General features: G+C 67.5%; 50 protein-coding genes (2 of these 50 only partly in view). 26 read left to right on the top strand and 24 right to left on the bottom strand.

Features of this window, described 5'->3' with window-relative positions; translation table 11 throughout:
* From BRO63_RS18950 to BRO63_RS18935, 4 genes are all read left to right on the top strand, one after another.
* A protein-coding gene (locus BRO63_RS18950) for a ribulose-bisphosphate carboxylase large subunit family protein (protein WP_088141267.1) crosses the window boundary here: on the top strand, positions 1-394 show its final stretch. Its footprint begins 884 nt before the window's first position; 394 of the gene's 1278 nt are visible here — the last part of the coding sequence; its start codon lies beyond the left edge, outside the window; its stop codon occupies positions 392-394.
* Entirely contained in the window at positions 391-1740 is a 1350-nt protein-coding gene (locus BRO63_RS18945; RefSeq protein ID WP_088141266.1) for a four-carbon acid sugar kinase family protein, read from the top strand. Before BRO63_RS18950 ends, BRO63_RS18945 begins: the two co-directional genes overlap by 4 nt.
* A gap of 107 nt (positions 1741-1847) precedes the next feature.
* Positions 1848-3260 (top strand): amidohydrolase family protein, encoded by a 1413-nt coding sequence (locus BRO63_RS18940; protein WP_088141345.1) that lies wholly within the window; start codon positions 1848-1850, stop codon positions 3258-3260.
* Positions 3261-3374: 114 nt separating this feature from the next.
* Positions 3375-4352: a Bug family tripartite tricarboxylate transporter substrate binding protein gene (locus BRO63_RS18935; RefSeq protein WP_088141264.1), complete on the top strand. Its 978-nt coding sequence runs from the start codon at positions 3375-3377 to the stop codon at positions 4350-4352.
* Positions 4353-4384: 32 nt separating this feature from the next.
* Here the strand turns inward: BRO63_RS18935 and BRO63_RS18930 are convergent, their stop codons facing one another.
* Both BRO63_RS18930 and BRO63_RS18925 read right to left on the bottom strand, forming a co-directional pair.
* A complete protein-coding gene (locus BRO63_RS18930; RefSeq protein ID WP_088141263.1) occupies positions 4385-5461 on the bottom strand; it encodes a porin in 1077 nt (358 codons plus the stop codon).
* A 190-nt stretch (positions 5462-5651) separates the two neighbouring features.
* Complete coding sequence (locus BRO63_RS18925) at positions 5652-7241, bottom strand: amidohydrolase family protein (RefSeq protein WP_256943350.1); 1590 nt, start codon at positions 7239-7241, stop codon at positions 5652-5654.
* A 100-nt stretch (positions 7242-7341) separates the two neighbouring features.
* Between BRO63_RS18925 and BRO63_RS18920 the strand changes: the two genes are divergently transcribed.
* On the top strand, positions 7342-8247 hold the full coding sequence (locus tag BRO63_RS18920; RefSeq protein ID WP_088141261.1) for a LysR family transcriptional regulator: 906 nt from the start codon (positions 7342-7344) through the stop codon (positions 8245-8247).
* A 65-nt stretch (positions 8248-8312) separates the two neighbouring features.
* On the top strand, positions 8313-9224 hold the full coding sequence (locus BRO63_RS18915) for a TonB family protein (RefSeq protein WP_088141259.1): 912 nt from the start codon (positions 8313-8315) through the stop codon (positions 9222-9224).
* Here the strand turns inward: BRO63_RS18915 and BRO63_RS18910 are convergent.
* A complete protein-coding gene (locus tag BRO63_RS18910) occupies positions 9221-9943 on the bottom strand; it encodes a GntR family transcriptional regulator (protein WP_088141258.1) in 723 nt (240 codons plus the stop codon). The two genes, BRO63_RS18915 and BRO63_RS18910, sit on opposite strands and share 4 nt — an antisense overlap.
* 129 nt (positions 9944-10072) lie before the next feature.
* On the opposite strand from BRO63_RS18910, the gene BRO63_RS18905 reads away from it, so the two are divergent.
* The 5 genes from BRO63_RS18905 to BRO63_RS18885 all read left to right on the top strand — a co-directional run bounded on the left by BRO63_RS18905 (position 10073) and on the right by BRO63_RS18885 (position 15996).
* Complete coding sequence (locus BRO63_RS18905; RefSeq protein ID WP_088141256.1) at positions 10073-11068, top strand: Ldh family oxidoreductase; 996 nt, start codon at positions 10073-10075, stop codon at positions 11066-11068.
* Positions 11069-11099: 31 nt separating this feature from the next.
* Entirely contained in the window at positions 11100-12323 is a 1224-nt protein-coding gene (locus tag BRO63_RS18900) for an iron-containing alcohol dehydrogenase (RefSeq protein WP_088141254.1), read from the top strand.
* Positions 12324-12355: 32 nt separating this feature from the next.
* Positions 12356-13804 (top strand): NAD-dependent succinate-semialdehyde dehydrogenase, encoded by a 1449-nt coding sequence (locus BRO63_RS18895; protein WP_088141252.1) that lies wholly within the window; start codon positions 12356-12358, stop codon positions 13802-13804.
* A gap of 70 nt (positions 13805-13874) precedes the next feature.
* The gene (locus BRO63_RS18890) at positions 13875-14963 is read left to right on the top strand and encodes an isocitrate/isopropylmalate dehydrogenase family protein (RefSeq protein ID WP_088141251.1); all 1089 of its coding nucleotides are present in this window, start codon (positions 13875-13877) and stop codon (positions 14961-14963) included.
* 49 nt (positions 14964-15012) lie between these two features.
* Positions 15013-15996, top strand: coding sequence for a Bug family tripartite tricarboxylate transporter substrate binding protein (locus BRO63_RS18885; protein WP_088141250.1), 984 nt, complete (start codon positions 15013-15015; stop codon positions 15994-15996).
* A 15-nt stretch (positions 15997-16011) separates the two neighbouring features.
* On the opposite strand, the gene BRO63_RS18880 is transcribed toward BRO63_RS18885, so the two are convergent.
* Both BRO63_RS18880 and BRO63_RS18875 read right to left on the bottom strand, forming a co-directional pair.
* Complete coding sequence (locus tag BRO63_RS18880) at positions 16012-18411, bottom strand: DNA internalization-related competence protein ComEC/Rec2 (protein ID WP_256943356.1); 2400 nt, start codon at positions 18409-18411, stop codon at positions 16012-16014.
* Between the two features lie 227 nt (positions 18412-18638).
* Positions 18639-19847, bottom strand: a complete 1209-nt coding sequence (locus BRO63_RS18875) for an MFS transporter (RefSeq protein ID WP_088141247.1) — start codon at positions 19845-19847, stop codon at positions 18639-18641.
* Positions 19848-20044: 197 nt separating this feature from the next.
* Here BRO63_RS18875 and BRO63_RS18870 point away from each other — a divergent pair, with 197 nt between their 5' ends.
* The 7 genes from BRO63_RS18870 to BRO63_RS18840 all read left to right on the top strand — a co-directional run bounded on the left by BRO63_RS18870 (position 20045) and on the right by BRO63_RS18840 (position 27465).
* Positions 20045-20716: a B3/B4 domain-containing protein gene (locus tag BRO63_RS18870; protein ID WP_256943355.1), complete on the top strand. Its 672-nt coding sequence runs from the start codon at positions 20045-20047 to the stop codon at positions 20714-20716.
* A 60-nt stretch (positions 20717-20776) separates the two neighbouring features.
* Positions 20777-21991, top strand: coding sequence for a benzoate/H(+) symporter BenE family transporter (locus BRO63_RS18865; protein WP_088141244.1), 1215 nt, complete (start codon positions 20777-20779; stop codon positions 21989-21991).
* Between the two features lie 159 nt (positions 21992-22150).
* A complete protein-coding gene (locus tag BRO63_RS18860; protein WP_088141242.1) occupies positions 22151-23674 on the top strand; it encodes an amidohydrolase family protein in 1524 nt (507 codons plus the stop codon).
* 117 nt (positions 23675-23791) lie between these two features.
* A complete protein-coding gene (locus tag BRO63_RS18855) occupies positions 23792-24901 on the top strand; it encodes an ABC transporter substrate-binding protein (protein ID WP_088141241.1) in 1110 nt (369 codons plus the stop codon).
* 9 nt (positions 24902-24910) lie between these two features.
* Positions 24911-25774 carry an ABC transporter permease gene (locus tag BRO63_RS18850; protein WP_088159655.1) on the top strand — a complete coding sequence of 288 codons (864 nt, stop codon included), beginning with the start codon at positions 24911-24913 and terminating at the stop codon, positions 25772-25774.
* Positions 25771-26580 carry an ABC transporter permease gene (locus BRO63_RS18845; protein ID WP_179215147.1) on the top strand — a complete coding sequence of 270 codons (810 nt, stop codon included), beginning with the start codon at positions 25771-25773 and terminating at the stop codon, positions 26578-26580. Before BRO63_RS18850 ends, BRO63_RS18845 begins: the two co-directional genes overlap by 4 nt.
* Positions 26581-26595: 15 nt before the next feature.
* Positions 26596-27465 (top strand): ABC transporter ATP-binding protein, encoded by an 870-nt coding sequence (locus BRO63_RS18840; RefSeq protein WP_088141239.1) that lies wholly within the window; start codon positions 26596-26598, stop codon positions 27463-27465.
* 67 nt (positions 27466-27532) lie between these two features.
* Here BRO63_RS18840 and BRO63_RS18835 read toward each other — a convergent pair whose 3' ends face one another.
* From BRO63_RS18835 to BRO63_RS18795, 9 genes are all read right to left on the bottom strand, one after another.
* Entirely contained in the window at positions 27533-28486 is a 954-nt protein-coding gene (locus BRO63_RS18835) for a Bug family tripartite tricarboxylate transporter substrate binding protein (protein ID WP_088141238.1), read from the bottom strand.
* A 112-nt stretch (positions 28487-28598) separates the two neighbouring features.
* Complete coding sequence (locus BRO63_RS18830; protein ID WP_088141236.1) at positions 28599-29018, bottom strand: nuclear transport factor 2 family protein; 420 nt, start codon at positions 29016-29018, stop codon at positions 28599-28601.
* Between the two features lie 8 nt (positions 29019-29026).
* A complete protein-coding gene (locus tag BRO63_RS18825) occupies positions 29027-30250 on the bottom strand; it encodes an NAD(P)/FAD-dependent oxidoreductase (RefSeq protein WP_088141235.1) in 1224 nt (407 codons plus the stop codon).
* On the bottom strand, positions 30247-30567 hold the full coding sequence (locus tag BRO63_RS18820; RefSeq protein WP_088141233.1) for a non-heme iron oxygenase ferredoxin subunit: 321 nt from the start codon (positions 30565-30567) through the stop codon (positions 30247-30249). The genes BRO63_RS18825 and BRO63_RS18820 overlap by 4 nt, the downstream gene beginning before the upstream one ends.
* 2 nt (positions 30568-30569) lie before the next feature.
* A complete protein-coding gene (locus tag BRO63_RS18815; RefSeq protein WP_088141231.1) occupies positions 30570-31838 on the bottom strand; it encodes an aromatic ring-hydroxylating dioxygenase subunit alpha in 1269 nt (422 codons plus the stop codon).
* Between the two features lie 22 nt (positions 31839-31860).
* A complete protein-coding gene (locus BRO63_RS18810; RefSeq protein WP_054456184.1) occupies positions 31861-32352 on the bottom strand; it encodes an aromatic-ring-hydroxylating dioxygenase subunit beta in 492 nt (163 codons plus the stop codon).
* Positions 32353-32387: 35 nt separating this feature from the next.
* Positions 32388-33491, bottom strand: a complete 1104-nt coding sequence (locus BRO63_RS18805) for a cupin domain-containing protein (RefSeq protein ID WP_088141230.1) — start codon at positions 33489-33491, stop codon at positions 32388-32390.
* Between the two features lie 59 nt (positions 33492-33550).
* Positions 33551-34549, bottom strand: coding sequence for an ornithine cyclodeaminase family protein (locus BRO63_RS18800; protein ID WP_088141229.1), 999 nt, complete (start codon positions 34547-34549; stop codon positions 33551-33553).
* Entirely contained in the window at positions 34542-35411 is an 870-nt protein-coding gene (locus BRO63_RS18795; protein ID WP_088141227.1) for a fumarylacetoacetate hydrolase family protein, read from the bottom strand. Before BRO63_RS18795 ends, BRO63_RS18800 begins: the two co-directional genes overlap by 8 nt.
* A gap of 216 nt (positions 35412-35627) precedes the next feature.
* On the opposite strand from BRO63_RS18795, the gene BRO63_RS18790 reads away from it, so the two are divergent.
* Positions 35628-36359, top strand: coding sequence for a GntR family transcriptional regulator (locus BRO63_RS18790; protein WP_088141226.1), 732 nt, complete (start codon positions 35628-35630; stop codon positions 36357-36359).
* A gap of 15 nt (positions 36360-36374) precedes the next feature.
* Positions 36375-37193: a hydroxyethylthiazole kinase gene (thiM, locus tag BRO63_RS18785; protein WP_088141224.1), complete on the top strand. Its 819-nt coding sequence runs from the start codon at positions 36375-36377 to the stop codon at positions 37191-37193.
* A 3-nt stretch (positions 37194-37196) separates the two neighbouring features.
* On the opposite strand, the gene BRO63_RS18780 is transcribed toward thiM, so the two are convergent.
* Positions 37197-39299 carry a TonB-dependent receptor gene (locus BRO63_RS18780; RefSeq protein ID WP_088141222.1) on the bottom strand — a complete coding sequence of 701 codons (2103 nt, stop codon included), beginning with the start codon at positions 39297-39299 and terminating at the stop codon, positions 37197-37199.
* 257 nt (positions 39300-39556) lie between these two features.
* Between BRO63_RS18780 and BRO63_RS18775 the strand changes: the two genes are divergently transcribed.
* Entirely contained in the window at positions 39557-41671 is a 2115-nt protein-coding gene (locus tag BRO63_RS18775) for a 5'-nucleotidase C-terminal domain-containing protein (RefSeq protein ID WP_179215146.1), read from the top strand.
* On the opposite strand, the gene BRO63_RS18770 is transcribed toward BRO63_RS18775, so the two are convergent.
* Genes BRO63_RS18770 through BRO63_RS18750 form a run of 5 tightly spaced genes read right to left on the bottom strand, consistent with a single transcriptional unit; the run spans position 41668 to position 47444 of the window.
* Entirely contained in the window at positions 41668-42432 is a 765-nt protein-coding gene (locus BRO63_RS18770; protein ID WP_088141221.1) for an iron ABC transporter ATP-binding protein, read from the bottom strand. The two genes, BRO63_RS18775 and BRO63_RS18770, sit on opposite strands and share 4 nt — an antisense overlap.
* Positions 42429-43415, bottom strand: coding sequence for an iron chelate uptake ABC transporter family permease subunit (locus BRO63_RS18765; protein ID WP_179215145.1), 987 nt, complete (start codon positions 43413-43415; stop codon positions 42429-42431). The genes BRO63_RS18770 and BRO63_RS18765 overlap by 4 nt, the downstream gene beginning before the upstream one ends.
* Complete coding sequence (locus tag BRO63_RS18760) at positions 43408-44400, bottom strand: ABC transporter permease (RefSeq protein WP_088141219.1); 993 nt, start codon at positions 44398-44400, stop codon at positions 43408-43410. Before BRO63_RS18760 ends, BRO63_RS18765 begins: the two co-directional genes overlap by 8 nt.
* A 32-nt stretch (positions 44401-44432) precedes the next feature.
* A complete protein-coding gene (locus BRO63_RS18755; protein ID WP_088141218.1) occupies positions 44433-45383 on the bottom strand; it encodes a siderophore ABC transporter substrate-binding protein in 951 nt (316 codons plus the stop codon).
* 42 nt (positions 45384-45425) lie between these two features.
* The gene (locus tag BRO63_RS18750) at positions 45426-47444 is read right to left on the bottom strand and encodes a ligand-gated channel protein (protein WP_088141216.1); all 2019 of its coding nucleotides are present in this window, start codon (positions 47442-47444) and stop codon (positions 45426-45428) included.
* A gap of 212 nt (positions 47445-47656) precedes the next feature.
* Here BRO63_RS18750 and BRO63_RS18745 point away from each other — a divergent pair, with 212 nt between their 5' ends.
* Both BRO63_RS18745 and BRO63_RS18740 read left to right on the top strand, forming a co-directional pair.
* A complete protein-coding gene (locus tag BRO63_RS18745; RefSeq protein ID WP_088141215.1) occupies positions 47657-48370 on the top strand; it encodes a response regulator transcription factor in 714 nt (237 codons plus the stop codon).
* Positions 48370-49761, top strand: coding sequence for a sensor histidine kinase (locus BRO63_RS18740; protein WP_088141213.1), 1392 nt, complete (start codon positions 48370-48372; stop codon positions 49759-49761). The genes BRO63_RS18745 and BRO63_RS18740 overlap by 1 nt, the downstream gene beginning before the upstream one ends.
* Positions 49762-49773: 12 nt before the next feature.
* Here the strand turns inward: BRO63_RS18740 and BRO63_RS18735 are convergent, their stop codons facing one another.
* The 3 genes from BRO63_RS18735 to BRO63_RS18725 are packed head-to-tail and all read right to left on the bottom strand — an operon-like array spanning position 49774 to position 52547.
* Positions 49774-50592 carry a TatD family hydrolase gene (locus tag BRO63_RS18735; protein ID WP_088141340.1) on the bottom strand — a complete coding sequence of 273 codons (819 nt, stop codon included), beginning with the start codon at positions 50590-50592 and terminating at the stop codon, positions 49774-49776.
* Between the two features lie 40 nt (positions 50593-50632).
* Complete coding sequence (locus BRO63_RS18730; protein WP_088141212.1) at positions 50633-51322, bottom strand: ABC transporter ATP-binding protein; 690 nt, start codon at positions 51320-51322, stop codon at positions 50633-50635.
* Positions 51315-52547: a lipoprotein-releasing ABC transporter permease subunit gene (locus BRO63_RS18725; protein ID WP_256943354.1), complete on the bottom strand. Its 1233-nt coding sequence runs from the start codon at positions 52545-52547 to the stop codon at positions 51315-51317. The genes BRO63_RS18730 and BRO63_RS18725 overlap by 8 nt, the downstream gene beginning before the upstream one ends.
* Positions 52548-52725: 178 nt before the next feature.
* Here BRO63_RS18725 and BRO63_RS18720 point away from each other — a divergent pair, with 178 nt between their 5' ends.
* On the top strand, positions 52726-53670 hold the full coding sequence (locus BRO63_RS18720; RefSeq protein WP_088141210.1) for a hypothetical protein: 945 nt from the start codon (positions 52726-52728) through the stop codon (positions 53668-53670).
* Positions 53652-55352, top strand: coding sequence for a single-stranded-DNA-specific exonuclease RecJ (gene recJ / locus BRO63_RS18715; protein WP_088141209.1), 1701 nt, complete (start codon positions 53652-53654; stop codon positions 55350-55352). Before BRO63_RS18720 ends, recJ begins: the two co-directional genes overlap by 19 nt.
* A gap of 67 nt (positions 55353-55419) precedes the next feature.
* Here recJ and BRO63_RS18710 read toward each other — a convergent pair whose 3' ends face one another.
* Positions 55420-56730 carry an MFS transporter gene (locus BRO63_RS18710; RefSeq protein WP_088141208.1) on the bottom strand — a complete coding sequence of 437 codons (1311 nt, stop codon included), beginning with the start codon at positions 56728-56730 and terminating at the stop codon, positions 55420-55422.
* Positions 56731-56988: 258 nt separating this feature from the next.
* On the opposite strand from BRO63_RS18710, the gene prfB reads away from it, so the two are divergent.
* Positions 56989-57671, top strand: a protein-coding gene (prfB, locus tag BRO63_RS18705; RefSeq protein WP_143219486.1) for a peptide chain release factor 2 whose coding sequence is annotated in 2 segments (ribosomal slippage) — positions 56989-57069 and positions 57071-57671 — 1104 coding nt in all; it runs 422 nt beyond the window's last position. Because the reading frame shifts where the segments join, the coding sequence is not laid out codon by codon here.

Below are 57671 nucleotides of genomic sequence, written 5' to 3'. Positions count from 1 at the left end.
GGCCTACCAGACGTTGTGGCGGCTGGCCGGCGTGGACCATATGCACGTGCACGGCCTGCAAGGCAAGTTCGCCCAGGAAGACGCCGAAGTCGTGGAGTCCGCGCGCGACTGCCTGGCCTCGCTGACCCCCGGGATCGACGATCCCGTCATGCCCGCGTTTTCGTCCGGCCAATGGGCCGGCACCGTGCCCGCCACCTGGGCCGCCGTGCGCAGCGACGACCTGCTATTCATGTCCGGCGGCGGCATCCTCGCCCACCCGGACGGGCCCGCCGCGGGCGTGCTCAGCATCCGCCAGGCCTGGCAGGCCATGCGCGACGGCGAGCGGCTGGAAGACTACGCGCGCAACGCGCCGGAACTGCGGCGCGCCATCGAATTCTTCGGCGGACGCGCATGAGCGCAGCGGCGCAGCAAGAAACACGGCCGCGGCTGGGCTGGTATGGCGACGACTTCACAGGCGCCACCGACACGCTGGCCGAAACCGCGCGCGCCGGCCTGCGCAGCTTGCTGTTCCTGGGCGTGCCAACGCGGGAGCAGTTGCGGCGCGCCGGACCGCTGGACGCCATCGGCATCGCCGGCGCGGCGCGCGGCATGGCGCCGGCCGACATGCAGGCCGAACTGCATGCCGTGGGCCGCTACATGGCCGGCGCGGGCGTGCGCGTGCTGCACTACAAGTGCTGCTCCACCTTCGACAGCGCACCGCACGTGGGCAGCATCGGCGCCGCCGTGCGCGAGCTGCGCCGCCACATGCCCAATCCGCTGGTGCCCATCGTCGGCGGGCAGCCCAGCATCGGCCGCTATTGCAGCTTCGCCCAGCTGTTCGCGCGCGCGGGCTCCGCGCCCGAGATCCACCGCATCGACCGCCATCCGGTCATGAGCGCGCATCCCGTCACCCCCATGCACGAAGCCGACCTGCGCCTGCACCTGGCGGCGCAAGGTTTGCTGGACATCCGCTCCTTGCCGCACACGGCCTACCCGCGACTGCGGCGGGCGGCGGATGCGCCGCTGCTGGACGACTGGATGAACCAGGTCATCGACAGCACCGACGGACCGCTGCTGCTGGACCTGATCGACGAAGAACACCTGGCCATCATCGGCCGCCTCATCTGGCGCGCGGCGGCCTGCCTGCCCCTGCTGACGGTCGGCCCCAGCAGCGTGCAGCAGGCGCTGGCCCGCGCCATGCCGGCCGGCGACGCAAACGCCACGGCCGCGCCGCTGCAAGCGGCCTCGGGCCCGGTGCTGGTGGTCGCCGGCAGCCTGTCTCCGGTCACGGCCAGGCAGATCGCCGCGTGCCGCCAGTACCAGCGCCAGCCGCTGCAGGCGGAACGGCTCTTGCAAGACCCGGCCTATGCCGCGCAACAAGCCCAGTTGGCCGCCGCCACGCTGGCCCAGGGGCGCAACGTGCTGGCGCACACCGACCGGCCCGCCCAGCCCCTTGCCCCCCATCAGACCGCCGCGACCGCCCGCGCCACCGGCCAACTGGTGGCGGACATCGTGCGCGCCAGCGCGCAGGCCGGCGCGCCCCTGTCGCGCATCGGCATCGCCGGCGGCGACACGTCCAGCCAGGCGACGTTGGCCCTGGGCGTCTGGGGCCTGGCGTTCCGCTGCGTGCTGGCGCCCGGCGTGACGGTCAGCCTGACGCGCAGCGACGACCCCGCGACCGACGGCATCGAGCTGATGCTCAAGGGCGGGCAGATGGGCGGCGATCTGCTGTTCGATGAGTTGGTGGCGGGAACAGCCTGACACGGCGCATTCTTTTGCTATTGGAAAGCCATTGTTTCCCAGGCCTGGATTTATCCGCGTGAGGGAAGCTGACAGAATCTGTGCTCCCAAAAGGAGACATGGAAGACATGGCAAGAACACTGATAAAGAATGCCGGCATCCTGAGCATGGATGCGAAGCTCGGAGAGCTGCAGGGCGACGTCCTGATCGAAGATGACCGCATCGCCGCGATAGGCCCGGACCTGCAGGCGCAGGACGCCGAAATCATCGACGCCAGCGGCATGATCCTGATGCCTGGGCTGATCGATGCGCATCGCCACGTATGGGAGATCATCGACATGGGCCGGCTGGTGAAATCCCGGCCAGCCGAGTACGCCAGCAACTACCAGAAGTGGAAGATGCGGACCATCGTCTGCATGACGCCCGAGGACAATTACCTGGCTGAACTCGTCGGCGGACTGGAAGCGATCAACTCCGGCGTCACCACGATTTTCGACTTCGCCCACGGCCAGCCCACCGAGGACCGCGCCCTCGCCGCCGCCCAGGGCCTCAAGGATTCCGGCATCGCCGGCTGGTTCGGCTTTCAGCTGGGCGTGTCCTCGTCCTACGGTCCCGGCGACACGGTGCCGCTGGCCCAGGCCGACGGCCAACGCATCGCCAAGACCAGCGAGACGCATTGGCGGACCGCCGAGCGCCTGCAACAGGAGCTTTTCTCCGACAGCTCCGCGCCCTTGCAGCTGGCGCTGGCGCCCAGCGGCAACAACGGCAGTTCGCTGGACGACATCCGCGCTGAATGGACACGGGCCCGCGGCATGGGCGTCGGCATGCTGGCCGCCCACATCCACAAACCGGAAGCGCCGCACGCGGCCGGCTTCATGGGACACCGGGACTCCGGCATCGGCGACCTGCACGATGCCGGCCTGCTCGGACCGGACTATCAGGCCACCCACGCCAACCGCCTGACCGACGAAGAACTGGCCATGCTGCGGGACACGGGCGGCATGATTTGCGCCACGGCCATGGGCGAGTTTCCGTACGTCATGTCCGCCGACAAGGGACCTTCCGTGCATGGCCGTTCGCGCCGGGCGGGCGTGGCCACCGGCATGGGTATCGATATCTCCCTGGCCTTGCCCAGCGACTACTTCGAGCATATCCGCGCCACCTACTGGAACCTGTACCTGGATCCCGAAGTCCGCGATGTCATGAAGGCCTGTTCCTCCGACTACATCCTGGATTTCGCCACCGGCCTGGGCGCCAAGTCCGTGCGGCTGGGCGACACCGTCGGCACGATCAGCGTAGGCAAACGCGCGGACCTGCTGTTGCTGAGCACGGACCGCATCGGCTTCGGGATGGCGGGCAGCCTCGCCGACCGCGTAGTCACCTTTGCCTGCACGGCCGACATCGACAGCGTGTGGATCGCCGGCCAGGCGCGCAAGCGCCACGGCAAGATGCTGGGAGTAGACTGGCCCGCGCTGAAAAAGCGCCTGGTTCAAGCGCAGGAGCGCGTGGGCCGGCAGGCAGCCACCATCCGCCTCGTCTGACCGATCCTTTCCATACGAGCGCCTCGCATGGCGGCTGTAGACCTCGGCAGGAATCGCATCCTGCCCCATGTCTCAGCCGCCGCAGTCGTTTCACGCGTACAGGACTCTTCGAACATGAAAAAGATACTGGGCATTGCCACGCTTGCCGCCCTGCAAGCCTGTTTCACGCCGGCCGCCGCGCAAAGCGCGGACTCATGGCCGAACCGCCCGGTGCGGATCATCCATGGCTTCGCGCCCGCCGGTCCCATCGACAATTTCGCCCGTCTGCTCGCCGCGCAGTTCAATGACCGCTTCGGCGAGCCGGCCATCGTCGAAGGCAAGCCCGGCGCCGGCGGCACCATTGCCGCGCGTTTCGTCGCGCGCAGCCCGTCGGACGGATACATCCTTTACCTGATGGCCTCCGGCCACGCGTCCGCGCCCGGTCTCTACAAGTCCCTGGGCTACGATCCCGTCAAGGACTTCACCATGATCTCCATCGTGGCCCAGAGTCCTTACGCCGTGATCGCCAATCCCGCCGCCGGCTACGGCTCGATGCGCGAACTCATCGACGCGGCCCGCCTACAGCCGGAGAAAATCGACTACGGTTCCGGCGGCATAGGCAGCGGCATGCACCTGGCCGCCACGTTGCTGCAGGCGCGCACCGGCGTGCGCCTGAACCACGTGGCCTACAAGGGCGGCGGCGCTCCGGCGTTGGCGGTGATCGGCGGCGAGGTTCCCGTCATCATGACGGCATTGGCCGGCATGAGCACCTACATCGCCGAAGGCAAGGTCAAGCCGCTGGCCGTGACGACCCGGGAACGCTTCGCGCAGTATCCCGATGTTCCCACCCTGGCGGAAACAGTGGCGCCCGGCTTCGACGTCACGGCCTGGTATGCGCTGGCCGGCCCCAAGGACCTGCCGCCCGCCATCGTCGCCAAGCTCAATGACATGGTGCGCGAAACGCTGCAGCGCAAGGACATCATCGAAAGCCTGCGTTTGCAGGCTGCGGAACCTTCGACGTCCAGCCCGGACGAAGCGCAGGCGCTGCTGGCAAGCGAAGTCGCCCGGTGGCAGAAAGTCGTGCGCGAGGAAGACTTGTCGAACATGAACTGAACCGGAATGGCGCGCCGCGGCGCGCCATTTCCTCAGAACTTGTGCCGGATGCCCAGGGCCACGGCGCCCTGGCTGTCCTCGCCGGCGGGCAGAGTAGCGAGCGGCGCGAAGTTCAGCGCCGAGTTTCGCGCATAGGCGGCTGCCGCATACAGGTCGGTGCGCTTGGACAGGCCGCCGTATACCAGCTGCAAGGCGTACTGCCTGGCATTCGGCGGATTGCCCGCCCCTGCCCTGGCCTTCACATCGTCGTAATAGAAGGCGGCCGTGATCCGCAGGACCGGCGAAATGCGGTACCCGAGTCCGATCCACCACATGTCGTCGCGCTGGTTCAGGTTGCCTTGCGCGGTCTTGTCCTGCGCCCAGCGGTAGCCGACGGTCAGGCGCCACGGATCCGGCGCATAGGTCGCGGCCAGCGCCAGCTTGCGCAGCCGATTCGACGCGGTGGCTGCCGTTGCGCCGCCCGCCTCGTCGTAGACCGCCGCCAGACCGAACGGACCGGAAAGGTAGCTCGCCCCGCCGCCCCAGGCCGCGCGTTGATAGGGCGCGCCCGCCGCGTCATCGAGCTGATAGTGCGCCTGCGCCGCCAACGGCCCCGTCCCGACGCGATACTTGACCGAGTTGTCCAACCGCAGGTTGCCCATGAGGAACGGCATGGGCTCGTAGGCGCCCGCGTAGGTCAGGGGCATGAAGGCAGGCAGCAGATCGAACATGCTGACATATTGCCGCCCGAAACTCAGCATGCCGTAGGGCCCGTTCAGGCCCAGGAAGGCTTGCCGGTTGAACGGCCGCCCCGCCTCGCCCATCGCCCCCGTATGCATGTAGAAGCCGCTTTCAAGTGCGAACACGGCCTGCATACCGCCGCCCAGGTCCTCCACCCCCCGCATGCCCCAACGGGAACCCGACAGCCCGCCGGAGTTCATCCGCAGCGAGGATCCGCCGGACGAGGACGATCCTGCCGCCGGCCGGGCATTGCTCCTGTATTCGATGTAGCTGTCGGCCAATCCGTATAGCGTAAGGCTGGACTGAGCCAGTGCCGCCGGTCCGTTGCCGGCACAGGCAGCCAGCGCCGCCCACCTCGCCAGAACCCTGAATTGCTTGCTGCACTTCATGAACTCCCCCTTTTGTACGTCGTTATGTTTGCCGTGGTCGGCAACAGGCCTGCCGCAAAACGCAGCAATTCCCCGCGCCGCGCGAACCGGGGTTCGGGCAGCGCTGGACTACAGGCAGGATTGATGGTTGCCGGCGGATGCCGGCCTCATGCAGAAAACGGGCCCGCGCGTAGGCAAGCCCGCGCCTGCATCACGCGGTGAACGTGATGGTTTGCGCTTGGGCGTGTATGCGCCTCTGCACGGCGGCGAGCTGGGTCTTCATCTTGACCCAATCGACGCCAAGCATCTTCCCGTTGCGCTTGCGCGCCCGGCCGGCGACCCAGACGCTGTCGATGTCCGCCAAGGAAGCAAAATTCGCGACGCGGTCGGCCAGGCTGCCCTGCATGGCAAACCCGATACGGTCCGTGGCCAGCAGCACCAGGTCCGCGCGCTTGCCGACGCTGATGCTGCCCGTCACGTCGCCCGCCCGAACCGCGCGCGCGCCCAGCGAGGTTGCGAACTCCAATGCGTCCTGCGACCTGTACTGCCGCACGATCTCGCGTCCTTCCGGCTCCAGGAAAAGACTGAGGAATGCGCCGCGCACATGTTCGAAAAAGTCCTGCTGCACCACCAGCGCGCCGTCGATCCCGATGCCGGTCGCCACGCCGGCCTGGCGCGCCCGCCCATGGGAAGAGGCCATCATGTGGGGCGACAGCATGTAGGGAAACTCGCCGACCACCGTGGCGCACAGCATGCCGCCCGTGTCTCGCAACAGGCCCAGTTCCTCGGCCGTCAAGCGGTTGCCATGGGCGATGTGATAGTCCGGCCCCAACAATCCGGCGTCGTACAGGTCCTGGATGCCCGACCCGCGATGACCGATGACGCCCGGCGCCTTGGGCGACGCGGGCTTGTGCACGTGCGCCGCAAGCAAGCCGACGCCGCTGTCGCGGACCCGCGCCCATTCCTTCTTCACCTCCGCGACCGGCCGACCGATGGCATCCGAGGGCGCCAGGCCCAATTGCAGCGGCGCCGAGCTGTCGGAGAACACTTCCGAACGCAGTCGTTCCACGGTGCGCCAATTCTGTTCGGTGGTCGTGGTGAGGTCCGCCTGCACCCGCGCCATGGAGATCGTCGACCCGGGGCCGAACGCCAGCGTACGGCCGAGCTGGAACGCGAACCAGCCGTTCACGCCCGAATCGCGGATGCCGCGCGCAGCAGCCAGCGCCGTTTCCTCGGAAGGCTGGCCATGCGCGTAGTCCAGCACCGTCGTCACGCCCGAGTCGATAGCCTGCAGGCCGCCGATCAGCTCAACCAGATAGTTGTCTTCCGCGGTCATGCAGGCCATGGTCCTGCGCTGCCATCCCAGGTAGGCGCGCGAGTACCCTGTGGGGTCCATCTTGACCAGACGTCCGGCGTCGACGCATTGCCAAAGGTGGCGATGTCCGTCGATCATGCCCGGCATCAGGATTTTCCCGCTGGCATCTATCACTTCCGCGTCGCCCGCGGAAAGATTCCTGCCTATCGCGGCAATGCGGCCCTTGTCGATCAACACGTCCCCGCCTGCCATCTCCTTATGCTGAGGGTCCATGGTCAACAGGTCCGCATTGCGGATCAGGATCCGGGATGCGCCCGATGCGGCTGAAACGCCAGAGGACGTATCCCGGGCGGGCTCCCGCGCGAATGCGCTGCCTCCCGCCGAGGCGGCCGCCACCCCTCCCAGGGACAGGCGCAGGAAGGACTTCCTGCTCATCTTGACTGCCTCCAGCGACTCCAGCAACGCGCCTGTTCTTTTCTGTGCCACGCCCCTCTCCCTCGTTATAATCAGCCGCAATATTGACATCGCCAGGTCCCGTGATTAAAGGGTCGCGCCAGAAATAAACGGTTTCGTTGCGGGAAAGAATATGAATCGCCTGGTGGCAATGAGCGTCTTCTGCAAGGTCGTCGAACACGGAAGCTTCACGGTCGCCGCAACGCGCTTGAACATGTCCACCGCCTCGGTGAGCAAGAACGTGTCCGCGCTGGAAGACCACATAGGAACGCCGCTGCTTGCGCGTACCACGCGCCGCATCGTTCTGACCGATGCGGGCAAGACCTACTACGACAAATGCTCCCGCATCCTCGAGGATGTCGAAGAGGCCGAACGCACTGCGGGCCAGGTGCAGACCACGCCGCGCGGCCTTCTGAAGGTGCGCGCGCCGATCTCCTTCGGCAGCGCGAATCTGGGCCGCCTGATCACGGAATTCACCACCAGCTTTCCCGAGGTCACCGTCGAGATGACACTGAACGACAGGTATCTCGATCCCGCGGAAGAAGGCGTTGACGTCGCCTTGTACATCGGCGCTACGCCCAAGCATTTCGCGGCAGGCGCCCAGGCCATCGCCACCCTGCCCAGGATGCTGGTCGCCGCGCCGCACTATCTTGAACGGCAAGGCGCCCCCCGCGAAATCCAGGATCTCGCCGGCCACCAATGCCTGGTCTATACGCGCGGCGCCAGCCCCAGCGAATGGCGCTTTGCGCGCAACGGCGTGGAACAGACCGTGCATGTCAGCGGCTCCCTGCGCTGCAACAACAGCCAGACCCTGCACGACGCGGCGCTGAGCGGCGCCGGCATCGGACTGCTGCCGGCATTTCTCGTTGCCCAGGACCTGGCTAGCGGCCGCCTCACGCCCCTGTTGCCGGATTGGCAGCCCGCCGAACGAAACCTGTATGCCGTGTACCCGCAGCCGCGGCGCTCGTCGCCCAAGGTGCGCGAGTTCGTCAACCTGTTGGCCAGCAATCTGGACCTGGGATCGGCTTGCTCGACCTAGCTTGCGGGTTATGCTGCCGGGGCGCCCGCCTCCTGCGGGTTCCTACTATCAGGAGACTTGCCCACATGAATTGGCCGCTACGCGCTTGCACCATGGCCGCGATCATCCTGTGCGCTTCCACGGCGGTTTCGGCCCCTGCCCCTGCCAATCAGGCCGAATGGACCACGGGCGCGATGCGCAAGCTGCAAAGTCATCTGGAAATGCCCAAAGAGGCATACGAACTGGACGGTCCGCTCAGCCTGCGCCTGCGCCTCACCGTGCTGCGGGACGGCAAGATCGACGCGGTGGACCTGGCCAGTTCCTCCGGCTATGTCGCCATCGACAAGGCCGCGGTCCGCATGGTCCGGCGCGCCAGTCCGCTGCCCGCGTTCACCACCGACATGCAGGCCGACAGGGAAATCCTGATGCTGCCGGTGCGGTTCCAGATGATCGAGGAACCCGCCAACGACGCCGAGCGCCGCTATGCCGACCGGACGCGCGGATTCGGCGTAGCCGTGCCCGCGGCATATCGGATCGTGAAGCATGGAAAGTCCGACGAATTCGACGTGCTGGTCGAGATCGTCCGCGCCAACGACGCGCTGCAAGCCGCAGACGCGGCCGACTACCTTTGCGGCGTCGGCTTCAGCACGCCGCGCAAATCGCTGAAGACGCATCCCGGCGCCGAAGCGCCGCTCTCCGCCGCCGAGCGCATGGCTGCGGCCGAGGCGATCCTGGCCGCGCAGGGCGAATCGCCTGAGCAGCGCAGCGGCTTCGAGCTGCAAGGCGCACGCGGCGTTGACTATGTCGCGCCCGCGGGTGCCCGGCCGGATGGCACCCGCCTGCGGGAATACAACGCGCTGGTGGATACGCCGGCGCTGCGCGTAGCCATGCGCTGCACCGTGACTAGCGAGGACATGCCGGCAGCCCTGCCCGCGTTCCGCAATATACGGGACGGCATCAATCTGGGTGGTCAAGCGCCCGCACCCGCCGCGCGCTAATCCAACATTTCGAAGTACGGCGCCATGCGCTCGCGCGACCTGAGGATGTGGTCGCGCATGGCATCCTGCGCGCCTTCGGCGTCGCGCTCGTTCAGCGCCCGCACGATGCGCGCATGCTCGGTCACGGCTTCTTCCGTGACCCGCGAGTGAAAGCGCAGCCGGAACAGATGGGTATGCGCGTATAGCCGGGCCAGCGCTTCGGCAAGCAGCTCATTGCCGCTCTGTTCCGCGATCCAGGAGTGGAACTGCGCATCCAGCACGGCGAATTTGCCATAGGCCACGCGCGCGTCATCGGCGCTCGGAGCGCTCATCGCCGCGGACAGCGCGGCCAGCTCCTGCAGCGATGCGTCCGTCATGCGTTGCGCCGCCAGCCCCGCCCCGAATGGCTCCAACTGCAGGCGCAGTTCATACATCTGCTCAAAGCGCCTGCGCGTAGGCATGGGCGCCGCGCTGTAGCCCACGTGATGCGTCTTGACGACGAGGCCTTCGGTTTCAAGCCGGATCAGCGCGGCGCGTATCGGCGTTTGCGACACGCCCAGTTCACGCACCAGCGCATCGACCGCGATGCGCATGCCGGGCGCGATCTTCAAGGAGATGAGCTGCGACAGCAGCGTTTCATAGACCTCATCGCCCAAGGACCGCACGCGCTCGCCCAGGCGCTGGCTGGCCGCCGGCGTGGTCAAGGGTGCGGCTGCGGAACCGCGAGAGAGAGTCGTCATGGTTGTTTCACCCCGATTTGCCAACAATGTGTTGACGTCCAATTTGTTACGAGGTTAGCATAAATCAGATCGTATTTCAGATCCGATCGGATTTAACCACTCAACGACACTATGACGACAACGATAAAAATGGGGGAGGCAAGGAAGGTCTGCATCCGCGCGCTGGAACTGGCCGGAAGCCCCGCCGACCACGCCGCGACGCAGACCGACCTGCTGCTTGAAGCCGAATTGCGCGGCCGCGCGTCCCACGGCCTGCTGCGCCTGCCGCGCATCATCGAGCGCATCCGCAACGGCGTGGCCGACCCGAAAACCCGCGGCACGGCCGTCTGGCGCTCCCCTGCTTTCCTGGACATGGATGGGGAACGCGGCCTGGGTCCGGTGATCGCCCTGGCAGCCCTGGAGCAGATCCGCGAACGCGCCCGCGACACCGGAATCGCCATCGCGGCGGTAAGCAACAACAACCATATCGGCATGCTGGCGCTCTACGCGGAACAAGCGGCGCGCCAAGGCCAGATCCTGCTGGCCCTGTCGACCAGCGAGGCCCTGGTCCATCCCTGGGGCGGCCGCCACGCCCTGATCGGCACCAACCCGATCGCCATCGGCGTACCCACCGCAGACGAACCCTTCGTGCTGGACATGGCCACCAGCCAGGTCGCCATGGGCAAGATCCACGACTACGCCAACCATGGCCGGCCGCTCGAGCCCGGTTGGGCGCTCGACGGCGCCGGCAACCCCACCACGGACGCCGAAGCTGCCAAGGCGGGCGCACTGGCCCCCTTCGGTGAAGCCAAGGGTTACGCGCTGGGCCTGGCATTCGAGGTACTGGTCGCCAGCCTGACGGCATCCGCGCTGGGCAATGCCGTCAAGGGCACCCTGGATTCCAGCGAAATATGCAACAAGGGCGACGTCTTCATCGCGATCGAGGCGGGGTCCGGGGAGATTGCCAGCCGCATCGCCAGATACCTGGATGACATCCGCGCCTGCCCCGCCCTGCTGCCCGGGCGGCCGGTCGCGGTGCCTGGCGATCGGGCGCGCGCCGAACGCGGCCTGCGGCTGGATGCGGGCATCGAACTGGCCGACGAGGTCTGGTGCCGCATCCTCGACCTGGCGCAATGCGCCGCCTGAATTCCCCAAGACTCTCCTTCAAGGATCCACAATGAATGAATTGTTTGGAATCATGCGCGCGCCGCGCGCCGTGCTGTTCGGAAACGGGCAGCGTCTTGCGCTGGGCCGCGTCGCGGCCGCCCTGGGCCAGCGCGCGCTGATCTGCACCGACGAGCGCTTCGCCGCCACGGCGGAAATGTCCGAACTGCTGGCCACGCTGGAAAGCGCCGGCGTGCGCGTCCAGGTATACGACCGCACCCAACCGGACCTGCCCGTCGAGGGCGTCTACGAATGCGTGGCGGCGCACGGCGCATTCCAGCCAGAGGTGGTCGTCGGACTGGGCGGCGGCAGTTGCCTGGACATGGCCAAGCTCGTCAGCCTGCTGCTGACGCATGGCGGGAAGGCCTCCGATTACTACGGCGAATACAAGGTGCCCGGCCCGGTGATACCCGTGATCGCGCTGCCCACCACATCGGGCACGGGCTCCGAGGTCACGCCCGTCGCCGTGCTGGCCGACAGCGCCCGCGATCTGAAGGTGGGCGTCTCCAGCCCGCACCTGATTCCCCACACCGCCATCTGCGATCCCGAACTGACGCTGACCTGCCCCAAGGGACTTACCGCCATCGCCGGCGCCGACGCCTTGACCCATGCCATCGAAGCGCTGACCGCGGTCCGTCGCAGTCCGGATGCCGACATCGCGCAGACCCGCGTATTCGTCGGCAAGAACGCCTTCAGCGACCAGCAGGCGCTGATTGCCATCCGCGCGCTCGCAGCCTATCTGCCTCGCGCCGTCGACGACGGCAGCGACCTTCATGCCAGGGGCCAGGTCATGGCCGCGGCGCTTGCCGCCGGCCTGGCCTTCGGCGTCGCGGGCACCGCGGCGGCGCACGCCATCCAATACCCGATCGGCGCGCTGACCCACACGGCGCACGGCGCGGGCGTGGCCACCCTGATGCCCTATGTCATGGATTTCAACGCAACCGCCTGCGGCGCCGACTATGCGGCCATCTCGGCGGCGATGGGAGACACGGAGACCGATCCCGCGCGCCTCGCCGCCCGCGCGCCGCGCCATGTGTACGAACTGTTCTCGCGCATCGGCATCCCCGCGACGCTGGCCGGACTGGGCGTGCGCGCCGACCAACTCGAATGGATCGCGGCGCAATCCATGCTCGCCGCGCGCCTGGTCACGAACAATCCGCGCCCGCTGGGCCAGGACGGCATCGCCGCCATCGTGGCCGCCGCCCATGCGGGACGCGGCTCGTTTCGCGCATCTTGATTCCCCCCTTCACCCATATCCGGAGCTGACGCATGACCATCGAGGCCAACAAGCTGTCCACTGACCTTTATATCGACGGCGCCTGGCGCGCCTCCACCTCGGGCCGTCGCATCGACGTGTACGACCCGTCCACCGAACAGGTGATCGCCAGCGTGGCGGACGCGACGCTCGAAGACGCCGCCGCGGCCGTGGATGCGGCCGCGCGGGCCGCCGCCGGCTGGGCTGCCACGCCGGCCCGCCAGCGCGGCGAAATCCTGCGCAAGTGCTATGAACTGATGATGCGGGACGCCGACCATCTTGCGCGCCTGATTTCCCAGGAAAACGGCAAGGCGCTGACGGACGCGCGCGGCGAGGTCGCCTACGCCGCGGAGTTCTTCCGCTGGTTCTCGGAGGAAGCGGTGCGCATCAACGGCGACATCAGCGTGTCGCCCGGCGGCGCCAGCCGCATCATCGTGCAATACCAGCCCATAGGCATCGCGCTGCTGGTCACGCCGTGGAACTTCCCGGCGGCCATGGCCACCCGCAAGATCGCGCCCGCCCTGGCCGCCGGCTGCACCTGCATCCTCAAGCCCGCCACCGAGACGCCCTTGACCGCCTACGCCGTCATGCGCCTGCTGGAGGAAGCCGGCGTGCCCGCGGGCGTGGTCAACGTACTGACGACCTCGTCGGCGGGCAAGTTCGCCAACGCGGTGCTGGACGACCCGCGCGTGCGCAAGCTCTCCTTCACCGGCTCGACGGAAGTGGGCCGCGTGCTGCTGCGCAAGGCGGCCGATTCCATCATCAGCTGCTCGATGGAGCTGGGCGGCAACGCGCCCTTCCTGGTCTTCGACGACGCGGACATCGATGCGGCCGTCGAAGGCGCCATGATCGCCAAGATGCGCAACGGCGGCGAAGCCTGCACGGCGGCCAATCGCTTCTACGTGCAGCGCGGCGCGGTCGAGGCATTCAGCGCCCGCTTCGCCGCGCGCATGGCTGCGCTGAAGACCGGCGACGGCGTCGATCCCGGCACGCAATGCGGCCCCTTGGTCAATGCGGGCGCGGTGGACAAGGTGGCATCGCTGGTGGCCGACGCCGTCGCCAAGGGTGCGCGGATCAAGGCCGGCGGCAAGCGGCTGGACCGTGCTGGCCACTTCTACGAGCCCACCGTGCTGGTGGACGTGCCCGCCGACGCCGACCTGCTCGCTGAAGAAATCTTCGGCCCCGTGGCGCCCATCGTGGCCTTCGATACCGAGGACGAGGCCGTGGCCTTGGCCAACGCCACCGAGTACGGATTGGTCGCATACGTCTATACGCGCGACCTGGCGCGCGGCCTGCGCGTATCCGAACGCATAGAAAGCGGCATGATCGCCCTGAACCGCGGCCTGGTATCGGATCCCGCGGCGCCCTTCGGCGGCGTCAAGCAAAGCGGCCTGGGCCGCGAAGGCGCGCACCACGGCCTGCTGGAGTTCATGGAAGCCAAGTACATATCGACCACTTGGTAAGCCCCGGCGGCCGCGTCCCGGGCGCGGCCGTCCCTTCGATTTCGAAACCTACACGAGGAGACAGCCAGACATGGCTAAGTATGAAATTGCGACCATCGACGGCGATGGCATCGGTCCGGAGGTCTGCCAATCGGCGATCACCGTGCTGAAGGAAGCCTGCGGCGCCGGCCTGCTCTCATTCAGCAGCTACGACGGCGGCGCCGACCACTACGTCAGGTCGGGCCAGGTTCTGCCCGACGACACCTACGCGGCCTGCAAGGCGGCCGACGCCATCCTGCACGGCGCGGCGGGCATGCCGGGCGTGACCTACCCCGACGGCACCGAGGTCGGAAACGACCTGCATCTGCGCCTGCGCTTCCGGCTGGACCTGTACGCCAACGTGCGCCCCATCCGCCTATACCAGGGCGTCGATTCGCCGCTCAAGCATTTCAAGCCGGGACAGATCGACTACGTCATCGTCCGCGAGAACACCGAAGGCCTTTATGCCAGCCGCGGCGGCGGGATCGTGCTGCGCGATGAAGTGGCGACCGACACCATCGTCGTCACCCGCAAGGGCATCGAACGCGTCGCCCGCTTTTCCTTTGAACTGGCCCGCCAGCGCACGGGCGCGCCGCGCGACGGCAAGCGCCGCGTCACGGTATGCGACAAGGCCAACATCCTGCGCACCTACGCCTTCTTCCGCGCGGTCTGCGACGACGTGGCCGCCAGCTACCCCGACGTCGAAATCGACTACGCCTATGCCGACGCCATCACGGTGCACATGCTCAAGCGGCCGGACTTCTATGACGTGATCGTGGCGGAAAACATGTTCGGCGACATCATTTCCGACCTGGGCGCCGCCACGATAGGCGGCATGGGCCTGTCGGCATCCGCGGAACTCGGCGACACCCACGGGCTCTTCCAGGGCGCGCACGGGTCCGCGCCCGACATCGCCGGCCAGAACGCCGCCAGTCCGCTGGCCACCATTCTGTCGGGCGCGCTCATGCTGCGCTGGCTGGGCGACAAGCATGCCGATGCCGCGCTCTCGGAATCCGCGCGGCGCATCGAGGGCGCTGTCGAACAGGTGCTTGCCAAAGGCGATCACGTGCCGCGCGACCTGGGCGGCACGGCAAGCTGCACCGACATGACCCAGGCCGTCTGCCGCGCGTTGTCGCGCTGACGGCAAGGCCAATTCCCCACATAGAAAACAAGATACGAGGAGACACTCCATGCTACGCATCGCCCCCATCCTGTGCGCCGCCCTGGCCGCAACGGCCTTTGCCGCTCCCGCCGCCGCCCAGGACTATCCCAGCCGCGCCATCACGGTCATCGTGCCCTTCGCGCCCGGCGGCACCAGCGACACGCTGGGCCGCCTGGTGGCCACGTCGCTGTCCAAGCAATTGGGCCAGACGGTGGTCGTCGAAAACTCCGGCGGGGCCGGCGGCCTCATCGGCATGCAGAAGCTGCAGAAAAGCGCACCGGACGGCTACACCCTGGCCTTCAACAACATGTCCCTGGCGATCCTGCCTCATCTGCATCCCAAGGCCAACTACGATCCGCAAAAGGAATTGGCGCCCATCGGCATCGTCGCGACCGTGCCGATGGTGCTGTCGGTCAGCAACAAGAGCGGCATCCAGGACCTGCCCGCCATGCTCAAGCGCATCCGCGACGTGAACGCGGTCAAACTCAACCTGGGCTCCAGCGGCCCGGGCAGCACGGCGCATCTGGCCGAGGCCATGTTCCTGCACTTCGCCAACGCGCGCGGCGAGCTCATCCCCTACCGCGGCACGGGTCCGGCGCTGACCGACCTGATGAGCGGCATGATTGACGGGGTGATAGACCAGACCGTGACCATGCTCCCCCTGCATCAGGACAAGCGCGTCAAGGCCATTGCCGTGACCGGAACCGCGCGCCTGGCGCAAAGTCCGGACATCCCCACCTTTGCCGAGGGTGGATTGCCCGAATTCGATCTGGCCATCTGGAATGGCCTGGTGGCGCCGGCTGGCACGCCGCAGCCTGTGGTCGAAAAACTGGCCGCCGCCCTGTCGCAAGCGATAGACACCCCCGAGTTCAAGACGCGTCTGGAACAATTGGCGGCGCAAGCGCCTACCGCTCAGGAACGCGGCCCCATCGCGTTCTCCGATCTGCTCAAGCGCGACTCGCAACGCGTATCGTCGCTGGTCAAGAGCGCGAACCTGCTCGGCGCCAATTGAACGCCGCGGGCGGCCTCAGCGCCCATGCCAGTACCGCCGCCCGCGCTCACGCTCTGCCCATACCTCCAGTCCCCCGGCGCCTGAGGTCGCCATCACCGCGCCGTCGCGGTCGCTGCGCCAAAACGCCGCGCCGGCGCGCGTCCACCGCCGTTCCACCGCGCGCGCCGGATGGCGGAAGCGGTTCAGATGCCCCGCCTGCGCGATCGCATGACCTGCGGCGGACGCGTCCACTAGGCCCTGCCCCGAGGACGACGCCGAACCGTGATGCGGTGCCATCACCACATCGACCTGGGACAACGCCTGGGCCAGCGCATTTTCCTGAGCCACGCCCACATCACCCGTCAGCAGCAGCGCATGCGATTTGCCCTGCACCAGCAGCACGCAGCTATCGGCATTGCGCCCCTCTCCTTTCTTGTCGCCGCTATCCGCGGGATTGAGGAAGGTGAACGCCACGCCGTCCGCCTCCCAGCGCATGCCGCGCCGGCAACGCCCCATGTCGGCGGGCAATGGCGGTGCGGCGCTGCCGGCTTGCGGCCACATCCGAATATCGCGGCGCAGGAATCCAGCCAGATCGAAGGACGCGTAGCTGCGGTCTGCCGGAACTGCCGCCAGCACCGCGCGCAATCCGCCCACGTGGTCGAGGTCGGCATGCGACAGGACCAACACGTCCAACTGCTGGATGCCCCGCGCCAGCAGGAACGGCGCGACGACGCGCTCGCCCGCGTCGCTGCCGCCGTAATGGCGCGGTCCCGCGTCGAACAGCAGGGCCTGGCTGGCCGTCTCCACCAGGATGGCGCTGCCCTGCCCCACATCCATCGCACTCATGCGCCAGTATCCCGGCTCGGGCCGGTCGGGCCGCCAGAACAGCAGCGGCAGCATGCAGAGCCATCCCAGTTGCCTGCCCGGCCATCCGCGCACCTGCAGCGCCCAGACCATGCCCGCCACGGCCAGCAGCAGCCATGGCCACGATGCCGCCGCAACCAGCACGCTGGCCCAGGACGCGTTGCCCACCCAGGACACCGGCGCCATGGTCAGGTCGAACGCCTGCAAGCCCCATCGCCCGGCCAACTCGGCCAGCCCCTGCGCGCCCGGCAAAACCGACAAGGCGGAACACACCAAAGCCAGCGGCGTCACGACGAAGGTCACGACTGGAATCGCCACCGCATTGGCCAACGGCGATCCCAACGACACCTGATGCACCAGGTAGGCCAGCAAGGGCGTCAGGCCCACGGTGACCATCAGCTGCAAGCGCACCGCCTGCGCCAGCCTGGCCGCCCAGCGCCGGCGCCAGCCGGCTTCGCGGTCCACCGGCGCGTCCGCGATGCGCAACAGCACGGCCACCGCGCCGAACGACAACCAGAATCCCGCCGACACCGGCGCCCACGGATCCAGCGCCACCACCGCCGCAGCCGCGCACGCCAGCACCCGACCGCCCGACAGCGGCAAGCGCGACACCGCGGCCGCCAGCACCACCGACAGCATGAAAAACGTGCGGCGCGCCGGCACGCCCCAGCCCGCCAGCAGGCAATACAGCAGCGCGACCAGCGCGGCCGCGGCCCCGCCCGCCACGCGCGCGGGCACATGCTCGGCCAGCCCCGCGCCGCGCCAGCGCCCCCGCCGCCACAGCGCCGCCACCAGCAACCCGGCGATGCCAGCTATCGAGGTCACATGCATGCCGCTGATCGACACCAGATGCGTGATGCCGCTGCGGTTGAACAGCAGCCAGTCCTCGCGCGCCACGCCGGCCTGGTCGCCAATGGCCAAGGCGATCATCACGGGCGCGTAGCGGTGCTCCCCCAAGGCCGCGCGCAGGCCCTCCCTCACGTTGTGGCGCGCCCGTTCGATGGCAATCCCCGGCGTCGCCCAGGGCCGGTCCGCCAGCAGCCTGGGCTGCCCGCGCACCGTAGCCACCGCCCGTATCCCTTGCGCGAACAGGCGCCCTTCCACATCCGGCCCGGCTGGATTCAACAAGCCGTGCGGACGCCGCAACACCAGCGCCATGCGCCAGACCTGGCCGGGCTTGATTTCGGGAAGCTGCGCCTGCGGGCCGGGCGGCGCCTGCCACGAGATCTGGATGCGCGAGGGAATGCCGGGTGGCGGGGGCTCGTCCAGTTCGGCCAGGAAGCGCTGGCTGCGCTCATCGCCTTCGGGCAGGCTGGCCACGCGCAGCACCAGGCGCGACACCGCGTCCTGCTGCGGGTCCGACAGCGCATCATCCAGCCGGTATTGCGCCTGCAGGCCGGCATTGAGCAGGCCCGCGCACAGGCCCAGCGCCAAGACCGCTAGCGTACGCGCCACGCGGCGGCGCCAGCGCAGGCCGCCTACGGACGCAAGCAGGCACGCCCCGGCCAGCAGCCATGAGGCCCCGACTCCTGGAAGCCGGGGCCATAGCTGAACCAACCCCGCACCCGCCACGAACGCCACGCAGAATATCCGGCCTGTGATATGCGCCTCCCGAAATGGGACAGCGTAGGCGCGTACGTCTGAACGCAGACCGTGGGAGGGATCTGTTCAGCCACCTCGGATTGCCGCGAAGCTCCTCATGAATGCAACGGGTGCTGCCAGACCGTGCACGGCCGCACGGTTCCAGGCAGCCGTCCGATCCTTCCACGGCCTTTGGCAACGGCCGAGACTACCCTCGTTCAACTGCCAGCCTGGCTGTTCGCTTTCGTCGTTAGCGACAATATCAATGCCGCTCCGGCCAGCGCCGCCGCCACGAAACCCAGATTCTCCGCGCCCGCCCATTCGACCCCAAGGCCGCCGATCGAACCGGACAGCGCGATGGCCAGGTACAGGATGGCCTGATTGAGCGACACCAGCACCCCGGCCGCTTCGGGCTTGAGCGCGATCAGCCGGTGTTGCTGCGGCGTCGTGATCGCGAAGGCGGCGATGCCGTATATCGAGATCATCGCAAAGGCATAGGGCAGATTCCCGGTCGTCAGCCGCAGCGCCAGCAAGCTGGCGATCAGCCAAAGCAAAGCCACCGCCACGACCCTGGGCCCGCCGATCCGGTCGGCAAGCATGCCTGCGCCCAGATTGCCTAACGTGCCCACCACGCCCAGCGTCGTCATCAGCCCCGCGAGGTAGATGCTGCTGCCTTGCGTGGCCCGCTCGAAGATGATGCCCATGTAGGTGTACGGCATGTATACGGCAGTGAACGCCAGCAGGGTCACGCCCAGGACCGCGACAATTCGAGGTTCAAGCAGAAGACGCAATTGCTCCCGCAATCCCGCCACTGCGGAGATCGTGGTCCGCTTCGGGATAAAGACGAACACGCCGGCCGCGCCCAGCGCCGCCAGAGCGGTTGCCAGCCACATGGTCGAACGCCAGCCGAACATCCCGCCCAGCGCCGTGCCCAGGGGCGCACCGAGCGCGGTCGCCGCCGTGAAACCGCTGACCACCAAGGCGATCGCCCGTCCCCGGTGCGCCGGCGAAACCATGGCGGCGGCCGTGACCGTGGCATTCGGCACGAACCATCCCACGCCAAGCGCCGCCACGATCTGCCCCCCCAGAACCTGGGCATAGGATGGCGCGAGCGCGGTCCAGACACTGCCCGCAAGATAGATCGTCGCCGCAAGAACCAGCACCGTTCTGCGGTCCCACCCCGAGGTGGACGTCGTCAGGACCGGACCGGCGATGGCGCAGGTCAGCGCGAAGATCGTGATTACCTGTCCCGCGACGGCGGGCGTAACGTTCAGGGAAACGCTCAGCAGCGGCAGCAAGCCAGCCAGCACGAACTCCCCGGTTCCGACGACAAACACGCCGAAGGCAAGCAGCGCAACGGGAAACCAGGGGTTCTTGGCCTGATGCCGATCCGCCGGGATTGATGTTTTCAGGATGGTGCTGGTCATGCCAATTCGCCTCTCTCAGGTCATTGCGCGTTCGCAGAATAATATACATACGACCGTATATATTCAAGCGCGAATTACACGGTTCAATGACACCAACCTGGCGCCGGATGACGGGCCAGCGCGCAATTTCATTCAAGACGCGCCCTGATCGAACCGTGCATAGTGTTTCGCGAACCCACCGAGCCACAGCCATGCCTATTCCCTTCCGCTACGCCCACGATCTGCGCATCCGCTTTCCGCAGCTTCGATCCGCTGCCTTTCTGATCGAGAACGTCGATGCCACTGCGGACGCCAATCCTGCAATCTCCGGCCTCGTGGCCATTGCCGACCAGCGCCTGGCGACCACGAGCGAAGCGGAATTTCCCGAGATACAAGCCTGGCGGCGCGCCTTTGCCGCCATGGGCCTCAAGCCGACCCAATACCGCTGCGCCTCGGAAGCGCTGCTGCGGCGCTACCGCAAGGAAGGAGCGCTGCCTGCGCTGCACCCGCTGATCGACCTGTGCAATGCCGTGTCGCTGGCCCACGCCACACCCATTGCCGTCTTCGACGCCGACCGGATCGCCCATTCCCTGGCCGTGCGGTTTGCGCGCGGCGATGAAATCTACGAAACGTTCGCGGGCCAAACCGAGCACCCGGAACCCGGCGAAGTCATATTCGCAGACGATTCCGGCCGCGCCCATGCGCGCCGCTGGACCAATCGCCAGAGCGGCTGGTCCGCGATCCGCCCAGCCACGTCGCGTGCGCTGATCGTCGCGGAAGCCCTACACGAAACCGCAGAACAGGATATTTCCTGTATTGTTTCGGTGCTCGGCGAGGCGCTGAGAACGACATGGCCCAACTGCACGCTACGTAAAGTGGATCCGCAATGACGCTCGAATCATTCTTCCTCTTCATCAGCTGTCGTGACCTGCTCACCCAGGGGCGGGCCCATGGCTGAGCAGAACACGATTCCAGCCGCCTCGCCCTCGTTCCCGGCGGACGAGCTGACCAACGCATTCGTGGCGTTCCTGTTTTCCGCCTCCGCGCCGGTGGCCATCATCCTGAGCGCGGGCGTGAAGGGAGGGCTCAGCCAGGCCACCCTAGCCTCGTGGATCTTTGCCGCATTCGTGCTCAATGGCATCCTCACCATCGTGATGTCCGCCATCTACCGGCAGCCGCTCGCCTTTCTGTGGACCATACCCGGCGCGGTGCTGGTCGCCAGCGCCCTGCAACACCTGCCCTTTGCCGAAGTCATCGGCGCCTATCTGCTGACCGCCGCGTTAATGCTGGTGCTGGGACTGACGGGATGGGTCGGCGCCATCATGGACCGCATCCCCATGCCCATCGTCATGGGCATGGTGGCCGGCGTCTTTCTCAGCTTCGCGCTGGACTGGATCAAGTCGTTCGCCTCCGATCCCTGGCTCGCGGGCGTCATGACAGCCACCTTCTTCCTGGTGTCGTTCTTCCCCGCGGTGCAAAAACGCTTCTCGCCCATCATCGGCGCGCTGCTCGCCGGAGTAGGCACACTGGTGTTCATGGGCAGGACGCCAGCCCTGGAACACGTCACGCTTGCGACCTCGGTAGCCAGCCCGCAGTTCTACGCGCCGGTGTTCTCCTGGGCCGCCGCGTTCGAGCTGGTGCTGCCGCTTGCCGTTACCGTGATCGCGGTGCAGAACGCGCAAGGGATAGCCGTGTTGCGCAATTCGCTGCACCGGCCGCCGGTCAATGCCATCACCAACGCCTGCGGCGTGTTCTCGGCGCTGACCGCGTGCCTGGGCTGCGTCTCCACCTGCCTGGCCGGCCCGTCGAACGCCATCATCGCTTCCGGCGCCAACGCCTCGCGCCACTGGATCGCCGCGATCTTCCTGGGCGTGATGGTGATCGTGTTCGGACTGTTCTCGCCCCTGGTCACGCAGGCGCTGCTGGCCACGCCCGCGGCCTTCGTCGCCACGCTGGCGGGTCTGGCGCTCTTGCGCATCCTGCAAGGCGCCTTCCATACCGCGTTCCGCCAGCACTTCACGCTGGGCGCCCTGGTCGCCTTCCTGGTGACGCTGGGCGGCCTGCCGCTGCTGGGCATCGGCGCGCCGTTCTGGGGCGTGGTGTTCGGCGTGGCGACCAGCTTCATCCTGGAGCGCGGGGACTTTTCGAAACGCCCCCAGACTTGACGCCGCATTCCTCCCGCTGGCCGCTCATAAGCACATCACTCAGTTAGAAATTGCGAATCGGTCGTTTGGCCAGGCGGCCATCTCCCGTACTGTGACCTGTCCGCGCCGGCCTTGCCGACCCCGCAAGGCGCCGCGTCCGTTTCACTCTCGGAGACCCGCATGAACGACCGGCTGCACCGTACCCAGGCTTCCCGCTCCGCCGCGATCAAGGCGAAGCTGGACTATCCAGTGATCGACACCGACGTACACGTCAACGACTACGCGCCCGTGCTGGAGGACTACATCCAGCACTATGGCGGCTCCAAGCTGGTGGACGTGCTGCGCAAGACGCAAGGCTCGCGCTTCGCCACCAAGTCCCAGGGCAAGGACTGGTATCAGCAGACCCCGGAGGAACGGCAGCGCAACCGCACGCTGCGCTCGCCCTGGTGGGCGCGCGTCACGCGCAATACCCTGGATCTGGCCACGGTCACGCTGCCGGAGCTGTTGTACGAGCGCCTGGAGGAACAGGGTTCGGACTACTCCATCCTGTTTCCCAACGACGTGCTGGCGCCGCTGGGCGCGGGCGACGAGTACCGCCAGCCGCTGCACCGCGCCATCAACCACTTCCATGCGGACCAGTACCGCAAATACAGCGACCGCCTGACGCCCGTGGCCGGTATTCCGCTGAACACGCCGCAGGAAGCCATCGAGGAACTCGAATTCGCGGTCAAGACGCTGGGATTGAAGGTGGCCAACATTCCGGGCGGCGTGCGCCGGCCGATCAAGGCCATCGCCGAAAAGTACCCGCCCGCTGAATTCCCGGAAATCGCGCGGCATGCGTCCTACGTGGATTTCTTCGGCCTGGACAGCGAGCATGACTACGATCCGTTCTGGGCCAAGGCGGTGGAACTGGGCGTGCCGCTGGCCACCCATTACGGCAGCCAGGGCTGGACCGGGCGCCACTCCATCAGCAATTACATGTTCAACCACATCGGCCACTTCGCCGATGGTTCCCAGGCCTTTGCCAAGGCGTTGTTCTTCGGCGGCGTGACGCGACGCTTTCCGAACCTGCGCGTGGCCTTGCTGGAAGGCGGCGCGGACTGGGGCGCGCACGTGTACGCGCACCTGGTGGACCGCTGGGAAAAGCGCAACCGCAACGCCGTGCAGCAGTACAACCCGGCCAACGCGGACGTGGAGCTGCTGGCCGACCTGTTCGAACGCTACGGCGCCGAGCTGCTCAATGGGCGCGAGCTCAACAAGGACACCTTGCTGCGCGACAGCCTGGGCCTGTCGGCGCTGCACCACAGCCGCGAGCCCCAGGGCGATGAACTCGACGACTTTGCCGCGGCTGGCATCGGCAGCGTGGAGGACATCCGCAAGCGCTGGGTCGACAGCTTCTACTTCGGTTCGGAAGCCGACGACCGCACCATAGGCGCCGCGTTCAACGACCGCGCCAATCCGCTGAACACCAAGCTCAACGCGATCTGGTCCTCGGACGTCGGCCACTGGGACGTGCCCGACCTGACCGAGCCCCTGGCCGAAAGCTGGGACCTGGTGGAAGACGGCGTGATCTCCGCGGCGGATTTCAAGGCGCTGGTGTTCGACAACCCCTACCGCTTCTACACCCAGGCGCATCCCGAGTTCTTCAAGGGCACGCGCATCGAGCAGAAGCTGCAGGCGCGCGCCGAGAAGCGCGCGGCCTGACCTGATCGCGTACCTGCAGTCCCGCCCGCCGGCACATGCCGGCGGGCGCCTAGTCCTGTCCGCGGCCGGCGCTTGCCTGCCCGGCCCTGTCTTTCATCATCGATACACGGAACGACCATGCGCACCCTGCTCTCTCCCCGCAGCCTGATTTCACGCCTGATGCTGGGCGCTGCCTTGTGCGCCGTCAGCCTTGCCTCCTTGGCCGCGCCTAACGTGGTCCGCATCGGCGTGGCGACCGCCGGCGGCGGCGACCCCATCACCTGGGGCGGCTCGCCGGGCGGCGTGGCGCGCGCCAACAACTGGCTGGAAGAGGCCTTCAAGGGCACCGGTACCGAAGTGCAATGGCTGTTCTTCAAGGGCGCGGGCCCCGCGGTCAACGAAGCGCTGTCGAACAAGCAGATCGATTTCGCCTACCAGGGCGACCTGCCGTCGGTGGTGGGCCGCTCCAACGGGCTGAAGACCCGCATCCTGCTGGGCAGCGGCGTGCGCAACAATCTCTATGTCTCCACGCCCAAGGACTCCGCCCTGCAATCGCTGGACGACCTGAAGGACCGCAAGGTGTCGATCTTCCGCGGCACCAACGGCCATCTGGTCGCCATCAACGTGCTGGCCTCGCGCCAGCTGACCGAACGCGACATCAAGGGAGTGAACCTCGACACCGGCAGCGCGCAGGCGGCGCTGGTCTCCAACGGCGTGGATGCGGCTTTCGGCGGCTACGAATACTTCAAGCTGCGCGACCAGGGCCTGGCGCGCATCATCTATTCGACCAAGGGCCAGGATCCCTCGTTCACGCGCCAGGCGTCCCTGCTGGTGCGCGAGGATTTCGAGAAGGAGAACCCCGCAGCCGTGCAGCGCGTGGTCGACGTATTCGTGCGCGCCGCGCAATGGTCTTCGGACGAGCAGAACCGCGACGCGCTCTTCAAGATCTGGGCGCGCAGCGGCACGCCTTACGCGTCCTGGCAGGCGGAGTTCGACGGCGAGGTGCTGGCCGTGCGCAATTCGCCGCTGCTGGACGAGTTCCTCGCCGCGCGCTACCAGGCCGTGGCGGACGATGCGCTCAAACTGAAGCTGATCCGCCGTCCCGTGAGCGTGGACGGCTGGTTCGAGCCGCGCTACCTCGACGCCGCGTTGCAGAAGGCCAATCTTGCCGCCCGCTGGACCGCGTTCAACGCGCAAGGCCAGCCGGCATCCGGCGAGCGCCAGGCCAGCGCCGCGGCCGCGCGATAAGGAGCCGCCATGTCCGGAAATACGCTGAGCGCCCCGCTTGCGTCCGCGCGGCGCGGCGCGCGCCAGGCTCCTGCCGAACTGCTGCGCAACGCCGGCGGCCGCCTGCTGCCCTGGCTGCTGCCGCTGGCGCTGCTCGCGCTCTGGCAGCTGGGCGCCTCGCAGGGATGGATCTCCCCGCAGGTGCTGCCTTCGCCCCACTTCGTCTGGCTGACCTTGCAGGATCTCTACAGCAGCGGCGACCTCTGGCTGAACGTGCAGGCCAGCATGCAGCGCGTGCTGGTGGGCTTCGCGGCCGGCAGCGCGCTGGGCCTGGCGCTGGGCGCGGCGATGGGTTTGTGGCGTCCGCTGGAAGCCTACATCCTGCCAACGTTCAACGCGCTGGTGCAGATCCCGGTCCTGGCCTGGCTGCCCTTCGTGCTGCTGCTGGTGGGCATAGGCGAGCCATTGAAGTACATCCTGATCGCCAAGGCCGCGCTGGTGCCGGTGACGCTGAACACCCTGCAGGGATTCAGGCAGACGCCTGCCAGCCTGCTGGAAGTGGCCCGCGTCTATGGCTACACGCGCCGCCAGCAGGTGCTGGAAGTCGTGTTGCCGCACGCCTTGCCCACGCTCTTCACCGGCCTGCGGCTGGGTTTCACCAAGGCCTGGCTGTCACTGGTGGTGGTGGAGCTGGTCGCCTCCAGCGAAGGACTGGGCTACCTGATCGTCTACGGCCGGCAGCTGTTCCAGCTGGACCTGGTGATGGCGGCGGTGATCGTGGTGGGCGCCATCGGCTATGCCATCGACAAGCTGCTGGACCTGGCCGAAGCCCGCGCGGGCGGCGGCCAGGCCGCTACCCGCCTGGGCGCGGCGTCCACTGGAGTCCAGGCATGACGGCGCCATCGATCAACCCGCTGTCCCTCGCCCGCCGCACCAGTCTTTGGGTACGCGCCCGCTGGCGCGGCCTGGTGCTGCCCGCCGCCGCGATCCTGGCCTGGTGGGCGCTGGCGCGGCTGGACTGGGTGTCCACGCCCTTGCTGGTATCTCCGGAGAAAGTGCTGGAGACAGCCGCCAGCCAGATCTCCTCGGGACGGCTGTGGCGCGCGCTGAGCGCGAGCCTGGCGCGCGAATTCACCGGCTTCGCGATCGGCACCACGCTCGGCCTGATACTGGGCGCGCTGCTGGGGCTGCTGCCCTTGTTCAACCGTATCGTGGGCCCCAGCTTCAACACCTTCAAGCAGATCTCGCTGTTTGCCTGGATCCCGCTGATCTCGGTCTGGTTCGGCCTGGGCGACGTGGCCAAGGTGACGTTCCTGTCGCTGGCCGCCCTGGTGCCCGTGGTCGTCAATACCTGCGACGGCATACGCAGCACGCCGGCCGCGCTGCTGGAGGTGGCCCGCGTGTTCGGCTATTCCCGCTGGCAGACGCTGCTGCACGTGGTGCTGCCGTCGGCGGCGCCTTCGATCTTCACCGGCGTGTACCTGGCGCTGATCTACTCCTGGCTGGCGACGATAGGCGCGGAGTACCTACTGGTGGCCGGCCATGGCATCGGCAACACCTTGATCGAAGGCAGCGAACACTTCCAGATGGACCTGGTGATCTTCGGCATGTTCGTGATCGGCCTGGTGGGCTGGTCCATGAATGCCTTGGCCCGCGCGCTGGAGCGCAGGCTGGCGCGGCACCGCTACGGCGCCGCCTGATGGAGTAGGAAAGGAATGACGAGCATCTTCGGCAAGGAATTGAACATCCGCGGCGTGGGCAAGCGCTATGCCGGCCCTGGCGGCGGCGCAGGGCCGCTGCAGGTCCTGCAGGACATCAACCTGGACGTGCCCGCCGGGCGTTTCGTCAGCATCGTGGGCGCCAGCGGCTGCGGCAAGTCCACGCTGCTGCGCCTGATCCTGGGACTGGACGGCGACTACGCCGGCCAGATCTTGCTGGACGGCAAACCGGTGCGCGGCGCGGGCCTGGACCGCGGCATCGTATTCCAGGACCATCGCCTGTTTCCATGGCTGAACGTGGAACGCAATATCGCGACGGCGCTGCGCAACGCGCCCCTGTCGAAAGCGGAAAAGCGCGAGCTGGTGGCCGAGCACATCGCGCTGGTCGGCTTGCAGGGTTTCGAGAAATCCTACCCGCACCAGATATCGGGCGGCATGGCGCAGCGCGTGGCGATCGCGCGCGGCCTGGTCAACCGCCCGCGCGTGCTGCTGCTCGACGAACCGCTGGGCGCCCTGGACGCGCTGACGCGGTCGCGGCTGCAGAACGAGTTGCAGCGCATCTGGCAGCAGGAGCAGATCACCATGGTGCTGGTCACCCACGACGTGGAGGAAGCCGTGTTCCTGGGCGACCGCGTGGTGGTGATGCAGCCGCGCCCGGGACGCATCCGCCGCATCGTCGACGTCGATCTGCCGCATCCGCGCAACCGCAGCGATCCGCGCTTCATCCGGCTGCGCGACGACGTGCTGAGCGACTTTCTCGATCCGGACGGGCGCGTGGCCCGCCATGAAGAATTGCCGCCGCCCGGTGGCCTGGCGGCCACGGTGGGCGCATTGCCCGCGCTGGGGCGCTTGCGCATGGCTTGGTAGTCTCCCTGCCCACAAAAGCAAGCCGGCGGCACGCGCCGCCGGCTTGGTTCGTTCAGGCCTCAGCCGCTCAGTCGATCGACGCGCCCGCCACCTTCACGACCTTGCCCAGCCGCGCATACTCCTCGGCGCCGAATTCCGCCAGGGCCTGGCGCGAGGTGGGCGAGGGAATCGCGCCGCGCGACTCCAGCATCTTGCGCACTTCCGGCTGCTGCAGCGCCCGGTTGACGGCCGCGTTGAGCTTGTCCAGCACCGCAACCGGCGTGCCCTTGGGCGCGTACAGGCCGTCCCACGCAAAGAACTCGTAGCCCTTCAGGCCCGCTTCGCTGATCGTGGGAATGTCCGGATTGGACGCCACGCGCTCTGGCGTGGTCACGCCCAGCGCCCGCAGCTTGCCTGCGGCGATCTGCCCCGATACGTTGGGCATCACGTCGATCATGAACGAAATGCGCCCGCCCAGCAGGTCCGTCATGGCCGCGCCACCGCCCTTGTAGGGGATGTGCATGACCTTGGTGCCGGCCATCTGGTTCAGCAATTCACAGGCCAGGTGCGAGGACGTGCCATTGCCGGCCGAGCCGCAGGTCAGTTCGCCCGGATTCGATTTTGCATAGGCGAGCAGCTGCGCCAGGGTCTTGAAGCGTTCGTCGCTGGCATTGACCACCAGGGCCGCGGCGATGACGGTGAAGCGCGAGATCGGCTCGAAGTCGGACGGCGCATAGCCCGGCGACTTGTACAGCCAGTGGTTGGTGGCCTGGGTGCCATTGGTGCCATAGGACAGCGTATAGCCGTCGGGCTTGGCGCGCGCCGCGATCGAGGTGCCGATATTGCCGCCCGCGCCGGGGCGGTTCTCGACGATGATGGACTGCCCGAGTTCGCGCGACAGCGGCTCCGCGACCAGGCGCGCCAGCGTATCGCCGCCGCCGCCGGCCGCGAACGGCACCACCAGCGTGATCGGATGGGTCGGCCAGTCCGCCTGTTGCGCCTGGGCGCCGGACACGACGGCCGCACAGGCGGCCGCCAGCATGCAATGCAAGATTCTTGAGGGTTTCACGGTTTGTCTCCTGAGGTATTTACGGTACGCGTCCACTGCTTTTTGAATGGTCCGGACGCGTGGGTTGGTATCGATTCGAGGCGCGTCATTCCGGCGGCAGATGGCGGCGGCTGCTCTTGTCGGCCAGCCGCCAGCCGCCATCCGTCTCCACCAGCACATCCTGGCATTCGCGGATGGCCACCAGGCGTGGCGCGCCGTCCTGTTCATGCGGCACGCTTTCGTAAGCGGTCAGGAAGTAGCCGACGGTGGCGCGTGTGCCTGCCAGCTCGACCAACCGCAGGTTGGTGATGACATGGCAGGTGCTGCGCTCGGCTGCCCGGGCATTCAGTGCCTGCAGGATTTCCGCGCGGCCGGCGAGCCGGCGTCCCTGCCGATGCCAGACGCCGTCCTCCGCCATGAGGGCGGCGGCGGCCTCGTGGCGCCGCGTGTCCAGGGCGTGGAAGAATTCCAGCACCACGGACTCGCAGGCCGTCTTGGCCAACAAGGGCAAATTCGGGTTTTCCATTGCGATCCTCATCCGATCTGGGCGCTGGCCAGCGGCACGTCGGGCCGTTGCAGCAACGCCGGGTCCAGGGTCGCGCGTTGCGCGATCCATTTGCGCAGCTGGCGAAAATCGCGCGCCGCATCCACCGATACGCCGGCCACGGCGCGGCCGCCGGCATCCAGCGCCACCGACAGCAAGGCACGACCACCGGCCTGCGGCCGCAGCACTTCGCTGCAGGCCAGACCCGGAAACCCGACGATCTGCACCATGGCGTCGTACTGTTCCGACCACACGGCGCCGGTCGGCGCGTAAGGCTCGCCCAGACCCAGCACCGACAGCGCGGCCGCCGTGCCCTGGTCCTGCGCGTTCTGCCAGGACTCCATGCGCGCATGGCCGTCACCGGCCGCCAGCACCGCGACGTCGCCAGCCGCATAGACGTCCGGGGCCGAGGTCCTGCAATACGCGTCGACAAGCACGCCGCGTTCGCAGGCCAGGCCGGCTTCACGCGCCAGTTCGTCATTGGCCCGCAGGCCCACGCCCAGCACGATGGCGTCCGCGTCCAGACGCGTGCCGTCGGCCAGTTCCGCCACCGGGCGGCCATCCGCCTGCGCCAGCACCGCGCGCAGACCGGTGTTCAAGCGCAGGTCCACGCCATGGGCGGCATGCAGCGCGGCCAGGTGCGCCGACACCGCCGGCTGCACGCTGCGGGCGCACAGCCGCGGTCCCTGCTCCAGCACGGTGACGGCGCTGCCGGACTGGCGCGCCGTCGCCGCCACTTCCAGCCCGATCCAGCCGCCCCCGACCACGACCAGGCGGCGGCCCGGGCCGAGGCTGGCGCGCAGGCGCAGCGCGTCGCCGCGGGTGCGCAGCACATGCACGCCGGGGCCGTCCACGCCGGGCAGCGCGGGCACTACCGGCCTGCCGCCCATGCACAGGATCAGCTTGTCGTAGGCAATACTGCCACCGTCCGAGGTATCCACCTGCCTGTCGGCCACGCGCAGCCGCGTCGCCGCCACGCCCGGCTGGAACTCGATGCGCAACGCCGCCAGCCGCTCGGCCGAAAACAGCTCGGTGCTTTCCGGCGCGGCCTGGCCTCCCAGCACCGCCTTGCTCAGGGGCGGGCGTTCATAAGGCGCATGGGGTTCATCGCCCAGCAGCACGATGCGGCCTTCGTAGCCGCGTTCGCGCAAGGTCGTCGTGGCCCAGCCGCCGGCCTGGCCCGCGCCGACCACCACAATGGCGCCCGCACTCATGCGGCTTCCGCCTTCAGGTAGACCGTGCCCGCCTCCACCCGCACCTCGTAGCGGCGCAGGTCCGTCGTGACGGGCGGGCATTGCGGCTTGCCGGTACGGATGTCGAACACGCCCTGATGCAGCGGGCACTCGATGGTGCCGTCTTCCAGGTAGCCGTCAGCCAGGCTGGCGTTGCCGTGCGGACAGCGGTCCTGCGTAGCGCAGATGTCGCCCTGCAAGTCATAGAGGCAGACGCCCTCGCCTTCGTGCACCACGCGCAGGGTGCCGGTGTCGGAGGAAATGTCCGACACCATCGCAACAGGTTTCCAGATATCCATGCTCACAGCCCCATCGCCTGGCGGTAGTAGTCGTAGAAGGAGCGGATCAGCACCTCGGTCACCATGTAGTCGGCGGGCTCGGTATCCCGGCCGCCCATCTCAATGATGCCGCGCGCTTCCGGATAGCCGGTGACGCCGATCTGCACCTGGTTCAGCATTTCGCTGTCGTCCATCGACACAAAGCCGGCCGGACCCAGCAGGTTGGCGTGCTTCAGGCGCAGGCGAGTCATCTCCTCGTCGTCGTCCTCGTAGCCGTAATAGGTGAACACCAGTTCGTGCTCGGTGGGACTGCGCGGAATGACGTGGCGGGTCTTGAGCGAGTTGGCCTGGATGCCGAACTGCGCGGCCGGGAAGACCCAAGCGCCGCCGACGCGGCCGCGGTTGAACTCGGCGCGCGGGGTCACCGTTTCCAGGTCCAGCAGTTCGAGGTCGTCGCGGAAACGGCTCATTTCCGTGGTGGCCTCGGTCTTCTTCTTGCCCTCGTTGTGCGACACCATCACGCTGTGCGCGCCGCCGCCGGTGGGGATGCATTCCGACTTGGAATCCGCGCGCCACAGGCCGAAGGTGATGTAGAAAGTGTGCAGCAGCGTGGCGTGGTACGGATCCTTGAGGTTCTCCAGGTACATCTTCCAGTTGCTGGGGATCAGCTGGCGGCTGTAGCCCAGCAGCTTGAGCGGCTTGCCCGGCAGCATGTGGTCGATCTCGGCCAGCACTTCCGGGCCGCAGTAGTCCTCGAAGCTGGGCGCGTCCTCGGCGAAGGTGGCCCAGATCGAGCCGCCCCGGTTCACGCTGCGCAGCTTGCGGATGCCGTTCTGCTTGGGATCGAAATCGCGCGGCATGCCGCCTTTGCCCATGGCGCCGCGGCGGAACGGCACGCCCTGCAGATTGCCGTTCAAGTCATAGTTCCACTGGTGGTAGGGGCAGGTGAAGTCCTCGACCTTGCCGGTATTCTGCCAGCAGATCTGCGCGCCGCGGTGCGCGCAGCGGTTCTCCAGCACGTTGATCTCGCCTTCCGCGTTGCGGACCATGACCACGGGGCGGTCGCCGATCCAGTTGCGTTTGTAGCAGCCAACTTCAGGCACTTCGCATTCCAGGCCCACGTAGTTCCAGGTCTTGCCGCCGAAGAACACGTCCATCTCCTTCTTGAAGATGGCGGGATCGGTATAGACCCAGTTGGGGATGCGCGTATAGCCTTCCGTGGGCCAGCGGCGCTCGATATGGATGGGGGCCGCCGCCGGAGCCTCCGGTGCGGTGGTGTGAGTACAGGTCATGATGAGTATCCTCGGGGCGGATTCAGATGGGAACGATGAGCGAGGTGCGCACGCGGTAGTTGTCGTACACGCAATCGCGGCGGCTGAAAGCCAGGCCCTCGGGCGTCACGCGCACCACGTCCAGATAGCGGCCCACCATGTTCAAGGTGGGCTCCCGGTCGGACAGCGACTCCATCACGGCGAAGTTGGCCTGCGCCACGATATGGTCGCCCTGCACTTCCAGCACGCGCACGCCGCTGATGAAATGGCGCAGCGAACGCGGCTCGAACATGGTGGTTTCGCGCAAGGCGGTGACGCGGTCGCGCACCATGTTCTTGTTCATGCAATAGATCAGGCCCAGGGGCAGGCCCGCGTCGTGGTTCTCGCGGGACAGCACCCGGTAGTGGCAGTCTTCGGTGAAGAAGGCGGGCCAGTCCTCCAGCCGGTCTTCGTCCAGGCAGTAGGCGTAGTCGTCATAGAAGTCCCGCAGGCGCGCGCGCAGCGACGGGGTATCGGAAAGCTCGGTCATGGTCATTGCGGATCCAGGGTTCGGTTCTAGGGAATCGCGTCCTATCGGGCCGTGGCGGCCAGTTGCGCGCGGTTGCTCTCGAAGCCGCTCTGGCTGCCCAGCGCCAGGATGGGTTCCTGCATGCGCTCCTGCCAGATCAGCGACTCCATGGCGATCTGTAGCGGATGGTCCTGCACCGTCAGCGCGGAAGTGGTTTCCGTGCCCGAGTGATGCGAGTGCATGGCCCAGCCCGGCGCCGACAGGATCAGGTCGCCCGCCTTCCAGTCCAGCCGCGTGCCGTTGACCTTGCTGTAGCCGTTGCCGCGCAGGTAGTAATTGATGGCCGACGAGCTGTGGCGGTGCGGCACGTGGTGGTTGTCCGGCGGCGACGAGGAAATCGTCGCGAAGAAGCTGTGCGTGGTGCCGATGCGGCGCTCGGTCGCCGGGTTGTACAGCACGAACAGGCGGCGGCCGTTATAGCCGCGCGCCATGTCCTCGACGCTGGGCAGCTGGCGCGAAACCGCGGCCCAGGGCCAGTGCAGCGCCTTGGATTCCAGCACGTCGATGTCGATCAGCCATTCATAGCCCAGCAGCCAGGCGCCTTCGGGCGTGATCTGCTCGCGCAGCGCCAGGTCGCGCGAACGCGCCGCGTCGGGTGCGCGCGGCGGCACCGGCTTGGTGTTGGCGTCGGCCGGCGGCACGCTGCCCTCGAACTCCTCGACGTAATGGATCTCCAGCTTTTCCAGCAGCGGCGCGTTGGAATACGACAGGCGCACCCACGGCGTCTTGCCTTCATTGCGGTAGGAATGCACCTGCATGGCGGGGGTGTTCCATACGTCCCAGTGCCCCACGCGGATGTCGCGCCCGGCCACCGTGGCCACGCCCTCGCCGCTGATACAGATCTCCAGCATATTGGAGTTCTTGCGCAGGTTGAAGGTGCTTTCGCCCGGATTGAGCACGTTGATGGTGACATCCGTTCCCGGGGCCAGGCCCAGGCCCGGCGCCGTGGCTTCCGGATGCACGATGAGGGAAGCGCGGCGGCCGTTGTCCGGCCGGGGCGCGTCGGTCAGGCGCGCGATCTCAAGATCGATGTCCTCTTTGGGGATGACGATGGACGGCCATTTGTTTTGTTCCCGCGGACTGGCGCCGCTGACGTCGACGAACATGTGTGTCTCCTCTTGCGGCCGGCGCCTAGCGCCGGCTGTATGGTTATGCGAATTCGGTATCAGGGCTGCGCCAGCAGCAGGTTCTCGCGGGTCTGGGGCGGCAGCGCCACGCCCAGGCCGTGGTCGCGGGCGTGCTCGTACACCACGCGCGCCATCGCCAGGTCGGACAGACCCATGCCCATGCCCTTGAAGATCGTCAGCCGCGCCCCTTGCGGGCGGCCCTCGCCGGCGGCGAGCAGGTCGCTCAGCACCGCCACGCCCTGCCACGGCGCGCCATCGGCGCCAAAGCGCTCGCGCAGTTCACGCGAACCGCGGCGGGCGTTCTCCAGGTCGTCCACCACCACGCGGTCGGCGCGTTCGAATACGTCCTGCGCGAATTCGGCCTTGGCCGGCAGGATTGCGCCCACCGCGTTCAGGTGCTTGCAGTCGGCGAGCATGGCCGCATCCACGAAGGGCTCGACGGCGCGCGTGATCAAGGTGACGATCTCCGCGCCGGCCAGCGCCTGTTCCAGGCTGGCCGCTTCCTCGACCTCGAATCGATACTTGCCTTGCACGCTGGCGACGAAGGCGCGGCGTTTTTCCGGCGTGGGGCTATAGACGCGCACGCGGCGCAGGTCGCGCACGGCGGCCAATGCAGCCAACTGCGTGACGGCCTGCGGCCCGGTGCCGATCAGCGCGGCACAGGCGGCATCGGCCGGCGCCAGGGCGCGCGTGGCGACGCCGCTGATTGCGGCCGTGCGCAGCATGCCCAGCGCGCGCGCCTCGATCACCGCGCGCAGAAAGCCCGATTCGGCGTCGAACAGGCTGAATAGCGAACCGCCGCCGCTCTTGGTATGGACCCAGGTCTTGAAGCCCGCATACCCGCCCGTGCCGGTCTGCACCGAGCCCAATGCATGCATTGAGCTGCCGTCGCCCCAGGTCGCCAGCGCCTTGGGCAGGTTGCGCGCCTGTTCGCGCCCTTGCGCGACCAGCATGGCGTGCAGGGCTTCGATCGCCTTGGGGATGTCCAGGACCGAGACCACGTCCCGTTCCGTCAGGTACCGCAGCGCATCAGACATGCGCGTCTCCTTGTTCGTCGGCGGCGGGCTCGTCCGCCACCGTGTTGACCAGCGTCCCGATGCCGGGGATCTCGACTTTCAGCGTGTCGCCGGCGCTCATGAAGCGCGGCGGCTTGCGGCTGGAGCCCACGCCCTCGGGCGTGCCGGTGGCGATCACGTCGCCCGGCGACAGGCGGGTGAAGCTGCTGATGTAGGCGATCAGCTCGGGAATGGGGAAGATCAGGTCGGACACCTGGCCGTGCTGCATGAGCTCGCCATTGAGGCGGGAAATGACTTCCAGGCCGGCCGGGTCGCCGATCTCGTCGGCGGTGACCAGCCAGGGACCGAGCGCGCCGCTGCGCTCGAAATTCTTGCCCGGCGTCACCTGCGCGTTGTGCTTCTGGAAATCCCGCACGGAGTTCTCGGCCATGCAGGTGTAGCCGGCCACATGCGCCAGGGCGTCCTGGGCGGCGATGTGGCGGCCGCCTTTGCCGATCACCACGGCCAGTTCGGCCTCGTAATCGAAACGGTCGGAGGCGCGCGGCTTCCATACCGTCTCACCGTGGCCGACGAAGCTGTCCGCAAAGCGCGCGAACAGCGAGGGATGGGCGGGTAGCTCACGTCCGGCCTCGGCCACATGGCGGCCGTAGTTCAGGCCCACGCAGAGAATCTTGCGCGGCGCCACCACCGGCGGCAGCAGGCGCAGCCCGGCCAGGGGCATACAGGGCTGGCCAGCCGTTTCCGCGGCGCGCGCGATCTGTTCCACCCCTGCCTCCAGCGCCGCGACCATGTCGGGCCAGACCTGGGTCAGCGCCACGACTTCGGCGCCGCGCACCACGCCCCAGGCGCTGCGGCCTGCTTGAACGAAGCTGACGAGCTTCATGTTGTCTCCTGTGCTTGCGGCGGCTTACGGCATGCATCGACGGAATTCTTTGCATGCATTTATCGCTTCAACCGCACTTGAATCGCTGTTTTTCCGAATTATTGCATGCAATTTTGATAAATCGCAAGGCGAGAGCAGTTTTTTTATTGACTATTGCATGCAATTTTGACGGTACACTGAAAGCCCTCACAGACCGGAACCAGCCCCCACCTCTCTATGGCCGCACAAATCGATAAAGTCATTTCCGAACTTCGGGACATGGTGCTTTCGGGCGTCCTGCAGCCCGGGGAACGCGTGGTCGAATTGCAGTTTTCAGCGCGCCTGGGCGTCTCGCGCACCCCGTTGCGCATTGCGCTGACCGAGCTGGAGAAAGAGGGCCTGCTGGAACGGCTGCCTTCGCGCGGCTTCCGGGTGCGGGCTTTCACGGTGGACGAGATCGGCGACGCAGTGGATGTGCGCGGCGTGCTCGAAGGCATGGCGGCGCGCCTGCTGGCCGAGCGCGGCGCCTCGCAGGATGTGCTGGACCGCCTGTCGCAGGCGGTGGAAGAAGGACGCGCCCTGTTGGCGCCGGCCCGCCGCGATCCCAACACCACGGTGGACGCGCGCGCATGGGGGCAGATCAACCGGCGCTTTCACGAGATCCTGTGCGAAGCCGCGGGCAACCGCGCGCTGTTGTCGGCGCTGGAACACAACAACAAGACACCCCTGGCCGGCCCGGCCGCGCTGACCCTGCCGTCCACGCCGTCACTGCTGGAAACGCCGTTCGTGCTGCGCGCGCAGGCGGACCACGAAGACCTGCTGCGCGCCATCACGCGGCGCGAGGCCGTGCGCGCCGAGAACCTGATGCGAGAACATGCCTACCGCAGCCGCGAAAACAAGCGCGTGCTGCTGGAGTCGCTGCGCGGCGCCCTGCCCGCGCAGCCCGGGCTGTCGGACGTCAGCGCATAAACAGGACCCTACGGCATGCAATCCATTCCCGACTTTTCCGCCCAGGCGCTGATCTCGCGCGACCTGGTCGCCGCCCTGCGCCGCGATGCGCCGCTGGTGCAGTGCCTGACCAATTTCGTTTCCATGAATACCGCGGCCAACGTGCTGCTGGCCATGGGCGCTTCACCCGCCATGGTGCATGCGCAGGAAGAAGCGCCCGAATTCGCGCGCGTCTGCGGCGCGGTCGTGATCAACATCGGCACCCTGTCCTCGCCCTGGCTGGACAGCATGCTGCTGACCGCCGCGTCGGCCAACGAGGCCGGCATACCCTGGGTGCTCGACCCGGTGGCGCACCACGCCACCGCTTTCCGCCGCGACGCGGTGCGCCGCCTGGTGGAACTGCGGCCCGCCATCATCCGCGGCAATGCCTCGGAGATCATCGCGCTGGCCGGCGGCCAAAGCGCGAGCAAGGGCGTGGACGCGCGCGACGCGGTCTCGCAGGCGGAGCAGTCCGCGCATGCCATCGCCGCCAGCCGCGCGACGGTGGTGGCGGTGACCGGCGAAACCGACTACGTCACGGACGGCACGCGCGCCGTCCGCATCGTGGGCGGCTCACCCTTGATGCCGCGCGTCACGGCCACCGGCTGCGCGCTGACGGCGCTGGTCGGCGCCTGCGCGGCGGTGGCCAGGAATGACCCGTTTTCCGCAGCGGTCGCCGCCCTGTCGTGTTTCGCCATCGCGGGCCGGCGCGCCGGGATACCGGCGGAAGGGCCCGGATCTTTCGCCTGGCGCTTCCTGGATGCACTGGCGGCTTTGAACGCGGACGACCTTAGCCGCGAATCGCCGTTGCGTTAAGTCCTACATGCGGTACTGCAGGCTCAGCATCGCATTGCGCGGCGCGCCCGGCATGTTCAGGTTGGGGCTGCTGCCGTGGGCCGACACGATGTAGCCGGCATCGAACAGGTTGTACACGTTCAGCTGCACCGAGTACGGCCCCTTGCGCCACCACGCGGCGGCGTCGGCCGTCACGTAGCCCGGCAGTCTGACCGTATTGCCCGGGTTGGCAAAGCGCGCTCCCACCAGGTTCAGGCCGGCGCCCACGCCAAAGCCTTCTCCCAGATCCTTGGTGATCCAGACATTGCCGGCATGCCGCGGCGTCAGCGTGGCGCGCTTGCCTTCCACGTTCTTGCCGCCATCCCGCGCGATGGACTCGGTGATGCGAGCGTCCAGGTAGGCGTAGCCCAGCATCGCGCGCCAGCCGTTGCTCAGGTCCCCCTGCAAAGTCCATTCCGCGCCGTCGGTGCGTTGCGTGCCGACGGGCACCAGCGTGTTGGTGACCGGATTGTTGACCTTGATGTCCGTGCGCTCCAGGCGGAAGACGGACACGGTGGTCGACAGCTTGCCATCCAGGAAATCGTACTTGGCGCCGATTTCGTAGTTGGTGGTTTTCTCGGGCGCCAGGTCGGCATTGTTGGCCGCCAGAGAGAACGCTTCGCCGGAAGGCTGGTACGACTGGCTCCAAGAAATGTAGTACGACTGAATCGCGTCCGGCTGGAACACCAGGCCCAGGCGCGGACTCCAGTTGGAATCGGTGCGGGCCAGGTTCGTGCCATTGCGGCGGTCTTCGGTCTTCTGCTCGAAGCGGTCGTGACGCACGCCGCCCAGCACCTTCCAGTGTTCGCCCAGCGACACCATGTCCTGCACGTACAGGCCCAGGGTGTTGAAACGGCCCAGGTTGTCCGTGCCTGGCCGGCCAGCGACCTGCAAGGGCAAGGTCGGCAACACCGGATCGAACAGATCGACGGTGGCGACATTGTTGGCCGAGTAGTTCACCAGGTCCTTGTTCTGCTGCCCGACCTCCACGCCATACAGGATCTCGTGACGCACCGCGCCCCACTGCGCGCGCTGCGTCAGTTCGGTCTGGTTGGTCCAGCCGTGCTCTTCGCGCAAGACGTTCGAGCGGTTCAAGGTCACGGTCCGCGCGGCCTCGTTCACGATGCCCGGCAAGGTGTTGTTGCGATCCAGGGTGTAGTGGTAGTAGCGCGTGGCGTTGCGCAGCGACCAGTTCTCATTGAATCGATGGTTCAGCGTGGCCGCATAGGACTGCACCCGCGCCTGCGAATAGTCCGCGTCGCGCGCGTTCTCGGCGCCGTAGTAGGTGGAAGGATCCACGTCCACCGGCCGGCCGTGATAGGCGGGAATGCCGAAATCCGTGACGCGGCGGTCTTCAAGGAATTCGGTCTGCAACAGCAGAGTCGTGCCTTCGCCCAGGCGGAACTGGGCGGACGGCGCAATCGCCTTGCGGTCCAGGAACTGCTTGTCGCGGTAGCTGTCGCCCTTCTCCACCGCGCCGGTCAGGCGCCACGCCATGCTGCCGCTTTCGGTCGAACGGCCCAGGTCCAGATCCAGGCGCCGGTCGTTCCAGGAACCGTAGCTCAAGCCCAATGCCGTGATGTCCTCGCCCGGCTTCTTGGTGATGCGGTTGATCAGTCCGCCCGACGATCCGCGGCCGTACAGCACCGCGGCCGGCCCCTTGATGACATCGATGCGTTCGACGTTGGACAGGTCGCGGAAATACAGCGCGTCGTCGCGGAAACCGTCGACGAACTGGTCGGCAATGGCGGTAAAGCCCCGGATCGACACCTGGTCGCGCTGCCCGTCGCCCGTGGAGAAGCTCACGCCCGGCACGTTCTTCAACGCGTCCTGCATCGAATTGGCATGCTGGTCGCGCATGACTTCCGCGGGCACGACGTTGACGGTCTGCGGAATATCGCGCAAGGGAACGTCGATCTTGGTGGCGCTGGACGAATCAGGCGGGTTGTAGCTCTGCGACGCCGCGTCGTTGCCGTATACGCTCACGGCGGGCAAGGTGGGAGTGCTGGTCTGGGCTTGCGCCGGCGCCGGGCTGGCAAGGGGCGCCAGGGCGAGCAGTGCTGCGGAAATCGAACGAGGGGCGTGCATGGCCGTGCTGCGTCTTTCTAAAGTAGTTTGAAATGGAACGATCGGCGATTTTCCTGTTAATAAGAATAGGTCGCAATCGTTTTATCATTCCGTTGCCAGCGGGCGACGATAAATGAGACAGCCGTCCAATTCAGTTTTTCGTCAGCGTTTACATGCCACCCGTGCGCGAACCCTGCCCGGGCCAGCTCCGCGCCATGTCACGGCCGGGTCACACACTGTCCCCAGAATTTCTTTCCTTCAAACCCGGAGGAAAGACGGTGAAGCCGAATCTAGGAAAGATCCTTGCAATTTCCGCCAGCGCAGCCCTGCTGGCGGGCCTGGCCGCCTGTGGCGGCGATGACGACGACGATGACGCGCCGCAGACGCCGCCGCAGACGAGCGTGCCCCAGGGTTCCACCCTGGACGTGGCCATCCTGGGCACCACCGACCTGCACGCCAACGTGCTGGGCTACGACTACTACAAGCTGGCCGAGGACAAGAGCTACGGCGTGGACCGCACGGCCACGCTGATCGCCAATGCGCGCAAGCAGAACGCCAACACGCTGCTGTTCGACAACGGCGACACCATCCAGGGCACGGCCCTGTCCGATTACCAGGCGCTGGTCAAGCCGGTGCAATGCAGCGACATGCTGGCGATCTACAAGCAGATGAAACTGCTGGCCTATGACGCGGCCACGCTGGGCAACCACGAGTTCAACTATGGCCTGCCCTTCCTGTCGCAGATCACCGACACGAACTTCGGGCTGGCCGGCATCGGCAAGGGCACGGCGCAGACCAACCCCGCCGGGGCCAAGGACTGCGCGGCGCCCGGATTCCCCTTCGTATCCGCCAACGTGGTGTCGGCCGCCAGCAAGCAACCCATCTTCAAGCCCTGGGTCCTGCTGAACAAGACCTTCAAGGCCACGGATCCGAACGGCAAGCAGATCGACGTCGCGCTGAAAGTCGGCGTGATCGGTTTTGCGCCCCCGCCCATCCTGCAATGGGACAAGGCCAATCTGGAAGGCCACGTGGAAGTCGCGGGCTGGAAGGAATCGGCGCAGCGCTACGTGCCGGAAATGCGCGCGGCCGGCGCGGACCTGGTGGTGGCATTGGCGCATGGCGGCATCGACATGCTCACCGCCTACAGCCCGGCCATGGAGAATGGCGCCGGCTACCTGAGCCAGGTGCCTGGCATCGACGCGCTGATCACCGGCCACCAGCACCTGCTGTTTCCCGACACCAACGCCAAGTCGCAATTCGCGGGCCAGCCCGGCATAGAGCTGGAGAAGGGCCTGATCAACGGCGTGCCGGCGGTGCAGGCCGGCCAATGGGGCAACAACCTCGGCCAGATCACGCTCAAGCTTGCCTATGACAAAGGCTGGCAGGTACGGAAGGACGCCACGCGCGTGCAGCGCATCTCCACGCGCCTGACCGCGCAGAACGGCGCCACGCCCGCGACCTATGTCGAATCCGACGCCGCCGCGCAGCAGCTGGTGCAGGCCGAACACGCCGCCACCATTGCCTATGTCAAGACCCCCATCGGCCAGAGCCGCTTCGACATGGCGACCTATTACGCGCTGGCGGGCGACGTGTCGGCGCTGCAGATCGTGAACATGGCGCAGATCGATTATCTGGCGGACTACATCGCCAAGAACAAGCCGTCGTATGCCGCCCTGCCCATCCTGTCGGCGGCCGCGCCCTTCAAGGGCGGACGCAATGGTCCGGGCGATTTCACCTATGTGAAGCAGGGCAACATCGCCATCAACAACGCCGCCGATCTCTACCTGTACCCCAACACCCTGCAAGTGGTGCGGGTCAGCGGCGACATCGTGCGGCAATGGCTGGAGAAAACCGCCGAGCAGTTCCGGCAGATCGTTCCAGGCCAGGTCGCGCCGCAGGATCTGATCGACACGGGCTTTCCGACCTTCAACTTCGACGTGCTCTATGCCGCGGGCAACGCCCTGCGGTACGAGATCGACGTTACCCGCCCCAAGGGCTCGCGCATCACCAAGCTGACGTATCAGGGCGCGCCGCTCGATCCGGCGGCGCAATTCCTGGTGGTCACGAACAATTACCGCGCCAGCGGCGGCGGCGACTTCCCCGGCCTGGCCGGCGGCAAGGGCGACATCGTGCTGCAAGCCCCGGACGCCAGCCGCGACGTGCTGATCAGCTACATCCGCAAGCACCCGGACCTGGACCTGGCGACCTATGGCCTGGACCGCAGCTGGCGCTTCGCGCCAGTGGGCGCCCTGGCCGGTCCGGTGGTGTTCGCGTCGGTGCCGGGCACGCTGGCCATGGCCGCGGCGCATGGCGTGGACAACGTCACGGTGCACGACGCCACGCCTGACCCGGTGACCCAGCTGTCGCGCTACGCGGTGGATCTCAGCCGCTAGGGCTGGCGGTAGTACACGCAGATGCGCCGGCCGCCGATCTCGTGCACCTCGATCGGCAGCTCGTAAAGTTCGCTCAGGACCTCCGGCCGGACCAGTTCGGCCGGAGTCCCCTGATGAGCGATGCGCCCTGCCCGCATCGCCACGATGCGGTCCGCGTAGGTGGACGCGAAATTGATGTCGTGCAGCACCAGCACCACCGTCTTGCCCAGTTCGTCGGCCGCGCGGCGCAGCGTGGCCATCATGGCGACGGCATGCTTCATGTCCAGGCTGTTCAGGGGTTCGTCCAGCAGCACGTAGCGCGTGTCCTGGCACAACACCATGGCCACGAAGGCGCGCTGGCGCTGTCCGCCCGACATCTCGTCCAGGTAGCGGTCGGCCAGCGCTTCCAGATTCAGGTAGGCGATGGCGCGGTCGATATGGTCCTTGTCGTCCAGCGTCAGGCGGCCGCCCGTGTGCGGATACCGGCCGAAGGCGACCAGATCCCTCGCCGTCAGCCGTAGCGGCAGATGATTGTCCTGCCGCAAGATGGCCAGGCGGCGCGCCAGTTCGCGGCTGTCCGCCCGGGTCACGTCCAGGCCCTCCACCAGCACCCGGCCCGCCGACATCGGCAGCAGCCGGCTGATCATGGACAGCAGCGTGGACTTGCCCGCGCCGTTGGGGCCGATGATGGCCGTGACGCCGCTCGCGGGCAGCGACAGGCTGACGTCGTCGACCACCACGCTGTCGCCGTACTGCTTGCTGACTTGCTGGATCTCTATCATCGGCGCCCCCTGCGCAGGATCAGGACGAGGAACATCAGCCCGCCCAGGAATTCGATCACCACGCTGACGGTGGTATTCAGGCCCAGCACGCGTTCCAGCAGCGTCTGGCCGCCCACCAGGAAGATCACGCTCAGCAGCACGGCCGCCGGAACGGTGTGGCGGTGCCGGTCGGACCCCATGGCCTGATAGGCCAGGTTGCTGACCAGCAGGCCGAAGAACGTCACCGGGCCGACCAGCGCCGTCGACACCGACACCAGCACCGCAATGGCGGCCAGCGTCAGCATCAGCGTGCGGCGATAGTCCACGCCCAGGTTCACCGCGATGTCGCGGCCCAGCGCCAACACGTCGTAGCGGCGGCGCATGCGCCACACCAGCAGCGACGCGGCGCACACCGCGGCCAGCGCGATCGGCAGCAGGCCCACGCGCACGGTATTGAAGCTGGCGAACATGCGGTCCTGCAGCACCAGGAATTCATTGGGGTCTATCAGCCGCACCACGAAGTTGGACAGGCTGCGAAACAGCAGGCCGAAGATGATGCCCACCAGCATCATCAGGTGCAGGCTGCGCACCGCATCCGAGAACAGCCAGCGGAACAGCAGGCAGGCGAACGCCGTCATGGCGCCCACCTCCAGCAGGAAAGCGGCCACCGGATGGCTGGCCGCCGTGGCCGCCTGGCCGAAGCCGAACACCACCACGGCCTGGATCAGCAGGTACAGGGCGTCAAAGCCCATGATGGCCGGCGTCAGGATGCGGTTGTGGGTGATCGTCTGGAACAGCACCGACGACACCGCCACGGCATAGGCCACCAGCAGCATCGCCGCCAGCTTGGCGCCGCGGAACGGAATCACGAAAGACCACTGGCCGTTGGCGCCCAGCGTCATGAAGGCGACGGCGCAGGCCAGCGCAATGATACCCAGCAGCCACAGGCGCCAGGCTTGCGGCGCACGGACCGGCGCCGGGACGGAGATGGCGAGTTCAGCCAAGCCGGTTCCTCCGCGTGCGCAACAGCCACAGGAACAGTATGCTGCCCAGCACGCCGACCACCGTGCCGATGGGAATCTCGTAGGGATGGATCACCAGCCGGCCGATGACGTCGCAGGCCAGCACGAACACGCCGCCCAGCACCGCCACCCAGGGGATGGAGCGGCGCATGTTGTCGCCCAGCACCAGGCTGACGGCATTGGGCACGATCAGGCCCAGGAAAGGAATGCTGCCGGCCGTCACCACCACCACCGCCGAAATCGCCGACACGATCAGCAGCCCCGCCAGCGTCAGCCGCGCATGGTTCAGGCCCAGGTTGGCGGCGAACTCGCGGCCCATGCCGGCCACGGTGTAGCGATCGGCCGCCGCGTAGGCAGCGCAGGCCAGGCCGAAACCTATCCACAGCAGCTCATAGCGCCCGCGCAGCACGCCCGAAAAGTCGCCCGTGGTCCAGGCGTGCAGCGACTGCAAGAGGTCGTAGCGATAGGCGACGAAGGTGGTGGCGGCGTGGATCACGCCGCCCAGGATCAGGCCGATCAACGGCACGATGAAGGGCGTGCGCAGCGGCACGCGCTTGAGCAGCGCCAGGAACAGCAAGGTGCCCGCCAGCGCAAAGCCCGTGGCCGTCAGCATCTTGCCGATCACGGGCGTGTCCGGCGCCAGCAGCGTGACGACGAGTATGCCCAGGGTGGCGGATTCCACGGTACCGGCCGTGGTGGGCTCGACGTAGCGGTTGCGCACCAGCATCTGCATGATGAGCCCCGCCACCGCCAGCGACATGCCGGCCAGCAGCAAGGCCAGCGTGCGGGGGATCCGGCTGACCATCAGCAGGCGCCAGGCGCGCTCGGCCTCGTCACCGCTGCCCCACAGCGCGGACAGGCTGAGCTGGCCCGCGCCCAGGCTGACGCTGGCCGCGCACAGGGCCAGCAGCAAGCCCACCGCCACCGCCAGCCCGCCCCAACCGCCTATGGACTGCCGCCAACTCACCCGCGATACTCCCGCCGTTCACGCATCAGGCTTTACTTGCCCGCCGCCAGCGCGGCCGCGATCTCGTCCACGTTCTGCTGCATGGCCGTCAGGCCCGCGCTGCCCAGCAGATACCAGTTGTAGCCGTTCAGGTAGACCACGCGCTTGTTCTTCCAGGCCTTGGTCGGACGCACCAGCTCGTTGTCCAGCATGCGCTGGGCCGACACGCCCTCGCGGCCGATGGCGGCGTCGCGGTCGATCACGAACAGCCAGTCGGGGTCGGTCTGGGCGATGAACTCGAACGAGATCGCCTGGCCGTGGTTCGACACGCTCAGCCCCGTCGTCGCCGGCTTGATGCCGAAGGCGTCGTGGATCACGCCGAAGCGCGAGCCCGGACCATAGGCGCTCATCTTGCCGCCGGTGGTCAGCACGATCAGCGCGGTACCGGCGCTGGCCGCCTTGCCGTTCAGGTCCGAGATCGAGGCGCGCAGGGCGTCGAGCTTGGTCTTGGCAAGATCCTGCTTGCCGTAGATGGCGGCCAGCGTTTCGGTGTTGCGTGTGACGCTGCCGACCATGTCCTTGGCATTGACCGTCAGGTCGACGGTGGGCGCCAGCTTGGCGAGTTCGTCGTACTTGGGCGCGGAGCGGCCCGCGACGAAGATGAGCTGCGGCGCTGCGGCGTGGATCACTTCGTAGTTGGGCTCGAACATCGAACCCACCTTCAGGTAGCGCTGATCGGCATACTGGCTCAGCTGCGGCGGCCACTTGGCGACCGTCGGCACGCCCGCCACGTTCACGTCCAGCGCATGCAGGGTGTCCAGCACGGCCAGGTCCATCACCACCGTCTTCGCCGGATTGGCCGGCACGGCGGTTTCGCCGCGCGCGTGCTTCACCGGCACCGTCGCCTGCGCGGCGCATACCGCCGTGGCGGCGCCCAGGACCAGCGCGGCCCCGGCCTGCATCGCCCAACGCCGGACGCGGCCTGCCTGCATTTGCTTCTTCATGCGTACCTCTTCATGTTGCGGGCGCCAGGCGCCCTTTCAAACTCAGAACTTGACGCCCACGCCCAGCCAGTAGCGGCGGCCGTCCTCGACGTATCCGTAGTCGTCGTACGTGACCTGCTTGTCGAACAGGTTGTAGATGCCGGCGTACACCGCCACCGTCTTGTTCACCTGGTACGAACCGCCCAGGTCCACGAAGGTGTAGGAAGGCGCGACCACCGACGAGGACGACGGGCCGGTGATGGGCTGGCTTTCCTTGCCGCGGTAGTTCAGGCGCGCCCAGGCCTGCAGCGCGTCCGAGGCCTGCCAGTTCACCGTGGTGGTGAACAGATGCTTGGGCAGCTGGTTGAGCGGCTGGCCCTTGTACTGGCCGGATTTCTGCTCCGACTTGGTGAAGGTGTAGCTGCTGGTCAGGGACCAGTCGCGCGACAGCGGCAGCTTCAGGTTGGCTTCCACGCCGCGCGAATTGGCCTTGTCCACGTTCATGTAGGTGGTCGGGTCCGAGCCGAACTGGTTCGGGCCGTCCGTGCACTGCGTCGCCGGGCAAGCCACGCGGGTGATCTTGTCCTTGAAGTCGTTGTTGAAGATCGTCAGGCCGGCGTTGAAGCCTTCGCCGTCGTCATACAGGATGCCGATTTCCTCGGTCACCGACTTCTCGGGCGTCAGGTCCGGGTTGCCGTACATATTGCCGCCGCGGCTGACTTGCCCCCAGCCCGCCACCGTCTGGCGCAGGTCGGGCGCTCGGAACCCGGTGGACACGCCGCCCTTCAGGGTCCAGCGGTCGGCCATGTGCCAGACGCCGTACAGGCGCGGGCTGAAATGCGTGCCGAAGTTCTCGTCTTCGTCCATGCGCAGGCCGGTGGTGACGGCGAAGGTCTCGGTCAGGCGCCATTCGTCCTCGGCGAACAAGGCCCATTGGTAGCGATCCACCTTGCTGGGGCCGTTGGCCAGCTGGTTGCCGGTCTGGTCGTTCAGGCGCTGGCTCAGGTAGCTGCCGCCCAGGGTCAGCATGTGCGAGCCCAAGGGCAAGGTCCAGCTCGTCTGGATGTCCAGGTTCTTGATCTTCATCTGGCGCGAGCGGTTGTCGAACTCTTCCTGCTGCACGTAGCTGTCCGACACGCCCCAGCCCCAGCGTCCGGTATGCGACAGCGCCCACTTGTTGCTGCGGTAGTCGGTATCGGACGAAGCGGGGCAGCCATTGCGCCCGCAAGCCTGGCCGGGCGGCAGCGGCTCGACCGTCTTGCCCAGCGTTTCGTGCAGCTTCTGGCGCATGGTGGTCGCTTCCAGCACGATGTCGTGGTCGCGGTTGGGGGTCAACGCCAGCTTGGCCGTGACGCTTTCCGAGTTGCGCTTGCGGAAGCCGTCGACGATGTCGTCTTCGTCGCGCTGCGTGGCCTGGCCGTAGATCTGCAGGCCCAGCAGGTCCGTTTTGATCGGGCCGGACAGGTAGAAGTTGCCCTGGTAGATGTCGCCCGACTTGTTGCTCTCCTGGATCGTGGTGTCCAGGCGGATCTCGCCGCCCCACTCCGAGGGCACCTTGCGCGTGATGATGTTGATCACCCCGCCCATGGCGTCCGAGCCGTACAGCGAGGACATGGGACCGCGCACCACCTCGATGCGCTCGATGGCGGAAAGCGGCGGGGTCCAGCCGCCTTCGACGCCCGTGGAATCCGAGTTGGTGCGGGTTTCGCGCGAATTCTGGCGCTTGCCGTCGATCAGGATCAGCGTGTACTTGGGTCCCATGCCGCGCAGGCTGATGTCCTGGCGGTCGCCGCCGCCTGTGACGATGACGCCCGGCACGTCCACCAGCGCATCATTGATGTCGCGGTAGAACTTCTTGTCCAGGTCCTCGCGGGTGATCACGCTGATCGACGCCGGCGCGTCCTGGATCTGCTGTTCATAGCCCGAAGCCGTCACCACCACCGTGTCCAGCGTCTTGGCGCTGTCCGCGCTTTGCGCCCAGGCGGGCTGCGCCACGCCTAACCCTGCTGCGCACAGGGCCGCCGCCAACTGCGTGCGCGAACCCGGACCGCGCCGGCCGGCGACCAATTCTTTGCTGCTCATGATTCCAGTTTCTCCCGTCCCAGGCCCGCTCCGCACCCCGCGTGCGGCGTCCGTCCTGCCCCGTATTTATTAATGAAAACCATTCTCATATTAGAATTGGACCTGCCGGGAGCCAGCAACACGCTTTCCGCAACTTTTATCTTCTTTGAACTTCTTGACACTCCGGCCCGCGGCCATCAGCCACACTGCCGGATGCAGAACCGACGACACGCATGCCTTTTTCCCACGCTCCGGCGAATCGCCGCATCCTGCTGATCGACGATGATGTCGAACTGGCGCAGATGCTGCGCGAATACCTGGAACCCGGTCATTGCCAGCTCACCCTGGCGCATAGCGGCGCGCAGGGCCTCGCCCTGTTGGCGCAGGACGACTACGACCTGGTGCTGCTGGACCTGATGCTGCCCGACGGCAACGGGCTGGACCTGCTGAAGCAGTACCGCCAGCGCTCGCGCCGGCCCGTCATCATGTTCACCGCCCACGGCGGCGAGACGGATCGCGTGCTGGGCCTGGAGTTCGGCGCCGACGACTACCTCGCCAAACCCTTCAGTCCGCGCGAGCTCAAGGCCCGCATCACCGCAGTGCTGCGCCGCTTCGAAGAAGTGCCCGACACCGCCCGCCCCGCCCTGGCGCTGGGCGCGGTGTCGCTCGACCCCGCCACCGGCCTCTTGCGGGTGGGCGACAGCGAAATCGCGCTGACCGGCGCCGAACAGCGCATCCTGGAAATCCTGATGCGCACGCCCGGCCAGGTGGTCGCGCGCGACCAGATCGGGATCTACGCGCTGGGCCGCAAGCCCGACCGCTACGACCGCAGCATCGACACCCACATCAGCTCGCTGCGCAAGAAGCTGCGCAGCGACAGCGGCCCCGAGACGCTGGCGATCCGCAACCTGCGCGGCCTGGGCTACGTGCTGGCGGGCGCCGACTGATGGCCTGGCTGCCCACCCGTTCGCTGTTCGGGCGCGCTTTCCTGACCTTCTGGGGCGCGATGGCCGTCATCCTGGTTTGCGGCATGGTGCTGACGGCCGCGGTCGCCTGGTACCGCTTCAACTCGCTGGACGGCCTGAATCCCGGCAATCTCACGCGCGACGCCGCGCAGATCGCCCGCAGCGAGGGCGCGGACGGCCTGAAGCGCTGGGTCGAGGCCATGGACCAGCGCTACTCGGCCCTGAAGATCTACGTCATGGACACCCAGGATAAGGACATCCTGGGCCGGCGCCTGCCCGCCCGCATGGAAGACTGGCTGAGCGACTTCCGCGCCGGGCCGGACCGCTCGCCAAAAGCCGACTACCTGCCCGCCGACCCCACCGGCGAGCGCGTGTCCTGGTGGGAGCCGCAAAAACTGGTCCTGCCCGATGGCTCCGTGCTGCTCTTGCTGTTCCTGCCGTTCGATTCTTCGCATTGGGAAGTGCTGGCCCTGTCGCCCGTCGCGCTGGCGCTGGTGCTGTTCGCGCTGGCCGTGACCGCGCCGTTCTGCTGGGCCTTGAGCCGCCACGTGACCGCGCCCTTGGCGCAGTTGCGCCAGACCACGCATGCCTTGTCCGCCGGGCGCCTGGATGCGCACACGCCTGCCAAGCTGGCGCGCCGCAAGGACGAACTGGGCCTCTTGGCGCGCGACTTCGACGCCATGGCCGACCGCCTGAAGGCGCTGGTCGATACGCGCGAGCAACTGCTGCACAACATTGCGCACGAGCTGCGCTCGCCGCTTGCGCGGCTGCGGCTGGCAGCCGAACTGGCGCGGCGCAAGGACGAGCGCCAGGACCTGCAGCTGGACCGCATCGAACTCGAGTGCGAACGCCTGGACGCGCTGGTGGGCAACACCTTGCGGCTGGCGCGCCTGGGCGCCCTGCCCGTGCCTACCGACAGCCTGGATCTCGCCGAAATCGTGTCCGATGTCGTCGAGGACGCGCGCTTTGAGGCCGGCGGCCGGCAGATCCGCATAGAGTGGGGCCAGCACGCCCCCGTGCCCCTCGTCGGCGACCGCTGCAGCCTGGCCAGCGCCATCGAAAACGTGTTGCGCAACGCCTTGCGTTTCGCCCCCGCGCACAGCGCGATCCGCGTGCGCCTGCTGTCGAACGCGCAGGAAGCCTGCCTGGAGATCGAGGACCGCGGACCGGGCGTGGCCGCCGAAGAGCTGGAATCGCTGTTCGAACCCTTCTATCGCACCGCCTCCGGCGCGCGCAAACCGGGCAGCGGCGCCGGATTGGGCCTGTCCATTGCCCAGGCCGCCGTGGCCGCGCACAAGGGCAGGATGTCGGCCCGCAACCTGTCGCCGCAAGGGTTGAGCGTGCGGCTTGAACTGCCGCGCCTGAACGGCTGAGGCCCGGCCCGATCAGTCGGCGTCGGCCAGGATTGCAGCGGGCAGCCGCGGCAACACGCGCATGGCGTTGGCGGTGGTGGCATGCGCCACCTGCGCCGGCGTGATGCCGCGCAGTTCCGCCAACGTGGCCGCGATGCGGACCAGTTCGGCGGGCGCGTTGCGCCGCTGCGGCGGATGCAGCCAGGCCGGCGGAATGTCCGGCGCATCGGTTTCCAGCACCAGGTGCGCCAAGTCCACGTCCACCGCATGGCGGCGGATCTGCAAGGCGCGCTCATAGGTCATGGCGCCGCCCAGGCCCAGCGCGAAACCCTGATCGATGAAGGCCTGCGCCTGCTGCGCGCTGCCGTTGAAGGCATGCGCAATGCCGCCGATGCGCGGATGGCGGCGCAGGTATTTCAAGAGGATGTCCTGCGATTTGCGCACATGCAGCAGCACCGGCAGGCCGAACTCCGCGGCCAGCGCCAGTTGTGCGGCATAGAAGCGCTCCTGGCGCTCGCGCGGTTCGCCGGAGGCAATTTCAGGAACGAAGAAATCCAGGCCGATCTCGCCGATGGCGACGAAGCGGGGGTCGCCCAGCGATTCCTTGACGGCGGCGCGCAGCGCCTCCAGGTCGCCGTCGCTGGCACGCTGCACGTATAGCGGGTGTATGCCCAGCGCGTAGGCGCCGCCGGCCGTCTTGCCGGCCAGTTCGCGCACCACCGAAAAATTTGCGCGCTCGACGGCCGGAATCACGATGGATTGGACGCCTGCCTCGCAGGCGCGGTCGGCGACTTGCTCGCGGTCGGCGTCGAACTCGGCGGCATCCAGGTGGCAATGGGTATCGATCAGCATGGGCGCGACCTCCTTGCCCGGATTATCCACCCGTGCCGGCCTATCCCGAAACCAGGCGGCCGTTTTCCATGAGCAGCTGGCGGTCGGCGCGGGCTGCCAGTTCCGGATCGTGCGTGACGATGGCGAACGCCGTGCCGGACTCCTGGTTCACCCGCGTCAGCAGTTCGAACATATTGTGCGCGGTGTGGCGGTCCAGGTTGCCGGTGGGCTCGTCGGCCAGCACGCAGACAGGCCGCGTGACCAACGCGCGCGCCAGCGCCACGCGCTGCCGCTCGCCGCCGGACAGCTGGCCGGGGAAGTGACCTTCGCGCGCGGCCAGGCCCACCATGCCCAGGACCTCGTGCGCGGCTTGCCGCGCCTTGTCGCGGTTCTCGCGGCGCACGATCAGCGGCATCGCCACGTTGTCCAGCGCGGAGAATTCCGGCAGCAGGTGGTGGAACTGGTAGACGAAGCCCAGGCTGCGGTTGCGCACGGCGCTCTTGCGGCCCTCGGACAGCCCGATGCCAAGCTGCCCGTCCACCGACACGGAACCGCTGGTAGGCACGTCCAGCAGGCCCAGGATGTGCAGCAGCGTGCTCTTGCCGGAACCGGAGGCGCCGACGATGGCGACCATTTCGCCGCGCGCCACGGACAGGCTGACGTTGCTCAGCACTTCGATGCGCGCGGGGCCTTCGTCGTAGACCTTGACGATGTTGTCGGCCTGCAGTGCGGGAGTCAGCATGTCAGTCATGGCGCAGCACCTGAGCGGGTTGCAGGCGCGAGGCGCGCCAGCTGGGGTACAGGGTCGCCAGCAGCGACAGCACCAGGGAGGTCACGCCGATGGTGACGATGTCGCCCATCTGCGGATCCGACGGCAAGGCGCTGATGAAATAGATTTCGCGCGGCAGGAAATGCACGCCCAGCAGGCCTTCGATGAACGGCACGATCACGTCCACGTTGTAGGCGATGAGGATGCCGCCCGCCACGCCCAGCAGCGTGCCGATCACGCCGATCAGCGCTCCCTGCACCAGGAAGATGCGGGCGATCTCGCGCGGTCCCGCGCCCAGCGTGCGCAGGATGGCGATGTCGGACTGCTTGTCCTTCACGGCCATGACCAGCGACGACAACAGGTTGAACGCCGCCACGGCCACGATCAGCGCCAGGATCAGGAACATCATGCGCTTTTCGGTCTTCACGGCCGCGAACCAGGTACGGTTGTTGCGCGACCAGTCGCTTGCCATCATGTAGGGCGGCAGCACCTTCTGCAATTCGGCCGCCACTTCCGGCGCGCGCTGCATGTCGGCGATGCGCAGGCGCACGCCGGCGGTGCCGCTGTCGCGGAACACGCGGGCGGCATCCTCGTCGTCGACGAAGGCCAGCGACGAATCGTATTCGTAGTGGCCAGACGAGAACACGCCCACCACGGTGAACTGGCGCATGCGCGGCGTGAAGCCCGCCGGGCTGATTGAACCTTGCGGCGCCATCATCAGCAGCGTGTCGCCGAGCTTCACGCCCATGCCGTCGGCCAGCTCATTGCCCAGCACCACGCCGAAGCTGCCGGGCTTCAGGTCGGTGAGCTTGCCCGACACCATCTGGCGCGGCAGGTCCGACACATTGCCTTCGGTCTGCGGATCGATGCCGCGCACCTGCACGCCGCGCAGGGCCTGCCCGCGCACCAGCATGCCCTGCGCCGCCACGAACGGGGCGCCGGCCTTGACCTCGGGATTCTTCTCGGCGGCGGCAGCGAACTCCTGCCATCTCTCCAGCACCCGCTCGGGCGCTGCGCCCGGAATATAGAGTTCGATGTGCGGCAGCACCGACAGCATGCGGTCGCGAACTTCCTTCTGGAAGCCGTTCATCACGGACAGCACCACGATCAGGGCGGCGACGCCCAGCGCAATGCCCGCCATGGAACTGGCGGCGATAAAGGAGATGAAGCGATCGCGGCGGCCGCGTCGCTGGCGGATTCGGGCCAACCCGGCATAGCGGGCGCCTATCCATAGTTCGTAGGGTATTTTCAGCACGAGCGCATTATGGCATTAACCGCCTGGATTCCGCCCCGCGGATGTGCGGTTCCGAGACCAGGCGTTTCAAGCTATGGCAGTGGCGGACGCCGCTTAGTTCCCGCAGCGTGCGCGGACTACAATCGCGCCCATGCTGATCGTCATTCCGGGCGCCCTGCCCGCCCTTCCCGTCGCCGCCGAACTGGCCAAGCTCCTGCCCGAACGCGCGCCCACGCTGCACGGCTGGCTGCAGGCCGGCGCCGCCCGGCCCCAGGCCCACGACCTGCGGGCCCAGGGCTGTACGCCCTACGAAGCCTGGCAGTTGGCCCGCGCGGGCTACGTCCCCGAACCCGGCCTGCCGCCCGGGGCCGGACTTGGACCACTGCTGGCCGGCGCGCAAGCCAGCGGCCATGATCCCGTCTGGCTGGCCGAGCTGGTCCACCTGGCGCTGGGCACGGACCAGGCCGCCTTGCTCGACCCCGGCCTGATGGAACTACGCGCCGAGGAAACGGCCGCCCTGCTGGATACCGCCCGCCCCTTGTTCGAAGGCACGGGCTTCGAGGTCGAGGCACTCTCGCCCGAACGCTGGCGCCTGCGCCTGCCGCAAGGCCTGCGTCCGCAGACCGCCAGCCCGCTGGCCGTGGCCGGACAGCGCCTGAACGACTGGTGGCGCCAGGACGCGGAAGCGCGGCCGTGGCGCCGGCTGCTCAATGAAATACAGATGGCCTGGCACGAACACCCGGTCAACGACGCCCGCGCGGCGCGCGGCCTACCGCCGGTCAACGCGTTGTGGCTGTATGGCGGCGGCGCGCCCTGGACGCAGTCCCAGCCGGCCCCGGCACAGGTCTACGGCAACCTGGACGCCCCCCAGCGGGCCGGCGACTGGGCCGCCTGGCTGGACGCCCTGGCCGCGCTGGACGCGCAGCATCTGCGCCCGCTGGCCGCCAAGCACGGCCTGCCGGCCGCGCCCGCCGAACTGCTGCTGCTGGGCGACGACCGCAAGGTCGCCCTTACCCTGAAACCGCGCGGGGGCCTGCTCGGCTTGCTGCCCGCGCCCAAGAAAAACTGGAGCGCCTGGTGGTCTCACCCCGCTTAACCGTCCGCACCCCCGACCTGCAAGCCTGCCATATCCTGGAAGCCTCGGGCATCCATCCGCTGCTGGCCCGCTTGTGGGCCGCGCGCGGCGTCACCCATCCCGACCAGACCCGGCTCGCCTGGCCGTCCCTGCTGCCGCCAGCCGGCCTGACGCATTCGGCCCATGCCGCCGGCGTGCTGGCCGACGCCATCCAGGCGGGCAAGAAGCTGCTGATCGTGGCCGACTACGATTGCGACGGCGCCACCGCCTGCGCGGTCGGGCTGCGCGCCCTGTCCGCCATGGGCGCCGACGTGGACTTCCTGGTGCCCAATCGATTCGAAACCGGTTACGGCCTGTCGCCGGCCGTGGTCGAGCTGGCGGTCCGGCACCGCGCCGGCAAGCCCGACATCATCATCACCGTGGACAACGGCATCGCCAGCGTGGACGGCGTGGACGCGGCCAATGAGGCCGGCATCGGCGTGGTCATCACCGACCACCACTTGCCGGGCGACACGCTGCCGGCAGCCCTGGCCATCGTCAATCCCAACCAGCCGGGCTGCGGCTTTCCGTCCAAGAACCTGGCCGGCGTGGGCGTCATTTTCTACATGATGTTGGCGCTGCGCGCCGAGTTGCGCCGCCGCGGCGTCTACGCGGCCGACGGCGGCCCGCGCCTGGACGCGCTGTCCGACCTGGTGGCCCTGGGCACCGTGGCCGACGTGGTCAAGCTGGACGCGAACAACCGCCTGCTGGTCACCCAAGGGCTGCAACGCATGCGCGCAGGCCGCCTGCAACCCGGGCTGCGCGCGCTGTTCGCCGTGGCCGGGCGCGAACCGCGCGCCGCCAACGGCTTCGACCTGGGCTTTGCGCTCGGCCCTCGCATCAATGCCGCCGGCCGCCTGGCCGACATGAGCCTGGGCATCGCCTGCCTGACCACCGACGACGAGGCGCAGGCGCTCGAAATGGCGCGCGAGCTCGACAACATCAACCGCGAACGCCGTACCATCGAAGCTGAAATGCGCGAACAGGCGCTGGCTGCCATGGAAGAGCCGAACGCGGCCGCCGGCGCCACGGTCTGCGTGTTCGATCCAGGCTGGCACCAAGGCGTGGTGGGCCTGGTGGCTTCGCGCCTGAAGGAAAAATTCTGGCGCCCCACGCTGGCCTTCGCGCCCGCCGGCGACGACGAAATCCGCGGCTCCGGCCGCTCGATCCCCGACGTGCATCTGCGCGACGCGCTGGACCTGGTATCCAAGCGCCATCCCAACCTGATCCGCAAGTTCGGCGGCCACGCCATGGCGGCCGGCCTGACCCTGGGCCGCAACGACTTCGCCGCCTTCGCCCCGGCCTTCGACGCCGCCGTGCGCGAGCTGACGGGCCGCGACACCTTCGAGCCGGTGATCGAGACCGACGGCTCGCTGGAAACCGGCTACGCCAACGCCGACGTGGCCGGCATGCTGCAGCAGCAAGTGTGGGGCGCCGGCTTCGCCGCGCCGCTGTTCCTCGACGAGTTCGTGGTGCGCAACCAGCGCCTGGTCGGGGAAAAGCACCTCAAGCTGTCGCTGGAGCGCGGCCACCAGCGCTTTGACGCCATCTGGTTCGGCCACGACCAGTCGCTGCCCGAGCATATCCAGGCGGCTTACCGGCTGGAGCAGAACGTGTGGAACGGAATGGTGTCGGTGCAACTGGTGATCGAACACGCGGGGTGAAGAACCGCTGAGAGGTTCCGCGCGGCGCGGACCTGGGCTATTGCCCAGGCCCGCTCGCGCGGCCCAACTACTTGTTGACCAGCTTCGCGGGTTGGGCCAGGGCCACCAAGGCGCCGACCACCAGGCAGCCGGACAACATGTAGAGCCCGGTGTTGGTGGTGCCGGTCATGTCCTTCAACCAGCCGACCAGATACGGGCTGACGAAGCCAGCCAGGTTGCCCACCGAGTTGATGAGCGCGATGCCGGCTGCGGCCGCCGTGCCGCCGAGCAAGGCGGTGGGCAGGCTCCAGAACAGCGGCAGCACCGTGCAGATGCCGATGTTCGCCACAGTCAGCGCCAGGATCGCCAGCACCGTGTTGCCGCTCCAGATCGCCGAGAACAGCAGGCCCACGGCGCCGAACAGCGCGGGCAGCGCCACGTGCCAGCGGCGCTCGCGATGGCGGTCCGAGTTGCGCGAAATCAGGATCATGCCGATCACGGCGAACAGGTTCGGAATCGCCGTCAGCAGGCCGATGGCCAGCGGGCTCTGCACGCCCGTGCTCTTGATCAGGGTCGGCATCCAGAAGCCCACGCCGTACAGCCCCATCACGAACGAAAAGTAGATCAGCGCCATCGCCCACACGCGCGGCTTGGTCAGCGCGGCGCTGATCGGCGGGTCTTCCTTCTGCTGCTCCTCGGCCGCGATATTGCGGATCAGCACGGCCTTTTCACTGGCGCTCAGCCACTTGGCCTTGTTGATGCGGTCGTCCAGGTAGATCAGCACCAGCACGCCGATCACCACCGACGGAATGCCTTCCAGCAGGAACAGCCATTGCCATCCCGACAGGCCATGATCGCCATGGAAGGTGCTCATGATCCAGCCGGAGATCGGGCCGCCGATCAGCCCGGACATGGGCACCGCGGTCATGAAGAAGGTCGTGATGCGGCCGCGCCGGGCCGCCGGGTACCAATAGGTCAGGTACAGGATGATGCCCGGGAAAAACCCGGCCTCCGCCGCGCCCAGCAGGAAGCGCAGGACGTAGAACATGTGCACGCTGGTCACGAACATCATGCAGGCGGAGATGATCCCCCAGGTGATCATGATGCGCGCGATCCAGACCCGCGCGCCCACCTTGTGCAGGATGATGTTGCTGGGAATCTCGAAGATGAAGTAGCCGATGAAGAAGATGCCCGCGCCCAGCCCGTAGACCGTTTCGCTGAACTGCAGCTCCTGCAGCATCTGCAGCTTGGCAAAACCCACGTTCACGCGGTCCAGGTAGGCCACGACGTAACACACCACCAATAGCGGCACCAGCCGCCAGCCTACCTTGCGGTAGATCCGGTCTTCCTCGGTCGCCGGGATCGCCGGCGACACTCCGGGGGCCATCGCGTTTTCCATCTATGTCTCCATTCCTCTGTCGGGATAGGCCGGCCGCTCGCCGGCGCCGTCGCGGCCCGCACGTCCCGATCAGGGACGGTCAGACCGTCACCCGCAGCCTAGAACCCTACAGTTGACAAAAAACTGAACAACTTCGATTTGGCTGCAACATCCGCCGCGACACGATCCGTCCCCCTTCGAGCCAGACACGGCCGCGCACTTGCCCCAAGCACGGTAAAATGTTTGGTTTCGCACAAAAGTCATCAGGACAGGATCATCATGGAAGCCGAACGTCAGAACCAGCTCGCAGCCCGCCTCGCCGATTACGCGGAGCGCGAACAGGCTCTACGGAGGTATCTTTGACTACGATGCCAAAGCTGAACGCCTGCAAGTCGTAAACGCCGAACTCGAAGATCCGGCGGTCTGGAACGACCCCAAGCACGCCCAGGACCTGGGCCGTGAAAAGAAAGCCCTGGAAGACGTGGTGGAAACGCTCACCGCCCTGGGCTCGGGCCTGGCCGACTCGAACGAATTGTTCGAACTGGCCGCCTCCGACGACGACGACGCCACCCTCGAATCCATCGAGCAGGACGCCGACGCCTTCCAGGAAAAGCTGGAAGCGCTGGAATTCCGCCGCATGTTCTCCAATCCGGCCGATCCGCTGAACTGCTTCCTGGACATCCAGGCCGGCGCCGGCGGCACGGAAGCGCAGGACTGGGCCTCCATGCTGCTGCGCCAGTACCTGAAGTACGCCGAGCGCAAGGGTTTCAAGGCCGAAGTGCTGGAAGAGTCCGATGGCGACGTCGCGGGCCTGAAGTCCGCCACCATCAAGATCGAAGGCGAATATGCGTTCGGCTACCTGCGCACCGAGACCGGCGTGCACCGCCTGGTGCGCAAGAGCCCGTTCGATTCCTCGGGCGGACGCCACACCTCGTTCGCCAGCGTCTTCGTCTACCCCGAAG

It is taken from the genome of Achromobacter xylosoxidans, assembly GCF_002192695.1.
Lineage (GTDB): Bacteria > Pseudomonadota > Gammaproteobacteria > Burkholderiales > Burkholderiaceae_B > Achromobacter > Achromobacter xylosoxidans_C.
Note: the sequence above shows the minus strand (reverse complement) of the source record. Positions and strands in the feature narration are given on the sequence as shown.

Excerpts from the sequence above, each read along its gene's own strand:
- BRO63_RS18750 (WP_088141216.1), bottom strand. The coding sequence starts at position 47,444 with ATGAGCAGCAAAGAATTGGTCGCCGGCCGGCGCGGTCCGGGTTCGCGC.
- BRO63_RS18710 (WP_088141208.1), bottom strand. The coding sequence starts at position 56,730 with ATGGAAAACGCGATGGCCCCCGGAGTGTCGCCGGCGATCCCGGCGACC.
- BRO63_RS18900 (WP_088141254.1), top strand. The coding sequence starts at position 11,100 with ATGAATGAATTGTTTGGAATCATGCGCGCGCCGCGCGCCGTGCTGTTC.
- BRO63_RS18805 (WP_088141230.1), bottom strand. The coding sequence starts at position 33,491 with ATGTTCGTCGACGTCAGCGGCGCCAGTCCGCGGGAACAAAACAAATGG.
- BRO63_RS18780 (WP_088141222.1), bottom strand. The coding sequence starts at position 39,299 with ATGCACGCCCCTCGTTCGATTTCCGCAGCACTGCTCGCCCTGGCGCCC.
- BRO63_RS18920 (WP_088141261.1), top strand. The coding sequence starts at position 7,342 with ATGAATCGCCTGGTGGCAATGAGCGTCTTCTGCAAGGTCGTCGAACAC.
- BRO63_RS18825 (WP_088141235.1), bottom strand. The coding sequence starts at position 30,250 with ATGAGTGCGGGCGCCATTGTGGTGGTCGGCGCGGGCCAGGCCGGCGGC.
- BRO63_RS18740 (WP_088141213.1), top strand. The coding sequence starts at position 48,370 with ATGGCCTGGCTGCCCACCCGTTCGCTGTTCGGGCGCGCTTTCCTGACC.
- BRO63_RS18795 (WP_088141227.1), bottom strand. The coding sequence starts at position 35,411 with ATGAAGCTCGTCAGCTTCGTTCAAGCAGGCCGCAGCGCCTGGGGCGTG.
- BRO63_RS18745 (WP_088141215.1), top strand. The coding sequence starts at position 47,657 with ATGCCTTTTTCCCACGCTCCGGCGAATCGCCGCATCCTGCTGATCGAC.
- BRO63_RS18855 (WP_088141241.1), top strand. The coding sequence starts at position 23,792 with ATGCGCACCCTGCTCTCTCCCCGCAGCCTGATTTCACGCCTGATGCTG.
- BRO63_RS18815 (WP_088141231.1), bottom strand. The coding sequence starts at position 31,838 with ATGACCTGTACTCACACCACCGCACCGGAGGCTCCGGCGGCGGCCCCC.
- BRO63_RS18865 (WP_088141244.1), top strand. The coding sequence starts at position 20,777 with ATGGCTGAGCAGAACACGATTCCAGCCGCCTCGCCCTCGTTCCCGGCG.
- BRO63_RS18895 (WP_088141252.1), top strand. The coding sequence starts at position 12,356 with ATGACCATCGAGGCCAACAAGCTGTCCACTGACCTTTATATCGACGGC.
- BRO63_RS18890 (WP_088141251.1), top strand. The coding sequence starts at position 13,875 with ATGGCTAAGTATGAAATTGCGACCATCGACGGCGATGGCATCGGTCCG.
- BRO63_RS18845 (WP_179215147.1), top strand. The coding sequence starts at position 25,771 with ATGACGGCGCCATCGATCAACCCGCTGTCCCTCGCCCGCCGCACCAGT.
- BRO63_RS18915 (WP_088141259.1), top strand. The coding sequence starts at position 8,313 with ATGAATTGGCCGCTACGCGCTTGCACCATGGCCGCGATCATCCTGTGC.
- BRO63_RS18905 (WP_088141256.1), top strand. The coding sequence starts at position 10,073 with ATGGGGGAGGCAAGGAAGGTCTGCATCCGCGCGCTGGAACTGGCCGGA.
- BRO63_RS18930 (WP_088141263.1), bottom strand. The coding sequence starts at position 5,461 with ATGAAGTGCAGCAAGCAATTCAGGGTTCTGGCGAGGTGGGCGGCGCTG.
- BRO63_RS18770 (WP_088141221.1), bottom strand. The coding sequence starts at position 42,432 with ATGATAGAGATCCAGCAAGTCAGCAAGCAGTACGGCGACAGCGTGGTG.
- BRO63_RS18885 (WP_088141250.1), top strand. The coding sequence starts at position 15,013 with ATGCTACGCATCGCCCCCATCCTGTGCGCCGCCCTGGCCGCAACGGCC.
- BRO63_RS18835 (WP_088141238.1), bottom strand. The coding sequence starts at position 28,486 with ATGCTGGCGGCCGCCTGTGCGGCCGTCGTGTCCGGCGCCCAGGCGCAA.
- BRO63_RS18800 (WP_088141229.1), bottom strand. The coding sequence starts at position 34,549 with ATGTCTGATGCGCTGCGGTACCTGACGGAACGGGACGTGGTCTCGGTC.
- BRO63_RS18730 (WP_088141212.1), bottom strand. The coding sequence starts at position 51,322 with ATGACTGACATGCTGACTCCCGCACTGCAGGCCGACAACATCGTCAAG.
- BRO63_RS18830 (WP_088141236.1), bottom strand. The coding sequence starts at position 29,018 with ATGGAAAACCCGAATTTGCCCTTGTTGGCCAAGACGGCCTGCGAGTCC.
- BRO63_RS18755 (WP_088141218.1), bottom strand. The coding sequence starts at position 45,383 with ATGAAGAAGCAAATGCAGGCAGGCCGCGTCCGGCGTTGGGCGATGCAG.
- BRO63_RS18790 (WP_088141226.1), top strand. The coding sequence starts at position 35,628 with ATGGCCGCACAAATCGATAAAGTCATTTCCGAACTTCGGGACATGGTG.
- BRO63_RS18735 (WP_088141340.1), bottom strand. The coding sequence starts at position 50,592 with ATGCTGATCGATACCCATTGCCACCTGGATGCCGCCGAGTTCGACGCC.
- BRO63_RS18850 (WP_088159655.1), top strand. The coding sequence starts at position 24,911 with ATGTCCGGAAATACGCTGAGCGCCCCGCTTGCGTCCGCGCGGCGCGGC.
- thiM (WP_088141224.1), top strand. The coding sequence starts at position 36,375 with ATGCAATCCATTCCCGACTTTTCCGCCCAGGCGCTGATCTCGCGCGAC.
- BRO63_RS18910 (WP_088141258.1), bottom strand. The coding sequence starts at position 9,943 with ATGACGACTCTCTCTCGCGGTTCCGCAGCCGCACCCTTGACCACGCCG.
- BRO63_RS18810 (WP_054456184.1), bottom strand. The coding sequence starts at position 32,352 with ATGACCATGACCGAGCTTTCCGATACCCCGTCGCTGCGCGCGCGCCTG.
- BRO63_RS18860 (WP_088141242.1), top strand. The coding sequence starts at position 22,151 with ATGAACGACCGGCTGCACCGTACCCAGGCTTCCCGCTCCGCCGCGATC.
- BRO63_RS18820 (WP_088141233.1), bottom strand. The coding sequence starts at position 30,567 with ATGGATATCTGGAAACCTGTTGCGATGGTGTCGGACATTTCCTCCGAC.
- BRO63_RS18945 (WP_088141266.1), top strand. The coding sequence starts at position 391 with ATGAGCGCAGCGGCGCAGCAAGAAACACGGCCGCGGCTGGGCTGGTAT.
- BRO63_RS18940 (WP_088141345.1), top strand. The coding sequence starts at position 1,848 with ATGGCAAGAACACTGATAAAGAATGCCGGCATCCTGAGCATGGATGCG.
- BRO63_RS18720 (WP_088141210.1), top strand. The coding sequence starts at position 52,726 with ATGCTGATCGTCATTCCGGGCGCCCTGCCCGCCCTTCCCGTCGCCGCC.
- BRO63_RS18875 (WP_088141247.1), bottom strand. The coding sequence starts at position 19,847 with ATGACCAGCACCATCCTGAAAACATCAATCCCGGCGGATCGGCATCAG.
- BRO63_RS18840 (WP_088141239.1), top strand. The coding sequence starts at position 26,596 with ATGACGAGCATCTTCGGCAAGGAATTGAACATCCGCGGCGTGGGCAAG.
- BRO63_RS18935 (WP_088141264.1), top strand. The coding sequence starts at position 3,375 with ATGAAAAAGATACTGGGCATTGCCACGCTTGCCGCCCTGCAAGCCTGT.